The following is a 57,671-nucleotide window of genomic DNA, read 5'->3' on the forward strand; positions in this document are numbered from 1 at the left end:
GACCTGAATATTTGGGTATGAAGCGTGATAGTTACGAATGGCTTTTGGCAGCAACGACGCCGCAAAAGAGGGCATGGAAGCAATGGTGATTTTGCCAAGCTGTAAGGCAAAACGCTGCTTCATCTCGTCTTCGGCGTTTTCCCATTGGGCCAACAAGCGTCTGGCTATTGGCATCAAGGCTTCACCTTCTGGTGTTAAGGCAATATGGCGTGTCGTTCTAGTCAGCAATTTCCCCCCCAAATTATCTTCTAAGCTCTTAATAGATAAACTCAGTGCAGGTTGTGACAAATGTAATTGTGTCGCCGCGCTGGCAAAACTCATTGACTGAGCGACAGCGAGGAAGGCTTTTACTTGTTTAATATTCATAGATACCTTTGCACAATTGTTGTGTAAGCCAATGCTTAATCTAAAAGTCTTTTATTGAATTTTCGTGGTTCAAATATATTTGAAAAACTTATTAATAAATAGAAAAAACAAATTTAATTAATTTATAACCTTAGGTCAAACTGGTTGGAAGTGAAAAGTTATCTAAAAATAATAAAGATAGGAGAATTACTATGGCCGGTTTTGACAAAGTCGTTGCTTCTTATGAAGAAGCCATGATCGGGCTAGAAGATGATATGACGGTGCTTGCCGGTGGTTTTGGTCTGTGTGGTATACCAGAAAATCTGATCGCTGAAATCAAACGCAAGGGCACAAAAGGCTTAACCGTTGTATCGAATAACTGCGGTGTCGATGGCTTTGGCTTAGGCATTCTGTTAGAAGACAAGCAAATCCGCAAAATGGTGTCGTCTTATGTTGGCGAAAATGCCTTGTTTGAAAAGCAATTATTGGAGGGCGAACTTGAAGTCGAATTGACGCCTCAAGGTTCGCTGGCAGAAAAAATGCGCGCTGGTGGCGCGGGTATTCCTGCGTTTTATACCGCAACAGGCGTTGGTACGCCTGTTGCCGAAGGTAAAGAAACCAAAGTATTTAATGGCCGTGAATACCTGTTGGAAGAAGCCATCGTCGGCGACTTCGCTATCGTTAAAGGCTGGAAAGCCGACCGTTACGGCAACGTAATCTATCGCCACACTGCACAGAATTTCAATCCTTTGGCGGCGACCGCTGGCAAGATCACCGTAGTGGAAGTAGAAGAAATCGTCGAGATTGGCGAATTAGACCCAGCTCATATTCATACTCCCGGTATTTATGTGGATCGAGTGGTGCTCGGTACCTTTGAAAAACGTATCGAAAAAAGAACCGTTAAGACCGCCGAATAAGACAACAGAATAAGAAAAAGAGGTTTCCTATGTCACTGACCAGAGAACAAATGGCACAACGTGTTGCCCAAGAATTACAAGACGGTTTTTATGTCAACCTAGGTATTGGTATTCCTACTTTAGTTGCCAATTACGTTCCTAAAAATATGGATGTTATGCTGCAGTCTGAAAATGGTTTGCTTGGAATGGGCGAGTTTCCTACCGAAGAAACCATTGATGCGGACATGATCAACGCGGGCAAACAAACCGTTACCACAGTGAAGGGAGCGTCGATTTTTTCCTCAGCTGAATCCTTTGCCATGATCCGTGGCGGTCATGTGGATTTGACTGTTTTGGGCGCCTTTGAAGTGGATGTGAATGGTAATATTGCCTCGTGGATGATTCCTAATAAATTGATCAAAGGCATGGGTGGTGCGATGGATTTGGTCGCAGGTGCTGACAACATTATTGTTACCATGACTCATGCTTCTAAAAATGGTGAATCAAAGCTGCTGTCTAATTGTTCTTTGCCTCTTACTGGCAAGGGCTGTATCAAAAAAGTCCTGACAGATTTGGCTTGGCTTGAAATTGAAGATGGCGCTTTTGTGTTGAAAGAAAGAGCACCAGGTGTCTCCGTTGAAGAAATTATCGAAAAAACACAAGGCAAACTCATTGTACCGGATCATGTACCGGAAATGGTTTTTGCTTGAGTGATAAATAATCATTAACCGCGATGAACAACAAATAATAATTATAGGAGTTGTCTTATGAAGGCCGTTATCGTTGCTGCAGCAAGAACACCAATCGGTGCTTTTAATGGGGCTTTATCTTCATTGAGTGGAGTACAACTAGGTACCCAATTATTGTCTGGCATGTTAGCCAAACACCCTATCTTAAAAGAGAACATTGATGAAGTTATTTTAGGTCAAGTACTGACCGCAGGGTGTGGTCAAAACCCTGCTCGGCAAACTGCGGTTCATTCTGGTCTACCAAAACATGTATCGGCGATGACGATCAATAAAGTATGTGGCTCCGGTTTGAAAGCTGTACAACTTGCAGCACAAGCCGTATTAAATGGCGATGCCAACATGGTTGTCGCTGGCGGGCAAGAAAGCATGAGCCAGGCTGCGCACGTATTACCAAACAGTCGTTCTGGTAAAAAAATGGGTAACTGGGAATTGTTAGATTCCATGGTAACCGACGGTTTGTGGGATGCGTTTAATGATTATCACATGGGGCAAACAGCGGAAAACATTGCCAAACGTTGGGACATCAGTCGCCAAGAGCAAGACGCTTTCGCCGCAAACTCTCAGCAAAAAGCCGCGCAGGCTCAAGCAACTGAGCGTTTTGTTGAAGAGATTTTGCCGGTTTCCATTCCACAGCGTAAAGGCGAGCCAGTCATTGTGGATGCAGATGAACAAATTCGTCCTTCAACCACTGCTGAATCGCTAGCGAAATTACGCCCTGCATTTGCTAAAGAAGGCACAGTGACCGCAGGTAATGCGTCCACTTTAAACGATGGCGCAGCCATGGTCATTGTAACTTCAGATGTTGAAGCTAAGCGCTTAGGTTTACCAGTGTTAGCGGTCATTGAAGCGGCAAGTGCAGCGGGTGTAGACCCTGAAATTATGGGGACGGGTCCGATTGCAGCAACACAAAAAGTATTGAGTAAAGCGAACTGGCAAGTGGCCGATCTGGATTTGATTGAAGCCAACGAAGCGTTCGCGGTTCAAGCGCTTTGTGTCAATAAAGAGCTTGGTTTAGACAGTGAAAAAGTCAACGTGAATGGTGGTGCCGTGGCGCTCGGTCACCCTATTGGAGCATCTGGATGCCGAATTTTGGTGACCTTGCTTCATGAAATGCAGCGCCAAAACCTTAAAAAGGGGCTTGCTACCTTATGCATCGGCGGCGGAATGGGTGTCGCTATGTTGGTATCTCGTTAAAAGGTTTTGTACTAGATAGACCAAATAAATAAACGTAATAAAGTGGCATAGCAGAAAGGGGGCTCCTAGTGATTCCCCTTTCTGCTTTCGCTTTTGTCGTCTAATAAAAAATATAAAAAACAGGATAAATTGATGAACACTATCGAACAAAAAAAGACAGTCTTACAAAGCGTAAGCCAATTTTTCGTAACGCTTTTACAGCGATACTTACCCGATCCCTTCATTTTCGCCATCGTATTAACATTTGTTGTGTTCTTGTTTGTGATGCCAAGTACAGGGCAAGGGCCAATGCAAGTGGTAAACGCATGGGCGGGTGGTTTTTGGAATTTGCTCAGTTTCTCTATGCAAATGGCGATGGTGGTTGTGACGGGACATGCTATGGCCAGTGCGCCGGCGTTTAAACGCAAGTTGGCTATGCTGGCTGGTGTAGCGACAACGCCAGGACAAGCGATTATTCTCGTGACCGTTATTAGTGCTATGGCGTGTTGGGTAAACTGGGGCTTTGGTTTGGTTGTAGGTGCTATTTTTGCTCGTGAGATCGCCGCGCGAGTAAAAGGTGTGGATTACCGTTTGCTAATCGCTTCAGCGTACAGTGGCTTCTTATTTTGGCATGGCGGACTATCGGGTTCCGTTCCACTGTCTATTGCTGGTGGGAAAAATATTGAGGCGGTAACAAATGGCGCGGTAACGGCGGCAATACCAACATCAGAAACCATCTTTTCACCGATGAACTTGACGATTTTAGCGGTTATGTTTGTCACTATTCCGCTGTTAAATCGTTTGATGCACCCAGCTCCACAAGACACCATTACGATTGATGCTGAACTGTTGGAAGAGCAAGTCGTCGACGTTGTTGAAAAAGAGAACATGACGCCAGCGGAGCGTCTTGAAAATAGTCGTACCTTGTCTTTGGCATTGGGCGTAATGGGCTTTGCTTATATTATTTATTACTTCGTGACCAAAGGCTTCGCGCTTCACTTGAACATCGTCAATTTTACCTTCTTGTTCGCGGCTATCTTATTGCATGGTACGCCAAAAAGTTTGCTGAATTCGATTTCTCAAGGGGCACGAAACTGTTCTGGTATCTTACTGCAATTTCCATTTTATGCCGGAATCATGGGCATGATGACCGCAACGGGTGATTCAGGCGCTTCGTTAGCTGGTGTTATTTCACAGGCATTTGTGTCTATTTCTAATGAAACCACTTTCCCTCTGTTCACCTTTTTGAGTGCGGGTATTGTTAACTTCTTCGTACCTTCTGGTGGTGGTCAATGGGCTGTGCAAGCACCTATTATGATGCCTGCTGGTGCTGCGCTTGGGGTAGATGCCGCGAAAACGGCGATGGCAATTGCTTGGGGCGATGCGTGGACCAACATGATCCAACCATTCTGGGCCTTACCAGCATTGGCGATTGCCGGGCTTGGTGCAAAGGATGTGATGGGGTATTGCTTGATGGCATTGATCGGTTCTGGTGTGATTATTTCATTCGGTTTCTTAATTTTCTAAGGGCATAGTCGATTTAATCTCAAGTTAGTATTTGATTGAAAAACCACTGTTTGGATCATCCAAACAGTGGTTTTTTGTTTTAAGTTGGCTAATGTCTTGGTGGTTATAGATGTTATGCTTAGGAGTATTCCAATTAGGTTCGACTTATAATGGCGGCAGTTTTTAGATTTTAATGGTTTATATATGTTACCGAGGTTCAACATTGTGCGCAGATTAAACAAGGCATTTAGTCTTAAGTTGTGGCTGGCGAGCCTGTTTTTAATGTCTAGTGTGCAAGCCAATGCCATTGAAAATTTTGTCTCTGCAACACTAGATAATGATGTATTTGTAGGTAAAGATAACGGCTACACCAATGGTATTTATTTTTCTTTTTATAATGTTGCAAATCGTTTAAATCCCAGCTTTTTAGTTCGTCCATTGCTGTGGAGTATGCCAAATGGGCGTGTTTATAATACGATCAATGTTAATAGTATTGGTCAAACATTAACGACGGCGGAAGACATTACGCAAGAAATTCCACCGGATAACTCTTTACCTTACTCTGGCTTGCTTAAGTACACCAATGCTTATGTCACGGTGGGTCCCTATTATGCGGATTGGGTTAGTACATCTTTAGGCATCGTTGGGCCTGCTGCAAAGGGTGAGCAGACGCAAAACGGTGTTCACAGAGCCATTGGGGTGAAAGAAGCGCAAGGTTGGGATACTCAATTAAAGAATGAAGTCGTATTTGGCTTTTCTCGTGGCCGTGCTTGGCGAGTGCTTGCGACAGGTTCAGATACTATGGATTTGCTGGTTGGTGGGCAGGTAAGTCTTGGTACCATTACCAGTGGATTAAATGCTGGGGTGATGCTGCGTGTCGGTCAAAACCTTCAGGATTCTTATGCCACGGTTTTATTAGCAAACTCTAGAGCATCTAATCCTATTGGGGTGAACAATAGTTGGTTTATTTATGCTGGTTTGTCCAGCAACTATATTTACAATCAAATATTTACGGATGGAAATACCTTTCGAGATAGCCGCTCAATAGATTACGATCATAATTACAATACCTTTACCGCTGGGATTACCTACTCAGTGGGCGGGCATGGCGCACTAACGTTTGCTTATAACTCGTCTTTTTCCGAAGAGGAAACGGAAAGAAGTCGTCAAACTGAAAAGCTGAGCCGTTATGGAACCTTAACGCTTGCTTGGCAAATTTAGTTTTTAGGCCCAGTGCGTCGAACTATTGAAGGCCATAAAGATCATAAAAACCACTATTTGAAAACGGTCGGTAGTGGTTTTTTTGATAATGTGAATTGCGTTCAATACTGAGAACCCCCTTCGCTCATCCAGAAAAGTCACTTTCCTTACACAAAAATCGATTTATTTCAAAATTTTCCTAAAACTGTTGTTTAACTTCCACATTGTTATATCTCTTGTCCAGCTTAAGTTGAATTTGTTCAAATTATAATAATTGGTAATTTAGAATCCGTTGCCAATGTAGGTTAAAAATGAAAAAAATGAAAAATATCAGTCAGGATGATGCCAGTCGTTCGACCGTCGAAAGGGCCATTGAGTCAATGAAAAAATCGTTAACAATCCGACAATTGATATTGTGCTTGTCGGTTTTGAGTGCGATTCCTGCGCAAGCTGAGACTCACTGGGTATCTGCTACATTGGATAATGACTTCTTTGTTAATGAAGATAATGGCTATACCAATGGCATTTATGTCTCGCTTTATGATGTTTACGATGACGTTATAGCGCTACCAAAGCCCGATGCTTGGGTTATGCCATTGGCATGGAGTTTGTCACATGAAAATATAGGTCAAGCGGTCAACGTCTATAGCTTTGGTCAATCATTAACGACTCCTTCAGATCTCACTCTATCGAATCCACCAAAAGATTCTTTACCGTATTCGGGGTTGATTAGTTTCACTAATACTTACGTTGTAGTAAGTCCAAATTATGCAGATAAAGTAAGTACTACATTGGGAATTGTCGGGCCAATTGCCTTGGGTAAACAAACTCAGAAAACCATCCATAAAATTATTTCTGCTCAAGAGCCGATGGGGTGGGACACGCAATTGGAGAATGAATTGGTCTTTCAATTTTCGCGTGGGAGAACTTGGCGGTCTTGGGTATCAGAGAGCAATAATATGGATGTATTAACGGGGATTGAAGGTGGGCTAGGAACGCTTAAAAGTGAGGTCGGTGCAGGTTTTATGTTGCGCTATGGACGTAATCTGAATGAATCCTTTCCGACGGTTTTACTCACTGATACACGGGCATCGAATCCATTAGCCGTAAACCGCGGTTGGTTTGTGTATGCAGGGTTGAAGTTTGATTACACCTTTAATCAAATATTTACCGATGGTAATACCTTCCGTAATAGTCGATCCATAGACTATGATCACAACAACAATATGTTCACATCAGGCCTAACCTATGCTTGGGATGAGGCTTCTTTATCCTTTGCTATCAATTCACCATTTAGTTTAAACGGCCGTAAAAATGCGCGTGAAATGGATAAATTGACGCGCTATGGTACGTTAACCTTTGCTTGGCAGTTATAGTATTACTTCGTTTCATAAAAAAACCTCCAGTATTCATTATTTTAATACAGGAGGTTTTTGTGTCACTGATACTCGCCTTATACCAAAGACGCTAAATACGCTTTCCATTCAGTTGGCTTACCGTAGTAAGAACTGTGAGGTAAGCGAACGAACTGGCCATCTTTTTCCATGATCAAGGTCGGAAAACCGCTTACCTGTAACTGTCCCATCAGCTTTTGGCTTTCTTGGATCTCTTCCATCATGGTAGATGTCGCTTCAGCCATTTTTACTTTCCAAGTGGCTTCATCCAGACCTATCGTAACCGCTAAAGCTTGTAACGCTTCTGGTTTATCCAGTTCTTTACCATCTTGGTAATGCGCTTCTTGAATCGTTTTCAGCATCAAATGTGGTTCAATGCCCATCTCAATGCCAACCAAAAAGGCTTGGGTTGGTAAGTATGAGTCAAGAACAAATTCGCCACTGTTTGCTACTCTCGCTTTGTAAGCATCGCCAAAGTGGGCTTTGGTCATCGTGGCAATTTGACCATCGGCCTGCAGAATGTGCTGTCTAAAAGACGGATCAATCGCACGTTTCGGAATCATGCCACCTGGGTGGTAATGAATTTCGAACTCAGTCATCTCTGCTAGTATTCCAATTAACGATGTTGCTCCGTAACACCAACCACACATTGGGTCGAAAAAATAATGTACTTTTACCATTTCATTTCACCTTTATGGACTTTCGCTGCGATGTTTAGGTTCAAAGCACCTTGTGCATTTGGGTATTTCGCTGTCATTGTTTTAATAAATTCTGCGCTGTCTTTGCTGTCCATTTTGGCTTGTTGGAAGGCATTGATGTAGTCAAGAGAATACGTAATGTTCTCAGCCGTTAATGCTGTGCCTTTTGCCATATGACCAGGAACAACCGTTGTTGGTTTAAGTGCAAGCATTTCTTTCAATTGTGCTTTCCAAGCTTCTTGAGACTCATCTGATTGTGCATCAGCCATCCACAAGTGCATGTTTCCGAAGATCGCTACGTTACCCAAAATCGCTTTGTTTGATGGGATCCAAAGGTAAGGGCGGTGGGCTAACACACCTTCCGTACCACGAATCTCAATGGTTTGACCATCAATCGTCAAAGTAGATTGAGTGTAAGCGGAAGGGACGATAGGTGCGACTGGTGCGTTCGCGCCCATTTGAGGCCCCCAAAAAGCCAATTTACCTGCCATTTTTTCTTCAATAACTTTTTTTACAGCAGGCGTAGTAATGATGTCTGCTTTTGGAAAAATGTTGTGCAGAGTTTCCGCACCAAAATAATAGTCTGGATCTGCTTGGCTAATAAAAATGGTTTTGAGTTCTTTTTTAGAATCCAATACTTTAGCGGCAATGCGCAGAGCATCTGCTTTAGTGAAACCAGCATCAATCACCATGGCTTCTGTTTCACCGTATACCAGAGTTGAGTTAACACTAAAGCTGCTAGGAGCCGCGTTATAAACATCGAGTGTTAAAGGTTTATTGTCTGCAGCAAAAGCTGAGTGAGCGATAAGTGCAGAAGCAGCGAATGTAATCAGTTTTTTCATGTTGTCTCTCCAAAGAGCTAATGTTTAATTCATGTGGTCATAATAGAGAATTGACGTGCTCGGAAAAATACATAAAAATGAACATTATTGTTTCTTAAATCGTTCAAGTTGGAAGCTAATATGGATAGAGTGACGGCCGCAAAGGTGTTTATTGATGTTGCGCAATCGCGCAGTTTTTCTCGTACTGCTGATCGTCTAAATATGTCTCGTCCTATGGTGACACGATATATAGAAGCCATGGAAGACTGGTTGAAGATTCGTCTATTGCATCGTACTACGCGGAAGATATCACTGACGAGTGCTGGTGAAGCCAGTTTAAAAGACATCGAACTTTGGTTGGAGCAAGCTGATAATTTTATTTCTTTAGTAAATATTGATGACGAATTATCAGGGTTGGTCCGAATGACTTCCAGTATGTCGTTTGGTTTTTCCCAATTGATGCCAGCAATTCAGGATTTCATGGCACAGCATCCTAAAGTGCATATCGACATCGACTTAGAAGACAGCACCGCCGATCTAACCGAGAAAAGCATCGACCTAGCGATACGAATTGCCTCTAATCCAGACCCATCTTTAATTGGTAAGCCCATCGCACGGTGTGAGTCCGTTCTGGTCGCATCACCTGCCTACTTAGACAAAGCTCAACACGTATTGGGTGATATTCAGCAACCGCAAGATTTATCGAAACATGACTGCTTGGGCTATAAAAACTTTGAGCAACATATCTGGCATTTATCGAAACACGAGCAATTTGAATCGATCACTGTCGATTGTCGCTTAACCATCAATGAAGCCACATCGATACTTCACGGTACGCTCAATGGTGTGGGCATTAGTATGTTGCCAACGTATTTAGTGAATCGCTACATCAACGATGGACGTTTGTGCCATGTATTACCCGAGTGGAAACCAAAAGACATGGACATCTACGCCTTGTATTCGTCTAGAAAGCACCTATCGCCCAATGTTCGAGCCTTGATTGATCATTTAGAACAATACTTTGCTCAGCATCCTTGGTGAGTTAGTTAGATCTGCGCGTTAACTAGATAAATGTGCTGATTTGAATGGTTTAATTTGCTCTAAACCATTCTGCCAATTCCTGCCATTGCTCTTCCGATTGCGCCGCGAGCATTTCCCCATCTAGCATACTTGGGCTGTATTCTTCGCCGCTGAGTAGACGGCACACACCGCCCGTTTCCGTGAAGATCAGCACTCCAGCCGCGTGGTCCCAAGGCATCATTTTATAGGTTAGGCTAAATTGAAAATGCCCCAGTGCCATCTGTCGGTAAGCGGGGCAAGAAGGCAGGTTGTTGATGCGAGCAAAGCGTGTCGCCTTGATAGCAAAGTCTTTTTTTCGGTCACCGACATAGGAATGAATCGACATGATGCCAGCGTGTTGTTCTAGCGGTGTGTCTGCTTGAATGTGCAATGCGACAGGGGCGGTTTCAGGTGCTGTATAGCTACCTCGTTCCGCCTGAGTCGTGGCTTGATAATACGCGCCTTGTCCTTTATTCGCATAAATCCAATCATCGTTTACTGGGTCATAAAGCACACCAAAACGAGTAATTCCTTTGACGACGACAGCCAAAATGATGCCGAAATCAGAAAGTCCGTGAGCAAAGTTCCAAGTACCATCAATAGGGTCAATGATGACACAAGTATCGGCTGTTGCAATTTTATCTGTCGTTGTTGGGTCTTCGGCGACGGCTTCTTCACCGACAATGGCCCAGTCAGGAAAACAGCGCTGAATTTCATGGGTAATAAAATCTTCACTGGCTTGATCGGCAATGGTGACCAAATCACTACGGCTGGTTTTTTCTTTGATATCTTGGCTGTCGAGTTGGCGAAAATGAGGCATAACAATCTCTTGGCCGGTACGACGTAGAATATTGATTAACGTGTCTTGCGTTTTTTGGTCGAGATTCATACTGCCTTACTCCGCTGCATTTCCTTTGGGTGCATCTATTATACGGCATGAGTATGACAATTAGTTTATTGAGTTTGGATATCTTGCCATGACATTTTTTAGGTGAGGTGTTGACAAGGTTAAGATAAAACATAAGAATAAAGATTCGAATATGAATATATATTCAAAAATAGTGGTAAGTAAACAAATAGACTTTGTGTTGGGAGTCTTTTTTTAGTTCTTTTGAGAATATATATTCAGTAAAGAATTTTAATTTTATATAGGAGGGGTCATGAATCCTTTCCAACTTGATGTGAATGGGCTTGAGAAAAAAGCTCGAGCGATTAGGCGTAAAATAATTCGGCTTAATGCCGACAGCCCTGCAGGTGGGCACACTGGAGCAGATCTTTCTCAAGTTGAGATTGTGACGTCTTTGTATTTTCGTTTGTTGAACTGCGCTCCTGATCGAATTTCGGACGATGATCGGGATATTTATATCCAATCAAAAGGTCATGCCGCTGGTGGGTATTATTGTTGTCTTGCTGAAGCGGGGTATTTCCCTGAAGACTGGCTGCCAAGTTATCAACACAATGATTCCCATTTGCCAGGTCATCCAGTTCGTCAGAAAACCCCTGGGGTGGAATTAAATACGGGCGCTTTGGGTCATGGTTTGCCTGTGGCGGTGGGGTTGGCGCTAGCCGCTAAGCGTGATGGTCGTTCGAGGAAGGTGTATGTGTTAACGGGTGACGGTGAGTTAGCCGAAGGCAGTAATTGGGAAGCGGCTTTAGCGGCCTCTCATTATCAGCTCGACAATCTGATTGTTATTAATGACAAGAATAAATTGCAATTGGCAGGACCGACTGAGGCCATTATGAAAACCGATCCGTTGGATCAAAAATGGCAAGCGTTTGGTTTTTCTGTGACCCAGTGTGATGGCAATGATGTCGCTTCAATCGTGAGTACGTTAGAGGGCCTAAAAGCCGAAGGCAAGCCAAATGTGGTGATTGCGAATACCACCAAAGGGGCTGGTGTGTCTTTTATTGCGGGCCGACCAGAATGGCATCACAGAGTGCCAAAAGGCGAAGAAATTAACCTTGCATTGAAGGAGCTAGCCGATGTCTAACAGTGAACATTTAGCCAATGTTATGGTGCAGTGTTTCATCGACGCGGTGAATGATGGCGTTGATTTAGTACCCGTGGTGGCGGATTCGACTTCCACTTCCAAAATTAAGCCTTTTGTTGACCTGTTTCCAGGTCGCTTAGTGAATGTTGGCATTGCTGAGCAAGTGATGGTTGGAACAGCGGCAGGGTTGGCATTGGCTGGAAAAGTCGCTGTGACGTGTAATGCGGCGCCATTTTTAATTTCGCGAAGCAATGAGCAGATTAAGGTAGATGTTTGTTATAACAATACCAATGTTAAGTTGTTTGGTTTGAATTCAGGTGCCAGTTACGGCCCTCTTGCGAGTACCCATCATTCAATTGACGACATTAGTATTATGCGCGGTTTTGGCAATATTCAAATTTTTGCGCCAGCGTGCCCTGTTGAGTGTCGGCAAATAATTGAGTATGCCATACGGTATGAAGGGCCGATCTATATTCGTATGGATGGCAAAGCTTTACCTGTATTACACGATGCTGAATTTCAATTTACGGCGGGTGAACCTTCGTTGCTAAGAGAGGGTAGGCAAGTGGTGATTTGTGCGCTGGGGTCAGTGGTACATGAAGCCGTTGCGGCGGCCGATACGTTAAAAGAAGATGGCCTGGACGTTGCCGTGGTAAATGTGTCGTCTATTCGTCCTCTGAATCGACAAAGTTTGGCCAATCAGCTCAGTGACGCTGATTATGTTATCAGTGTAGAAGAGCATAATGTGAATGGTGGCTTAGGAAGTGTGGTAGCGGAACTCATGGCTGAACAAGGAATGACGGCGAAGTTGGTTCGTTTAGGTGTTGAAGATGGTGGCTATGCGGCTGCGGGGGATCGTTCTTATACTCGAAAAATGCTTTCTATCGACAGTGCGGGCATAGTGATGGTTTGTCAGCAACTTGTTCATGAAACATTGGTTTAAGTGAGGCTCGAATGCGTAATGTAATTCTGGCGATAGACGAAGGCACAACCAACGTTAAATCCCTGCTATTGAATAAACAGGGGGATGTGGTTGGTAAGGGAATGGCGTCGTTATCGATTCGCTTTCCTGCAGCGGGTTTGGTTGAACAAGATCCATTTGAAATCATTGAAAGGATGGAAGCCTCTATTGCCTTGGCAATCGATTCTGTTGCAGACGATGTGATGATTGAGGCGGTCGCCATCAGTAATCAGCGTGAATCCGTTGTACTTTGGGAACGCAATACAGGAAAGCCTTTGACGCCAGTGATGAGTTGGCAGTGTCGTCGTTCTGAGTCTTTGTGTGAGACCTTGCGCCAGGATCTGACATTTAGTCGCTATGTGCAAGAGTCAACGGGCTTAGTGCTTGATCCCATGTTTCCGGCCACCAAAGTGTCAATGGCGTTACAGCAAATTCCTGATGGTCATGCCAGAGCAGTGAAGGGAGAGATTTGCGTTGGTACGATTAACTCTTGGATGATCTGGAATATGACCCAAGGTGTGTTTGTCACGGATGCGTCTAATGCGGCTCGAACTCAGTTTTACCATATTGGCAAGCAAGTGTGGGATGACGCTATCTTAGCGCGCTTGGGCATTGCTTTAGAGACGTTGCCGGAAGTGGTTTCTTCTTCTCAGGTTGTCGGGGTGACAAAGGCATTTGGCTCACTTCAGTCTGGTATTCCCATCGCTTCTCAAATCGGAGATTCCCATGCGGCACTATTTGGCCATGGTGGCTATAAAGCCGGAGTGGTTAAAGCCACCTATGGAACCGGTAGTTCGGTGATGGCCGCTATGCCGACATTACCCAATATTCGTCATGAAATCAGTACCACTATTGCTTGGCAGGATTCCGATTTATTTTATGGGCTTGAGGGCAACATTACTCACACTGGTTCGGCGATCGATTGGGCTAGACGAATGCTTGGCGTGGAGACTATTGAGGCTATGTGTGAGCTTGCAGGGCAAGCGGACCCAAATCATTCCGTTTTCTTTGTACCGGCTTTGTCTGGGCTGGGTGCACCTTATTGGGATTTAGAGGCAACAGGGATTTTTTGTGGTCTAAAAAGCTCAACAGAACGAGCAGACATAGCGCGTTCGGCGTTTGAGTCTGTTCTTTTTCAAGTCGCGGATGTGTTTAATGTGATCTCAGATGAGTTACCGGAAAAGATTGAGTATTTGTGTGTGGATGGTGGGCCGACACAAAATGATTGGCTGATGCAAGCCCAAGCTGATTTATTAGGCGTTACGATCCGACGTGGTGAGGTGGCCGAAGTATCGGCAGTGGGTGCTGGGTTGCTGGCAGGATTGGCCATCGGCTGGTGGCAAACAAAAGATGAGCTTGATCGTTTGCAGAAAGCATTTACTGTGTTTTCACCGAGACAGGATAAGTACGAATATTGGCAAGACCGTTATCAGTCATGGTCTTTGGCAATAAAAAAAGCACGTTTGGCTTGTTAATTTAACCAATTGTATTTTAAGGACAGAGCGCTCAAGAACCGAGTGTTTAAGCGTCGTAATGGTGTCAGTAATGCGGGTTATTCTCTATTACTGTGACATAAGGAAAATGGACTTTTGTGGTATCTAAAATGAAAAATCAGACAGTTAGATTTTTTACTCTGGTGATGTAGACATCTCTTGAGGTGTTTATTACACTCTGGTTGCATAAATAACTAATATTGAATATATATTCAATGAGGAGAATAATATGAATAAGAAAATCCTTGCTACTACGTTGTTTGGTCTATCAATTGCTTTTTCAAATATCGCTTCGGCGAATGGCTTGATCGCGATTATTACACCATCCCATGATAATCCATTTTTCAAATCTGAAGCGATGGGGGCTAAGGAAAAAGCTGAAGCGCTTGGATACAGTACGCTTGTGGCCTCCCATGATGATGATGCGAATAAACAAGATCAGCTTATTTCTACCGCCATAGCTCGAAATGCCAAAGCCATAATTTTGGATAATGCGGGGGCAGATGTGACGATTGGGGCACTGGAAAAAGCCAAAGCGGCTGGCGTGCCTGCCTTCCTTATTGATCGTGAAATTAACAAAACCGGTGTGGCCGTTTCGCAAATTGTGTCGAATAACTATCAAGGCGCGCAATTGGGTGCGGAGAAGTTTGTTGAGTTAATGGATGGTGAAGGTTCCTATGTCGAGTTACTTGGTCGTGAATCCGATACTAATGCTCGTGTGCGCTCTCAGGGATATCATGATGTCATTGATGATTACAGTGATCTAAAAATGGTGGCTCAACAAACGGCTAATTGGAGTCAAATTGAAGCCTTTAATCGAATGGAATCGATTCTTCAAGCTTATCCAGATATTAAAGGCGTGATCGCGGGTAATGATACGATGGCATTAGGTGCGGAAGCGGCATTAAAAGCTGCGGGTCGCAATGAGGTCATCGTGGTGGGATTCGACGGCAGTAATTATGTTCGAGATTCTATTTTAGCGGGTTCAAACATCAAGGCGACGGTTTTACAGCCTGCTTGGGATCAGGCTCAAATGGCGGTCATTCAAGCTCATCGATATATTGAAACCGGTTCAACGGGTGTTCCTGAAAAACAATTAATGGATTGTGTTTTGATTGATGAGTCCAATGCTAACCAGCTTGATACGTTTGCTTTGAACTAAAGCTTATGCAGAAGCAAGGCTCATTTTGCTTCTGCTTTTTTGACGTTACATAAGTATCAAGGGTAGCAATGATGTCTAACTATTCTGTATTTAAAATGCTCTTTTGGAGCCTTGCCCTGATGGGATTGGTCGGTTGTCATGTGGTGGATTTGGATGAAAAGGGTGAACCCATTATCCCCATGTCTGCGGCTGATGCTGAGCTGTTGAAAAACATGACACCGAATGCCATTGCCGACAAGCTTTGGCCTTCTATAAACAAGGACGCGCAACAGAATGCAGTGGCCTTGTCATCGATTGAGAAAGACTCGAGTGTGGTGTCCTTTGTACGTTTTCAGGGTGTCGTAAGTCGCTTCGACGAAGCTAAACTCAAAACCTCTCTCGTCGTAAACGCGGCGGGTTATGATGTCGCATTACAATTTGGGAAAATCATCAAAGGAAATTCCATTCGAGATGCCGCGTCGATGATTTCGTTTAATCAATTCAAGAATCAAATTCAATTCGCACAATTGTCCAAAGCTCTAAACAAAAAAGCCATTACTCAAGTTGTGACACCCGATAGTAGTTGGGTGGATCAGCGGATCAGTGTGTTGGCTGCAGTGACAATAAAAGCGAATAAGGTGACACATGCTGTGCCTCTCGAAATCAGTAAAGAGGGGATGTGATGTCTAGTTCAGATGAAAACGTCATTTTACGTGCTGAAGACATCTGTATGGTGTTTCCTGGTACGAAGGCTCTCGATCACGTGACTTACAAGGTTTATCAAGGGGCGGTGAACGTCATTATTGGAGAGAATGGCGCCGGAAAGTCCACCTTAATGAAGATTATTTCAGGCGTGCAATCACCAACGGAAGGGCAGCTTTATTTGAAGGGCAAGAAGGTTTACATCACAGGACCTCGCTCCGCGGCCCAACACGGTATTGGCATGGTACATCAAGAGCTGAATTTGTCTGAAAATCTGACCGTGGCGGAAAATTTATTTTTAGGAAGAGAGCAGCAAAAAGGGGTTTTACCAATCGATGAGCGTCATCAAAATGCGATTGCTAAACAAACGATGGCTCGATTGAAACAAAATATTGAACCGACTGAGCTGGTGGCCAATTTAAAGGTTGGTCAGAAGCAGTTGGTGGAGATTGCTAAGTCCTTAATTGCTGATGTCGATATTTTAATCCTGGACGAGCCAACATCGGCATTGAGTAAAAAAGAAGTGCAAATTCTGTTTGAGGTAATTAATGATTTAACTCAGCAGGGCGTGTCTATTGTTTATATTTCTCATCGACTTGAAGAGCTGATGGCAATAGGTCAATACATTACGATTTTACGGGATGGTAAGTTCCAGTCAGAGGCTATGGTTAAAGACATTGACGTTGCTTGGATTGTCCGCGAAATGCTGGGTAGTGAACCGGTGACCAATTTTTTAACCGCCGATCGTTGCTTTGGTGAAGTAGTACTTCAGGCTAATCATATTAATCTGGTAAACGAAGCAGAAGTGACGCTGGTGGACGATGTTTCGTTTTCATTAAGAGCCGGTGAAATCGTAGGTATTTATGGTTTGATGGGCGCAGGACGAACCGAGTTATTTGAATGTTTGCTGGGTAAAGTAAGTTTTTCGGGTGAATTTACGCTGGACAAGCAAAAGGTTAATAGCCGCATGAGTACCTCTGAACGCATTAAAATGGGATTAGGTTTGGTGCCTGAAGACAGAAAACAGTCAGGTATTTTTCCGATTAGCTCGGTTTCCAATAACTTGTCTATGTCGAGTTTGTGGAAGCGGCTGAAAGGTTTAGCCATCAATGAGGTGGTGGAAAAAGAAGCGATCACGAAAACGATTGATGAACTCTCTATCAAAGTGTCTTCTCCTCAAGTTGAAATACAGGCGTTAAGTGGTGGTAATCAGCAGAAAGTGGTGATTGGTCGTGCTCTATTAACAGAGCCTAAAGTACTGTTACTGGATGAGCCAACCAGAGGCATCGACATTGGTGCAAAAGGCGATGTATTTGAAATGATGGTTAAGTTGTCAGAGCAAGGTATTGGTATTTTGTTTTCAACGTCGGACTTAAAAGAAATTATGGCGGTCTCTGATCGAATATTGGTGATGTCTAATGGCAAGTTAACGGCCGATTTAATGAGAGACGAAACCAATGAATCACAATTAGTTCATGCCAGTGCTCAAGGATTTTAATTATGAACCTCAAAAATAATAACAATGTATTTCGTTCGGGCAATCTTGGGTTAATTCTTCTTAAAATGAGAACCTTCATTGCGCTCTTTATTATTTTAGGCTTTTTCTCGTTGACGGTAGATGGTTTTTTAGCCCCCACCAGTTTGATCATTATGATTAAGCATATTTCCATTAATGCTTTTCTTGCGTTAGGCATTACCTTTGTCATTATCACCGCAGGCATTGATTTATCCATCGGCGCCACATTGGGGTTTTGTGGCATGGTGGCAGGCTATCTGATTTCTCATGGTTTGGTGATTGAACCGCTAGGCATTGCCATTTTTCCAAGCGTTTGGGTTGTTGTCCCTGTCGTGGTGATTATTGGGGGGATAATAGGGGCAATAAATGGTTTTATCATTACACGTTATAAAGTCGCGCCTTTCATTTGCACCCTAGGCACCATGTACATTATCCGAGGCGCTGCTATGTTGTTATCTGGTGGCGAAACCTTCCCAGGTTTACAGGGCAACCCTGAGCTTGGAAACACGGGGTTTGATGCCATTGGATCTGGTTATCTATTTGGGCTCCCTATCGCTATTTGGTTGATGTTTATTATGGCTGGTGTCATTGCTTACATCGCCAAAAAACTGCCTTTTGGCCGTCATGTGTATGCGATCGGTGATAATGAAAAAGCAGCGGAATTGTCTGGTATCAAGGTCAATCACGTCAAAGTGTGGGTGTATACGATTGCAGGGATATGTTCTGCCATTGCAGGCATTGTGGTGACCTCACAATTGGTGGCAAGTCATCCTGCAACTGGTACCGCTTTTGAGATGAACGCGATTGCCGCAGTGGTTTTGGGTGGAACCTCTTTGGCAGGAGGTCGAGGTACCGTCACCGGCACTTTAATTGGTGCGTTTGTGATTGGTATATTAGCGGATGGTTTGGTCATGATGGGCGTCAGTGAGTTTTGGCAGATGGTGATCAAAGGGGTGGTGATTATCATCGCGGTGATCATCGACCAGATGCAAAATAAGATGCAGTATAAAGCGGCCATTGGTTCTCAAAAAGCGGTTTGTTAACCGCCTGATGAAATATCTGCTCTTAGATGGTGGGGTGATTTGAGAAGGTGAAAAAGGAACGGTTAAGTAAATTTAGCCGTTTCTCTTATGTTTTAGTGTCTTTCTAAAATGGCTTCTGCGGTCACTCTGTCTGTAATTAACACATCAATGTAGTTGCCTGATAAAGCCCCTTTGATGGCATCTACTTTGTCCAACCCTCCTGCAAGGGCAACCACCAGTTCACAAGCTTCAAGTTGCTCAAGTGACATACCGATTACTGGATCGTCTTCAGGATTGACCACTGGGCAGCCATTTTCATCGTAATAATGTAAACAGATATCGCCCACAGCGCCTTTATCCGCGAGTTCTTTTAGGCGCTTTTTGTCGTAGTAATTCCCAGAGTTTCGCAACAGGTTTGATGGTTCCAACATGCCAATACCAACGATGGCAAGATTGACCTTATTGAACATGTCTACCACGTCAGACACTTCCGCCGTATCGAGCATTTTGAGTTTGTCTTGTAGGGAGTGTTCGATACTTTGAGCCGGTAACATAAAGGCATCACAGGAAAGAATATCCGCCATGGTTTGCGTCAGTATGGTCGCTTGGATATTACCGTTATGTCCCACACCACCTAGGACCTGAATGACCCCTTTGGCTTTTACTTTGGTGGTGTGCAAATGATCGACCATAGAGCGAATGGTATCGCTCCATGAGGATATGCCGATTAGATCGCCATCTCGCAATGAGGTATCCAAGTAATGTGCTGCAGAAGAACCAATCGCGCGTTTAATTTGTGCATCGGAAGGATCGTCTTGAATATCCACAACGATGACATTTGATACCCCAAAACGTTGTTGGATTTTAGTTTCTAATCCAATAAAAACGGAAGGCGGTTGAATAACGCTGATTTTGACAATGCCTTCTTTAAGGCATCGAGTAATTGATCGAGAGACTTGAGATTGTGAAAGTCGAAGTGTTTTCGCAATATCGGCTTGTTTTAATCCATCCTGATAATACAGAGTGGCGATTTTGAGTAACAATCGTTTTTCATCAATTTTTGACATTCTTTCGCAGTCTCTAAGCGGGCTTTTAGCGTTATAGTAATTTTAAAGGCCGTACTTGAAAATTACTATCCCTAATGCGATTTCATAACGCCAGTTCAATAACGCTTTCCATAAAGTTTATGCCAACCGTCTCTGCTGAGGGTTGAGGGTTTGGCTAAGTTGTAAATTCGCCACTGTGGTTTGCGCAATATGGTTCAAGGCTTCATCCGTAAAATAGCCTTGATGGCCGGTTACGACAACATTAGGAAAGGTCAGCATGAGTTGGAAAACGCTGTCTTGAATGATATGAGAGGACATGTCTTCAAAGAATATTTTGTTTTCTTGCTCGTATACGTCTAGTCCCAAATAACCAATTTTCCCACTGTAAAGGGCGTCGATGGCTTCTTGAGCATGAACCAACGCACCGCGACTGGTGTTAATGATCATCACACCGTCTTTCATTTTCTGTAAGCTCTGTTGGTTGATTAGGTGATGAGTGGCGGTCGTAAGTGGGCAGTGTAAGCTGATAATGTCACTTTTTTGGTAGATCTCATCCAGTGACAGATACTGACAACCTTGGTCAATGAGTTCTTGTGATGGGGATAGGTCATAGCACAACACCTCACAGCCGAAGCCTTTCATTATACGACAAAAAGCCGCACCGATACGGCCCGTGCCAATACAGCCGACAGTTTTTCCTTGTAGGTTAAAGCCCAACAAACCTTCCAGGGCAAAATTTCCTTCTTTGACTCTATGATAGGCTCGATGTGTCTTGCGGTTGAGAGTCATGATAAGAGCGACGGCATGTTCAGCAACAGACGTTGGACTGTAGTCTGGAACATGAAATACCTTGATGTTCTGTTGTATCGCAGCGTTTAAGTCTACGTTATTAAAGCCTGCACAGCGTAAGGCAATGGTGTTCACGCCCTGCTGTTTTAATTGGCTGATTACTTCGGCATTGACATCGTCGTTAACAAAACAGGAAACCGCATCGAACCCTTGTACTAAACTGATGGTTTCTTGACTCAAGCGACTTTCGAAAAAGGTCATTTCAAGATCTGTTTTTGAGATGTAATGGCTCAGCGTTCTTTTATCGTAAGGTTTGCAGGAGAAAACGGCGATTTTCATAACCAATATCCTATTAAATGTATGAAGAATATAAAGGTTATAGCGTATATCTTTCTAAGAAAGTAACTTGCTTAGACTTTTTTTGATATGAAGCAATATTTATAAGAAATATTTATGAAGTCCTGTCTATTCCGCAGATTTCTGTTTACATAAATTAATAGTTAATTTGTATCTGGTAAGAAATTGTAATTTTTTATTTATATATCACACAACAGGATGAAGAGAGTAATAGGTTTCGACTAGACTAACCATATTGATTCACATTAACAACGGATGCCCCTAGCGACTCAGCTTTCATCACGCATTAGGGGAGTTTTTGCCTGGAGGCAAAAGTGTATTGGACTTCTTCTAACAATATTTTCAATCGCTGGGTGATTTTGACCTTAGTGCTTGGTTGTTTCATATCCGTTTATGTCACATATCGTGTTCATATTTCCAATCAAGACATTATCGATCAATCAGCAGCACAGGTATCAGAGGAAGTCTTACAGCAAGTCGTGACTCGGATTCAGCTCTATCAATATGGTTTGAGAGGGGCTCGAGGAGTGGTACTGACCGCAGGCGAAAAAAACATTACGCGTGATGACTTTTATCAATACAGTGTGACCCGAGATATTGATAAAGAATTTCCCGGTGCTAATGGTTTCGGTTTTATCCGTCGGGTACCGCAAGAATCGATGGACGAGTACTTGTCTCATATTCAGGCTTCAAGCTGGCCTAATTTTAAGATTAAGGAATTGTCCTCGAATTTTAGTGAGCGTTACATCATAGAATTTGTTGAACCTATTGGCCCTAATCAGCAGGCCATCGGCCTAGACATCGCTTCTGAGATCAACCGAAGAGAAGCCGCATTGTCTGCTATTTATGATGGTGAGGTTCGTATAACAGGACCTATTACACTTGTGCAAGCTTCCGGTAAAACATCGCAATCGGTACTGATTCTGATGCCCATTTATCGGAATGGTAAAGTGCCTAGAGATATGCAGGAGCGCTACCGTGAAGGCTTTGGTTGGAGTTATGCGCCCTTAATTATGGAAGATGTATTGATGGCGTTGGAAATCGACCAGAGTAAGATTCACTTCGAACTCTACGACGTCACGGATTTGGACGACCAAGTCGGTTTTTATTCTAATGATGGAAAAGGCTCTATCGAACAGCTTCATATTACCGAAACTGAAATATATGGTCGTAAATGGCAAAATCGGTTGAGTGTTACGGATGCCTATATCCGTGAGTTACGTCTTTCTGACCCCTATGTTTTTTTGTTTTTCGGTGTCGCGCTGAGTGTTCTGGCAGCCATTTTAGTCGCCGTTGTACGTATCAATATGGCTCGTCGACAAGAGGTCGTTGCCCATCAGTCTCGGATTGCCGCTGTGGTCGAGGGCTCAGCAGATGGCATTATTAGCTTGAATCTTGAAGGCATCATCACAAGTTGGAACCGAGGCGCTGAGCAAATCTATGGCTATCAGCAAAGAGAGGTTATTGGTCTGTCTGCACTGCAGACTCTAGTGCCTAGTGAATTGCAAACTGATGATAAGAAAATGTTCCAGCAGGTTCGACAGCAAAAACAAGCTTTATCCATTGAAACCCGAATTCAAACTAAATCAGGCTCTCAGGTACCAGTTTCTCTGACTATTTCCCCTATTTTTGATGCTAGCCAATCTATTGTCGGGGTTTCGCAAAGTGTGCGTGATATTTCCGAGCGTAAAAAGGCAGAGGCAAAAATCCGAGAGCTGAATGTCAGTTTAGAAGATCAAGTGAAAGCTCGTACGGCCGAGTTGGAAGATTTAAACCGATTACTGAATGATGTTCTACAAGCGTCTTCTGAAATTGCCATTGTGGCGACCGATGAAAAAGGCTTGATCACCTTATTTAATAATGGTGCTGAACGTATGTTGGGATATCAAGCAGAGGAAGTCCTGGCTGAAAGAACGCCGGTGGTATTTCATACCACGGTGGAAATTGATCAGCACCGAGCGACTATTTTTGAAGAATACGGCTGCTATGTTTCAGACCCAATGGAGGTGCTGATATACAAAGCCAAACAGCAAGATTATGACCGCCAAGAATGGACGTATGTGCATAAAAATAGCGAGAGACTTCCGGTGTCATTGGTCATCACACCGATGAAAAATGCGCGTGGTGATATTGTCGGTTATCTTGGTATGGCAATGGATATTTCAGAGCAGAAGAAGAATCAACAAGCTTTAGTAGCCGCGAGAGATCAGCTGTTAATCGCCGCTGAAGTTGCTCAATTAGGGGTATGGAGCTGGGATCTTGAACAGGATGTCCTAGATTGGAGTGATATGATGTACGACATTTATCACTATCCTAAGAGTGTAAACGAAGACGGGGTCACCTTGTCTGATTGGCAAGCGAGATTGCACCCAGAGGATAAAGAAAAAACCCTGAATCACTTCCATCAATCTCTACGTAACGGAAAATTATACAATGATGTGTTCCGTATTATTTTACCGGATGACAGTGTGCGATACATCCAAGCTGGCGCATACATTGAAAAAGATTCGCAAGGTAACACCTTACGTTTAACTGGGGTGAATCAAGACATCACGTCAGAGCGAGAGCTTGAGACCTGGTTGCGACATGCGAAAGATGAGGCCGATGCCGCCAGTGCGGCTAAGTCCACTTTCCTTGCGAATATGAGTCATGAAATCCGTACTCCAATGAATGCCATTTTAGGTATGTTGCAGTTGGTAAAACGCACGCCGTTGTCTGATCAGCAAGATGATTACATTACCAAAGCGCAAATCTCGGCTCAGTCATTATTAGGCTTGATCAATGATGTTTTGGACTTCTCTAAGGTCGACGCGGGTAAGTTAGAGTTAGAGCAAGCGGTTTTTGATTTTGAAGCGTTATTGTCTGAATTGTCGACGGTGTTGTCTGGCAGTCCAATTCGTGACCAAGTGGAGTTGGTTTTTGATGTTGACCAACACCTCCCTAGTCATTTTGTCGGCGATAAATTACGCCTGCTACAGATCCTCATTAATTTATTAAGTAATGCCATTAAGTTTACTTTAGAAGGCTGCATCACCCTTGAAATAAAATGCTCACAACAAAACCAAGGCATGGCTAAGTTAGCGGTTGCAGTGAAGGATACGGGTATTGGTATTTCACAAGAAAACATAGATTCCATTTTCGAGGTATTTTCTCAAGCTGAATCTTCCACAACTAGACGTTTTGGTGGGACCGGGTTAGGTCTGGTGATTTGTCGACGCTTTGTTGAATTAATGGGAGGGGAGCTAACAGTCGATAGTCAATTTGGCAAAGGCAGTTGTTTCGCTTTCAGTATTGATTTGCCTGTTGCCGATGAATCCTCTAGCAAATTGGTCACACATCAAAAAGATATCAAGGTATTGATTGCGGAAAGCAATTTGGCCTCTCAGATTATCTTGACTCGAATGGCGCAGAACCTTGGGTGGCAAACAGAGGCCATCGATGATTTTACTGCGATCAGCCATGTACTAAAACAGGCGCATACTGACAGTAAACCTTTTGATGTTTTATTGATTGATGTAAAACTGCCCAACTTTAAAGGGCAGTCTAGTCTCGATGAACTTGGTCAGTTTATCCCTGATGGCGTCCCACTTCCCAAGAGTATTTTGTTGCTTAATGCGACAAATGAAAATGCTCATGAAACGACATTACCGAATGCAGTTAAGTTACTGAAACCTGTGACCATGAGTCGTTTATCTGAAACCGTTTACCAAACATTGGCAGTAGAACGAACTGTTCAAGCGGCGCCGGTAATGGCTCAGCAAGAGGATAAGGTGCTGCAAGGCATTAACTTATTGTTGGTAGAGGATAATGAATTTAATCGTCAGGTCGCCACAGAGTTATTGATGATTGAAGGGGCTAATGTGTCCGTAGCAACAGGCGGTGCAGAAGGGGTCTCGATGGTACTAAATCAAACGCTTCCGGTATTTGATTTAGTCTTAATGGACATGCAAATGCCGGACGTGGACGGTTTAGAGGCCACTCGAGAAATTCGAATGGATTCACGTTTTACGAATTTACCAATTGTTGCTATGACGGCGAATGTATCGATCTCCGACCGTCAAGCTTGCCTTGATGCCGGTATGAATGATCACTTAGGTAAGCCATTGGACATAGGACAAATCATTGCTTGTATTCTGCGACTCATTCCCGACAAACAACCTAAAATTCCCCCAGTGAGTGAGGATGGTGTGTGGCTTTCTAAGCACTCTGCCAGTGTTTCTGAAGACGATGTATCTGAAAAAAATGTATCGAAAAAGAATGTACTGGAAAAGAAGGTATCTGACGCAGACATACAGAATACTAAGGTAGGTACTGTCGAAGTAGACAATTCCCTTGATGCTGAAAAGGTAGAAGATATTTTAGATCGTTTCGGGGGCAGTATTGAGCTTTATCGCAGTGTTATGAGTGGCTTTGAAAGTGAAGCTGATACCCTCATTGAGCAGCTCAAAAAAGCGGTTGATGAACAAGATGTTGGTCAGCTGATAGAAGTCTTACATAGTTTAAAAGGATCTGGGTTGACCATGGGGTTAATGAGGTCTTCTGCTGCACTTGGTCAATATGAGGCGGAATTAAAAGCCACTTCCGACGCACATACTCATTCAATTTGTATGAACAGTTTGATGAAGTTGGATGTAAAAAAAATGATACAGGATGAGTTGACCGAAATTCATCGTAAAGTGGAGGAATTCGCAGATTATTAATTAATTGTCTAAGCTCAATAGCTTAGTAAATGACTTTTAGCTTGATTAGGTTGAACGATAGATAACGGTTGGAATTGGGAGAATAGGAATGTTTAACGCTGGTTTGAAAAATGACATAAAGGCGCTAGAGGAAAAGCTTTACTCACTTAATCAGGTTAAGGATAGCCTAGACGAAGAAATGTTAGTAATGAACTTAAGCCCAGACGGCGTCATTGTTAATGTGAATAAAAAGCTGATGGCTGAGTTAGCGAGCTCAGAAGCGTATTTTGTTGGTAAAACGCTGTCCGATTTAACCCCTCAACACGCTAAAGGCACTCCCCACTTTAAAGCCATACACGATGCCATAAAATCGGTCCGTCATTGGGCCGGGGCCATTGAAATGATGCGAGAAGATGGTCAGGAGGCTTGGTTACGAGGGATTTTTCAACCGGTTCTCAATTCTGAAGGGCGGGTGAAAGCCTTTTCAATCCATTGTAACGATTTGACTCGAACCATTACCAAATCGCGTGAGGATGAAAATATTATCACAGCATTACAGCGCTCTACTGCGGTCATAGAGTTTGATTTGTCAGGAAATATTTTGGATGCGAACAGTTTGTTTCTAAAGGGAATGGGCTATTCATTAGAGCAGATTAAAGGCCAGCATCACCGCATGTTTTGTGAACCGGAAGAAACCAATTCAAATGAATACATTCAATTCTGGGAGCGGTTAGGGCAAGGGCAGTTTTCTACTGGTCGATTCAAACGAGTCGATAGCCGTGGAAATGTTGTTTGGTTAGAAGCTTCTTATAATCCCATTTCAGACATACATGGTAAGTTTTATAAAGTAGTAAAGTTCGCTTCGATTATTACCGACGTTGTGAATCGTGAAATAGCCGTCTCAGATGCTGCGGACATTGCCTTTACGACGTCTCAACAAACAGATGAGAGTGCTCAAAAAGGCAGTCAAGTGGTGAAAGATACGGTTGATGTAATGCACGAATTGTCTAGCCAAATGGCACAAGCGGCGGATGGCATTTCAGAGTTGGATAAACAATCTCAATTAGTGGGGTCTATCATTCAAAGTATCCGAGGCATCGCTGATCAAACAAACTTATTGGCTTTAAACGCAGCCATTGAAGCGGCTCGTGCTGGCGAGCAGGGGCGAGGTTTTGCGGTTGTTGCGGATGAGGTAAGACAACTGGCATCGCGTACCAGCGAAGCCACCGAAGAAATTGTTGGGGTCGTGGAAAAAAATCAGTTGTTGGCAGAAAAAGCGGTTGCCTTAATTAATAAGGGCAAAGAACAAGCCGAACAGGGGTTATCCTTGTCGAACGAAGCCGGTGAGGTAATTATCGAAATTCAAGATGGTGCTCAGCGAGTAGTGGATGCTGTAGGGCAATTTGCAAATCAGTTTACCACCGATTAATACGACATCATTAATCGTACTGTATAAGCGTGCTGGTTTCTAACCAGCACGCTTATTTTATACGTTATGTTTAGAAAACTAGTCTTTCGCTAGTGTATCTAATATGTCTAATAACCAGTCCACTTCTTTATCGTTTTTCAAACGTTGAGCCATGGCCTTTTCATGCTCCATGACACGATCGCTCAACCTGCTAAAAAATTGTTGGCCTGATTCCGTCATAAACAGGGCATAAGAGCGACGATCATTCTTTGCGGGGCGTCGTTCAATTATGTCCATTTGCTCTAATTTGTCGACGGCCGCTACCATGGCTGAGCGGTCATTTCCTAGTGCTTGAGCGACCGCGGTCTGAGTTAAACCTGGATTACGCTCAACAATAGCGATAACAGCGAAGAGCCCAGGACTAATGCCTAAGTCTGAACATACCTCTGAAAATTTACTGAAAAAATTCATTTGAGCACGACGTAATCGGTAGCCAAGTAAACTATTGAGTATGCCAAAATCAATATTGCTATCAGTTTGTTTTGTTTCGTCAGACATTAAATTCTCTTTTATGTTCGTTAGATCCTAACAATTGTAATATAAAGAGCCATTGTTTCGACACTAAACTGTTTGTATTTTTTGATAGTTTGGGTTTTTCGGTTGTGTCATGGAATCATAAAAAGAAAGCCGACACAGAGGTCGGCTTTTAAAGACATTGTCTCGTAAAAACAGCTTAGCTAATTAAATGTACTAAGCCGAGCGTAATGCCTGGGAAAATAACTAAGAGTGCAACCCTGACAAAGTCAGAAATAAGAAAAGGAACAACGCCTTTAAAGCACTCTTTTAGTTTTAGACTGTCATCGAATGATTTAATAATAAATACATTCATTCCAACTGGAGGCGTTATCAGACCGACTTCTACTACGATAAGAGCCAAGATACCGAACCAAATACCAGCGTCTGCAACTGGAATACCAAAGTCCATAGAGACAATAATAGGGAAGTAAATTGGTATGGTTAGCAAGATCATGGCCAAGCTGTCCAAGAAACAACCCATGACTAAGTACGTCAGTAGCATCAGTGTCAAAATGGTATAAGGCGATAGTCCCGAGTTAGTGATTAATTCCACACCCACATCGGGTAATCGTGACAATGCAATGAAGACGCTGAATAAATCCGCTCCCAATACGATAAAGAATATCATCGCGGAAGAAACGGCGGTTTTCATTAAACACACTAACAGTCCGTCTAGACGCATTTTACCGTGGGTTAAGGCTAAGATAGCGGTTAAAATAACCCCGACTGAAGCAGCCTCGGTTGGCGTGAAAAAGCCAAGGTAGATGCCACCTAATACAATTAAGAAAATGAGGGTAATGTGCCAAACATCTTTCGTTGATTTGAGTTTTTGTGCAAACGTCGTCTTTTCGCCACGAGGTCCCGATTCAGGAAAGATACGCACATAGATGGCAATGGCTAAAATATAGCCGCCAGCGGCTAAGAAACCTGGAACAAAGGCCGCAATAAACATTTTTGAGATATTTTGTTCCGTTAAGACCGCAAAGATGATCAGCACCATGGAAGGGGGAATCAAAATTCCTAATGTCCCACCTGCCGCAAGAGCACCGGCCGCTAGGCTGCCAGAGTATTTCAGGCGCTTCATTTCAGGTAGTGCTACTTTACCCATGGTCGATGCGGTTGCTAAGGAAGAGCCACAAATGGCCCCAAACGCGGCACATCCTGCAATAGCCGCCATAGCGATACCACCACGTTGACGACCAATCCAAGTGTTACAGGTGCGAAACAGTTCCGCGGTAATGCCTGAGCGTGTGGCCAACTCTCCCATTAACAGAAATAATGGCACAACAGATAAATCATAGCTGGAAAATTTAGAAACAGGGGCTGTCCCCAAATAGTTTAGTAGGGCCGGCATGCCACCAATCATGACATAACCAATGCCACCGCATACCAGCATAGCTAAAGCAATGGGGATACGGATGCTCATTAGCACCATTAGGGCTGCCATCATTAAAAAGGCCAGCTCAATATTACTCATGGTTGCCTCCACGAAGTGTGGTGTACAGTCTATTCAGACCACAAATTCCGCAAAGCAGCATGCAAATAACGCCAACAGTGAAAGTCCACCATGTGGGAAGTGCTAAAAGCATGGATTGCTCAAGGTATTCTTTCGCTTCGAAGCCACTTAGGGTCATTTGATAAGCGAAAGTAAAAGATACAGCTGTGAAAACAAGATCGCTGATGACTCCTAATGTGCGTATAGTGCTGGGTTTGCAATGCGCGGTAAAGAGGTCAACAACCACATGGCCTTGTTGCTGATAACATTTAGGGAGGAAAAGAAAGATTGCCATTCCTAATCCCATTTCTGTAATCTCATAGTCACCGACGATAGATTGACCTATCGTGCTTCGACCGATAATGCTAGCAACCGTTACGATTGCTAGCATTAACATAATGAAACCACCCGTCAATGCGAAGATATTGGCAAGACGCTCTAATAAAAGATGTCTTGAGGTCGCCGTAAGTTGCATCATGTTTAAATCACCTAACTAACGAGAACTTAAAAGTTCTCGTACTTCTCGATCAGTGTTTTTGCTTTATCCAATAAATGGTCAGCATCGTAGCCGTCGTCATTCATGTCTTCAATCCATTGTTCAGTAACTGGTGCCAGTGTTTCTTTCCAACGGTCATACTCGGCGCCTTCAATGGTATTGAAAGTGTTGCCATTGTCTACCGCATCTTTACGAGCACCAATTTCATAAGCATCAAATACGTCCCCAACAAAACCAGCAAGAGGAATGCCAGAGTTATCATCGATCACTTTTTTCAAATCATCAGGTAATTTGTTATATGACTTTTTGTTCATAGAGAAAATGAAGAATTGAGTATAAAAACCACGATCACCTTTAAATTCTGTGTGATGTGTCGCTAGCTCATGAATTTTCATTGGTTTAACTACTTCAAACGGTAGGGCTGTTACATCGATAACCCCTTTTGACAGCGCGCTTGGCATGGATGGTACTGGCATGAAAACAGTATTAGCCTTAAGGATATTAAGTGCATCTGCCATCATTTTATTTGGTGAACGAACTTTCATCCCATCCAGATCTTCTAGTGTTTTGATGTCTTTGGTTCGAGAATGCAGAGAGCCTGGGAAGTGGGTATGTAGAGTCAACAAATGAACATCTTTTAATTCATCTTGCATTTCGGTTTCAGCATACTCTTGCATGGCCATACTAGTAATGCGAGCGTTCAAAGGCATGAATGGTAATTCAAACGCGGTTGCTTTTGGGAAACGACCAGGCGTATAACCGCCGACTGTCCAAGACATATCGACAATACCCTTACGTGTTTGATCAAACAATTGTGGTGGTTTGCCGCCTAGCTGCATTGCTGGGTAGATGTCAATGTGAATACGGCCATTCGATTCTGCTTCAACTTTGTCTGCCCAAGGTTGTAAGAAGTTTACTTGCGCATTTGAAACTGGCGGTAACATATGGTGAAGTTTGAATGTGTATTCAGCTTCTGCAAGTACGCTTGTCGATAGAGCGGCTCCAGCGACGAAAGCTAGCGCTTTGAGTTTTAAGTTTTTCATAGTTTACACCTTATTATTTTTGTCTTATCCAGTGTCAGTATAGTCAATTGCTTATATTGACGATCTCATGTGCCTAGTTGCTCTCGAGACTTATCTCATGTCCCTAGTTACTCCCGAGACTTAAAATCATTTTGGCCATAACCCTGCGTTAATTCAATCATAATGCATATGACTTTTTTGCTTAGTGTATTCAAAAAAAGCAAGAGGGTATAAAAAAACATGAAAATGTTTGCCAATTTAATTGTTGTGATGTACAACAAGTTTTGTCTTTTTTACATTGTTTATAGCATAACAATAATATGAGGTTACAAGATGAGTAAGTTGATTTCTCTAGATCAGGCTGCTGGGCTAATTCAAGATGGTGCGTCAGTGGCTTGGTCTACGGTTGGTATGTCGTATTTCGCGGAAGCGGTTGCCAAAGCCGTAGAGCAACGTTTTGTTAATACGGGCCACCCACTGCAACTTACCCTTATTCACGATTGTGGTTGCGGTGATGGTAAAGATGCTGGAATGTCTCATCTTGCTTACCCTAATTTGGTAAAGCGATTAATTTCAGGGCACACAGGTCAAGCGCCTAAAATGGCACAGATGATTACCGATGATGAAATAGAAGCCTACCTATTGCCGCAAGGGGTATTGACGACCATGTGGCGCCAGATTGCGGGTAATAAACCAGGTGTTATCACTAAAATCGGCATGGGCACTTACGTAGACCCTCTGGTTAGTGGTGGTAAGGTAACGGCTAAAACCAAAGACGATTTGGTAAAGCGCATCAGTATCGAGGACGAAGACTGGCTATTGTTTAAGAAGTTCCCGCTCGATGTGGTCGTGATTCGCGCCACCACCGCGGATGAAGACGGTAACTTGTCCGTTGAAGAAGAAGCCATGCTGGCGGAAATTTTACCGATGGCACAAGCCGCGAAAAATAATGGCGGTATTGTGATTGCACAGGTGAAATACATTGCCGAGCGTCATTCTATACACCCAAAAGAAGTTAAGGTGCCCGGTGTATTAGTGGATTATGTCACTGTCGCGCCAGCCGAGGATCACAAGCAAACCATTGGCAGTGTTTACAATCCAGGTTTGGCAGGCAATTCACGAGTACCATTAAATGCCTTGCCTGCTATGCCTTTTAGTGCTCGAAAAGTCATTGCCCGCCGTGCGGCTATGGAGCTCGAAGCCAATGTGATGGTGAATTTAGGCATTGGTATGCCTGACGGTGTGGCGGCCATCGCGGCAGAAGAAAAGGTATCGCACTTATTTACCTTAACGACAGAATTGGGTACTTACGGCGGTATTCCGGCTTCGGGTGCGGATTTTGGTGCGGCGTGGAATGCAGATGCCATTATTGAACACGAAGCGCAGTTTGATTTTTATGACGGTGGTGGTTTGGATATTGCCTTCTTAGGTCTAGCGCAAGCCGACCAACAGGGTAATTTGAACGTCAGTAAGTTTGGTCCAAAAGTGGTCGGTCCAGGTGGCTTTATTAACATTTCACAAAGTGCTAAGAAGGTCGTGTTCTGCGGCACTTTAGTCAACGGTGCCAAACTTGAGTTCAGTGAAGGTAAGGTGCAGGTTATTGAAGAAGGTAAGGTGCAAAAGTTCGTTGATGCAGTGGATCACATTACCTTTAGTGGTGATGTAGCACGTGCCAACAAACAGCCTGTGGTGTTCGTTACTGAGCGTTGTGTGTTGGAATTACGCCAAGAAGGTATGGTATTGACCGAAATTGCCCCTGGTTTGGATTTGGAAAAAGACGTATTGGCCGCCATGTCATTCCGTCCTTTGATTGCCGACGATCTGAAAACCATGCCAGAAGCCATTTTTGCAGAACAATGGGGCGGTTTAAGTGAGATTATGTCAGCGCAAGGTCAATAACAATAATAACCAAGTTTGAGGTACGAGTATGTCGATCAATAATGTTGAAATTCCTTATGGTGCTTATTGGAGTACGCCCTTTACTAAGTGGCAAGGCTCCTTGCAACACTTGCATTCCATGAAATTCGCAGCGCATGTGACAAAACAAGAATTGGCCAAACGTGATATCGATCCAACCGTGTTTGATTCTGGTGTGTTGGGGATGACCATTAACCAATACCAATCTTTTAATGGTGCGCCTTGGCCTTTGTATGATGTCGGTGCGGTGAATACGGCCGGACATGCTGTAAATCAGGTATGTGCAACCAGTGCACGAGGTTTATTTGCTGCCGCATCGGAAATTGTCTGTGGCATGGCAAATGTGTCTTTATTAATGACGGCCGATCGTTGTTCGAATGGACCACATATATATTACCCGAATGCCAAAGGGCCAGCGGGTGCATCGGAAGATCAGGTCACTTACAACATGATGAATGATTGTGTTGGTGGGCATTCTATGATGCAAACAGGGGAGAATGTGGCGAAGCGTTTCGACATTACCCGTGAAGAATTGGATGTCGTGACTTTTCGACGTTATGAGCAATATCAAGATGCCCTAAAAGAGGATCAGGCGTTCCAAAAACGCTATATGACACTGCCGTTATCAGTGCCGACAGCGAATTTCAAAAAAGAAGAGACGGTTGTCTACGGTGATGAAGGGGTCTTTCCAACCACCTTGGAAGGTTTGCAGAAGTTAAAACCCATTCAAGAAGGTGGGGTGATTACCTTTGGTAATCAAACACACCCAGCAGACGGTAATGCTTCGGCTATTTTGTGTCGTTCTGAAGAGGTAGCCAACTTAACCTCACGTCCCGAAATAAAAATTGAAGTATTAGGCTTTGGTCAAGCTAGAGACGACCTAGCTTACATGCCAGCTGCGCCAATAGAAGCCGCGAAACGTGCGCTTACCGTAGCGGGTATCGATATTAAACAAGTCAAAGCCATCAAAACACATAATCCATTTGCAGTTAACGACGTGGCCTTTGCAAAAGCGATGGATGTGGATGTGATGGCCATGAATAACTATGGTTGTTCTCTTATTTGGGGGCACCCACAAGGGCCAACTGGTATGCGCGCTGTTATTGAGTTGATTGAAGAGTTGGTTATTACAGGTGGCGGCTATGGCCTTTTCACTGGTTGTGCCGCGGGTGACACTGGCATGGCGGTGGTCATTAAAGTCTCAGACCGTTAAAGAATGGTGTTGTGGCCGTGGGTATTTGCCCACGGTTTTTTTTACACCTAAAAATATAGTTATAAACAATAATAGTTTATTTTGACATTTGTTTAGTTGCTAAACTATTATCTGGTAAATGACGTCAAGGGTGCGTTTTAGTGTTGAGCTTGGCGCTTGGCCCATAAACATAAAAATAGAGGCTTCTAATGGTAACGTATGAATTTATTAACTTCTCGGTAGAGAATGGTATTGGGCATTTAGAACTGAATCGTCCTGAAAAGAAGAATGCGATTAATGACAGCCTTTGTCTTGAAATCGAGCATGTTTTTTTGAATCTTACCGATGACGTTAATGTCATTGTCTTGTCTGGTAATGGCCCTGAGTTTTGTTCGGGTCTTGATCTACGTGAGCATAAAGCACGTGAACCCTTTGAAGTGGTTAAACACTCACAAATGTGGCATCGCGTATTTGGTCATATTCGTGATTCTGGCACACCGGTTGTCGCGGCGATGCATGGTGCGGTGATTGGTGGTGGTTTGGAATTAGCCATCTGCGCTCATGTGCGAGTGACCGAAGAAAATACCTTTTACCGTTTACCAGAAGGGAAGCACGGTATCTTTGTCGGTGGTGGTGCTTCTGTCAATGTAGCCAATGTGATTGGTGCGAGTCGTATGACAGAAATGATGTTAACAGGCCGTGATGTGGATGCTGAAGAAGGGCATCGTATTGGTTTAGGCCATTATGTGATGCCAGCAGGTGAAGCGTTAAATAAAGCCTTTGAAATTGCAGAAGGTATTAATAAGAACTCCAAATACTCCAACTGGGCGATGACAACAGGTCTGAGTCGTATTAATAACATGTCGGCTCAAGAAGGCCTGTACACAGAATCGTTAATTTGCGGTATTACGCAAACCAGCGAAGAAGTGAAAGCCCGTATTGATGCTTTCTTGAACCGTAAAAAATCTTAATCAGCGATTTTTTCTCAGAACAAAAACAAGATTCAGGAGTTATAGTATGCAAATTCAAGGTAAACACTTCATTGTAACGGGTTCGGCATCGGGTATTGGTGAAGCGGTTGCGCGTCGTTTACATGGCTTGGGTGCGAGTGTCACCTTGGCCGATGTGAATGAAACAGGTTTGTCTCGTGTGCAAGCGGATTTGGGTGAGCGAGTACAAGCTTGCGTGACCGATATTGTTGATGAAGCGTCGGTGCAGAAGACGGTTGATCAAGCCGTAGCCGAATTTGGTGCCATTGATGGTTTGATTAACTGTGCCGGTATTCCTGGCGCTGAGCGTGTCGTTGGGCGAGAAGGCCCGCACAAACTGGCCAGTTTCCAACGTGCCGTTTCGGTCAACCTTATTGGTACATTCAACATGATTCGCTTAGTCGCGGATAAAATGCAGCATAATGAGCAGGCGGATAATCTAGAGCGCGGCGTGATTATTAATACGGCATCGGTGGCGGCATTTGATGGGCAGATTGGTCAAGCAGGTTATGCGGCGTCAAAAGGCGGTGTTTGTGCGATGACGTTACCGATTGCTCGTGAATTAGCGCGCTTTGGTATTCGTGTTATGACGATTGCCCCAGGCTTATTTAAAACCCCAATGATGGACGTGTTACCAGAAGACGTGCAAAAGTCGTTAGGAGAAGCGGTGCCATTCCCACCTCGTTTAGGGGAGCCTGATGAATATGCTGGTTTAGCTCAGCACATTATTGAAAACAGCATGTTGAATGGCGAAGTGATTCGCTTGGACGGTGCCATTCGAATGGCTGCCAAATAATAGGCGGTTTGGCTCAATGCTTAGGACTGATAACACCAGCTTGAGCCACCACAGAGAGAATAACAATAATAGCGTTAATGACGATGTCATTAATGACTCAAAAAACACAACTTAAGCCACACAAAAACAAGCAAAGTGGTTTTAGGAGCAGAACATGAGTGTTGGATTTCATCCTATTAAGGTAGTGGCACATCCGATTGAGGTAATCAAGCAGGATGATGGTGTGCAGATTATTAACAGTCAAAAGCCATTAGATGCGTTTGCTCGATGCTGGACAGATCAGCTGGAATATTGGGCGAAAGAAGCCCCTGATCGTGTGTTTGTCGCCCAACGAGACGAGCATGGCGAGTGGGATGAAATTACCTACTCTGAAGCCGTGACGCGAGCACGCCGTATTGCTTCTTGGTTACTGACTCAGCCTGTGTCTACGGAACGTCCGATTGTCTTCTTATGTGGTAACAGTGCAGAGCATTTGATGTTGGCGTTGGCTGGCATGTATGTGGGCATAGCGCACTCACCTTTGTCACCTGCTTATTCCTTGATCGCTACGGATTACGCCAAGTTACAAGGCATTATGGACATTTTAACCCCTGGGTTAATCGTGGTGGATGAACTGGCACCTTATGAAAAAGCCATCAAAGCGGTGTGTCGAGATGATCAAACGCCGGTCATGGTGATTAAAGGGGATACACAGGCGCAGCAAATTGCAAACCCAACTATGTCTTATGAGGCGTGTTTAACTCTGCCGATCTCAGAACAAGTAGATGTGGAAAATGCCAAGGTTAATGGTGATACTGTGGCCAAGATTTTATTTACCTCTGGTACCACAGGTATGCCAAAAGGGGTCATCAATACGCAACGAATGATTTGTGCGAACCAAGTGATGATTCATCAAGTGATGCAATTTCTCAAAGATCAGCCGCCAATTATGGTGGATTGGCTACCTTGGAATCATACTTTTGGTGGCAACCATAATGTTGGTATTGCCTTGTATAACGGTGGCAGCTTGTATCTTGATGATGGTAAGCCAACGGAAAAACTATTCGATAAAACGTTGAAAAACTTAGCTGAAATCTCGCCAACTGTGTATTTCAATGTGCCAAAAGGCTTTGAATTGTTAGTGAAAAAGCTCAAAGAAGATGATGATTTTGCGAAGAAATTCTTTTCACGTTTGCAGTTTACCTTTTTCGCCGCAGCTGGTTTAGCTCAGCATATTTGGGATGATTTGGATACCTTGGCAATTCAGTACACAGGTAAAAAAATTCCCATGCTAACGGGGCTGGGCTGTACTGAAACCGCACCTTCTGCCACTTTTGCTTCCGTAGAAGAGTCCACCTCTGGGGTGATTGGTGTACCAGCGCCTGGCGTGTCGATTAAACTGGTGCCAAACGAAGGCAAGTTAGAAGCGCGAGTCAAAGCGGTTACGGTTATGCCTGGCTACTGGCGTCAGCCTGAATTGACTGCCAAGGCCTTTGACGACGATGGTTACTACTGCTTAGGCGATGCCTTTGCTTACCTTGATGAACAAGCGCCGCAGCGTGGCTTCCGTTTTGATGGGCGAGTCTCTGAAGACTTTAAGCTCGACAGCGGTACTTGGGTCAGTGCGGGTACGTTACGAGCTAAGTTCATCAGTGCGTTAGCGCCGTTTGCCCAAGACGTTGTGTTGTGTGGTACGAACCGTGGTTATATTACCGCAATGGTGTTTCCGGATTGGGCCCATTGCAAAGCCATCTTACCTCATGATTTGGTTGAAACGAATGAAGAAGTGATTGCGCATGATGCGGTTCGACAAGCCTTTAAAGACAAGCTAGTGGAGTGTGCAAAACACAATACCGGCAGCTCGACCTTAGTAAAACGAATCATTTTACAAGCGGCACCACCGAGCATCGACGCACACGAAGTCACAGATAAAGGTTCTTTGAATCAACGCGCGGTGCAAACCAATCGTCAAGATCAAGTGGAACTCTTGTATCAAGAGCCAATCGCCCCACAAGTTATTAGCCTTTAAAATGTTTACGCATCAGCGAGAACTGCGCATTGAATGGGGCGATTGTGACCCAGCGGATATCGTCTTTTATCCGCGCTACTTCGCCTTCTTTGATGCTTCTACGGGGGCATTATTTGAGGCCATGGGATGTTCTTTAAGAGACGTTCGGAGGCAGACGAATCAGGTTGGCTTTCCTATGGTTGATACTCGTTCGCAATTTTATAAACCTTCTAAATATGGCGACATTGTACTTATCGAAAGCCAAATTAGCGAAGTTGGGCACGCCAGTTTTGCTATCCGGCATCGTTTGTTTAATGACGACAAGTTGGCGGTGGAGTGTTCTGAAAAACGAGTTTGGGCTGGCCTGAATGAGCAAGGTGAATTAAAGGCGCAAGCGATTCCTGATAGTGTCCGCAAGCGTATGCTAGCTTAGAGCATCGAGTGATTAGTAAAAGGCCGAATTGTTATTCGGCCTTTTTTGTATTTATTTTTTGTATTTATTTTTTGTATTTATTCTGAGCGAGTTTGGACACACAACTCAATAATGCGTTTTCCGCTGATTAATACAAAGCTTCCAACCGTAATGGCAAGTGCCGTTAGATGGAAAACATCGTCTAGTAAAAGCATATCCATATTTTGCTCCTCAGTAAGTGTTACCCATCAATAAAGCACATTTACTCGGCATCGTCCATATTATTTGCACTTTTTTGGTTTTTTAATCCTGTAATTTGCGCAATTGCTTTACGCCTTTTGTAGAGTCCAGTGGGTGATTCCCTTATAGTTATTCAACTTCCTTTTGTCTTTGACCTCATTGCTTGGGGCTGCTGTATACATGATTCGTCCGCTGTTGATTATCCGCTTATTAACCATGCCCTGTTTATGGATGAGTCTGGTGCAGTTTGTGTTTGCAGAACTGTCGTTTATGTTGTTTAAGGATAGGGTGGGCGAGGCTTTTTTTGTACCGGCTTTGACGACCTTTGCGTTTGCGCTGCCACTCTTGTTTGCCTTTAAAAAATACCCCTTGCCTTCTGTCAATGTAAGAGAAGCCATGTTGTTTGCGTCATTAACTTGGCTCACAGTGGGGATATTAGGCGCGATTCCAATTATCAATGTGACTCATGTGTCTTTTACCGATGGGGTATTTGAATCCATTAGTGCTTTGACCACGACGGGGGCAACGATCTTATCGGGTCTGGATGATATGCCACCAAGCTTTTTGATGTATCGCCAATTCTTACAGTGGATGGGAGGCTTGGGAGTGGTGATCTTTGTGGTCGCTATTTTACCTATGTTGAATATTGGTGGTATGCGTTTATTAAAAGCCGAAACGCCTGGGCCAATTAAAGACGAAAAGCTGTCTCCTAGAGTCTCCAGTACCACTCGCTATCTGTGGATGGTGTATTTGGCTATTACAGTGTTGTGCGCCATTGCTTACTATTTAGCTGGTATGTCTTTATTTGATGCCATTGGACACAGTTTCACCACCGTCTCGACAGGCGGTTTTTCAACCCATGATGCCAGTATGGGCTATTTTGATAGCCGTTTGATTTTGTGGATTTGTAACCTCTTTATGGTGTTGGGCGCGATCAATTTCGCCTTGCATTACCGTGTCTATATTGCGCGCAGCATTAAGCTGTATTGGCAAGATGAGGAAACCCATGGTTTTGTGTGGATCATTACTCTAGTGGCTTTATTGTTGGGGCTATTTTTATTGCAAACTCGGTCAGAAGAAGGCGTTTGGAATGCGATCACGCAAGCTTTTTTTCATGTCATTTCCTTTATCACCAGCACTGGATTTGCCGCCACAGACTTTGGCGCTTGGCCTGCGGTCACATCCATTGTGTTGATTTTTGTGGGCTACATAGGTGGCTGCGCAGGTTCGACAGCGGGCGGTAATAAAGTCATTCGTAATATCATTTCGCTAAAGTCCATTAGTATGGAAGTGAAGCGCCTTGTACACCCTAATGGTGTGTTTACCATGAAGTTTCAAGGACGCAGGATCAGTGATGATGTGCGTCATTCTGTGATGGGGTTTATGTGTGTGGCGGCCATTGTCACGGTAATCTTTACGTTATTATTGATGGCAACGGGCATGAGTTTTATGGCGTCACTAAGTGCCACTGCCGCTTGCTTAAATGTGCTTGGGCCAGGCTTTGCTGAATTGGGTAATAACTTTGCGCCTTTAAGCGACACAGGAACCTGGCTAATGAGCTTTGCCATGATTCTTGGTCGCTTAGAGTATTTCACCGTGCTGGTGTTGTTTTTACCCGCGCTGTGGCGTCATTAACACATTTGCAGGTGCAAACATCAAAGGTTAGTCACAGACAGTTCATCGTTCAGATTAACGTCGCTTGGTTCCAGTTCCACAGCGATGCTTTTTGACGTTGGTGTGTTGCTAAACTCGCCATGACTATCCAATGGTACTAATGGATTGGTTTCAGGGTAATAAGCAGCTAAGTTGCCAGCAGAGATGCTGTAGGGCACGAGTTTAAAACCGTCTATTTTACGAACCACTCCATCATTCCAGAGAGAACGGATGCTGACTTTTTGACCTTCTCGATAGCCTAATCGTTTTATGTCTGCAGGGTTGATAAACACCACTTTACGTTCATTTTTAATACCACGATATCGATCGTTTAAACCATAGATGGTTGTGTTGTATTGATCATGAGAGCGTAGCGTTTGCAGAATAAAGCTCTTCTCGGTCAGCAAGCCTTTGGTTTGCTTTGGCAAAATGGAATCTGGCAGAGGGTGGCTATGCAAAATGGCTTTACCAGCTGGTGTGTTCCAGTTTCTTTCTCTGGCACTGTTGCCTAAATAGAAACCGCCATCTTGTAAAATACGTTGATTGAAGTTTGAAAAGCCAGGCACAACCGCCGCGATGTGCTCGCGAATGACGTCGTAATCTGCGATCAGAGATGCCCATTCAACCGGATGGTTGCCAAGTGTCGCTTCTGCTATGCCAGCTATGATAGCGGGTTCGGATTTTTGTAAATCACTCATGGGTTCCAATACGCCACCGGATGCGTGAATCATACTGAATGAGTCTTCTACTGTGACTTTTTGTGGCCCATTGGCTTGATGGTCGATGTCAGTTCGACCAAGACAAGGTAAGATCAGAGCTTCTTTGCCGGTAATAAGATGGGATCGATTTAATTTTGTACTTATTTGCACGGTTAGGTCGCATTTTTCTAGTGCCGCGGCAGTGGCTTGGGAATCGGGGGTAGCCGCTGCAAAGTTGCCTCCTAGGGCGATAAACACCTTCACTTTCCCATCGCGCATAGCTCGAATGGTATCGACCACAGCAAGCCCTTCTTGTTGTGGTGGCGTGAAGTGGAAGCGTTTCTCCATAGCGTCAAGAAAGGCCTGAGAAGGGCGTTCATTAATGCCCATCGTGCGATCTCCTTGAACATTGCTGTGGCCGCGAACCGGACACGCCCCGGCACCTGGTTTACCAAGGTTGCCACGTAAGGCCAATAGATTGACGATTTCATGAATGGTGGCCACAGAGTGATGATGCTGAGTGATGCCCATGGCCCAAGTAATGATCACACTGTTGGCGTTTGCATAGACCTCAGCGGCCTGCTGTATTTCATTTTGTGTTAAGCCTGCTTGATTAAGGATTTCATTCCACGAAGTTTGCTTTACTTGCTCAAGATAGGAGGTCATGCCCTGAGTATGTTGAGCAATAAAATCATGATCAAAGATGGCTCTGCCTTCACGTTGAGCGTTTTCTTCCATTTCGATCAAGACTTTCACCATGCCTCGAACGACCGCCATATCACCGCCAATTTTAGGCGTGTAGTAAGCGGTATTGGTTGGTTTTGAAGAATTGGTCAACATTTCGATAGGGCTTTGTGGGTTCTGAAAACGCTCTAAGCCCCGTTCTTTTAAGGTATTGAAAGTGAGTAATTGCGCGCCACGTTGTACCACTTCTTTCAAAGTTTCTAGCATGCGAGGGTGGTTGGTGCCGGGGTTCTGACCAAACACGAACACCGCATCGGCGCGTTCAAAATCGTCTATTTCTATGGTGCCTTTGCCAATGCCGATGCTGCTGGTTAGGCCATAGCCACTGGCTTCGTGACACATGTTTGAGCAATCAGGGAAGTTGTTTGTGCCGTAAGCACGAGCAAATAGCTGATAGAGAAAAGCCGCTTCGTTACTGGCTCGGCCAGACGTATAGAAGGCCGCATTATCTGGTGAATTTTGACTTTTTAGTGCCTCGGCAATTTGACTGAAAGCTTGCGTCCAAGAGATGGCTTCGTAGTGATCGGTAGCAGGGTTATAACGCATGGGTTCGGTTAAGCGCCCCTGATATTCTAAGAAGTAATCGCTTTGCGTCTTCAGCCAAGTCACACTGTGTTGGGCCATGAACCCAGCGTCCACCTTACGAGACGTGGCTTCCCAGTTCACTGCCTTAGCCCCATTTTCACAAAAGCGAATTTTGGCTGGATCGTGTTTTTCGCCCCAGGCACAGCCTGGGCAATCGAAGCCTTGTGGTTGGTTGGTTTTTAACAGAGTGAAAATATTGCGTGTGGCGTTTTCACTCTTCAGCCAATGTTGTGCTGTGCTTTTCAGCGCGCCCCAGCCGCCAGCGGGTCCTTTGTAAGGGCTATAAGTATGCGTTTTATCGGTCATCTTGATTATCCTTTCGAGCGGTTGGGGCAAAGAATCTTGGCTCATTTTGTTTGGTAAGGTGGATTAGGGTCAAGCCATATTGATTAGCAAGTTTGACGGCAAGGTGGCTTGGTGAAGCAAGATGGATTAGATGAGACAATCCTGCTCTGACAGCTTTTTGAATCAATTCTGTGCTGCATCGACTGGACATAACAACACTATGATTGTGCAAGCTTATGCCTTGGCGCGCGGCGTAGCCAATGATTTTATCTAGGCAGTTATGTCGACCTATGTCTTCCATGCAAACCAGTGTGTCGCCTTGTTCAGATAGCAGCAAAGCCGCGTGCAATGCGCCGGTTTTCTGACCCAGCTGTTGCGCCTTATTGAGTCGACTCCTTAGGTCGCCAAGCAATTCTGCTGATAAACACTTAGATGGCTCTAATGGTATTAATGATGGGAAAGCTTGATCAAGTGATTCAATACCACATAATCCGCAACCACTGGCCCCAAGGTGAATTTTGCGCTTGCTTTTAAATTCACTAAAGCGTCGACTACTGATGATCAAATTGATGTGTATGCCGTCAATATTCCGTGAGCTGTTATGCGGTTGAATGTCGATGTCACGAACATCTTGTTGGTGTTGGATGAGGCCTTCGCTCAAAGCATAACCGAGTGCGAATTCTTCTACATTTACTGGCGTGATCATGATCACCGCATAGGCAATGTCATTAATGCTGAGGCTTAGAGGTATTTCTTCTACAAGATCGACATAGGCTAGCTCAAGAGAATCCGCTTCCCCTGAAAATTTCGTACTGCAGTAGCCATGAAACTTGATTGAATCGAGTGACATAAGTGACCTTGTCGAAGGATGAAAATCAAACTTCATAGTACGTAGGCGAAAGTTTCTCGTCTATGGTTTTGTGGTGAAAAGAAGGTGCATTTTTACTGCTGGAATTGACCACTGTCTATTGGCCAAGGGATTGCTTGGAAGAGGTGTTTATTTAAACAATGAAATACCGTATTCTAGCGCCCTCAAATAAAATGACGTGTTTTTTGTATGTATTTTGTAAATAATGTCTCAGATCAGGCATCAAGGGAGATTTTTACGCAACAAGAGTGGCAGTCAAAACAGACATACGACACAGTATGTGCAGGTTTTGTCTTACGTCCTGTTTAACATAGAGAAAGTGTGTGACGTTGTGTTCAGTAAGTAGTTGGGCTTTTCAATAGTCCACATTTCCTTATGAGTTTTTATATGCCGTTTTTAAAACGCCTTTCGCGTTGGGTCCTAGATGACCAGCGAGCTTGGCTAGCCATTATCGTGGCTGTTTTTTTGCTATTTTTATGGGTTTATCGAGCACTGGTTTCTCCTTCAGAAACCAATCCTAAAGACTACGTTCTGCCGACTAGCTCAACCAGTACCAGTATTCAAAAGCATCTTATTGAACCTTCGGATAGTGATGATGTCGAGTTTGAATCCTTGTTGTCTACTGACCCGATAGAGGAAGTGGAGCAAGCCAGTGTCGCCCCGCCAAGTATCGACTATGTTATCAAGCCTGGAGACACCTTAGCGAAAATCTTCTCCCGCTTTGGTTTGTCTCGCGAATCCATGTACTCTGTTTTAGAAGCTGACCAAGAATACTTGGTGTTGGAACCTTTACTGCCGAATAATCGCTTTACCTTTAAGCTAGACAGTGACGGTCAGCTGCAAGCCCTGACTCGACGCATTGATATCAGTAAAAGTGTGTCTTATGTTCGTCATGGAAGTGGTGGCTTTACTTATCAAGAAGACATTAAGCCCATTCGTTATACGCAGACCAGTATTCACAGCAAGATAACAGGCAACTTCTATTTGTCGGCGAAGAAAGTCGGTTTATCGGATAACAACATTTTAATCATTCATGATGTGTTAAAAGGACGTGTGAATTTCCGCAAGGATTTACGTGCGAATGACGAATTTGATTTGATCGTCAAGAACGGCAGCATTGATGGTGTTTCTGTAGGCGATACTCAAATTGAGGCTTTGCAGTTTAAAGTTCAGGGTAAAATCTATCGCGCTTTTTTACACTCTGATGGACGTTTTTATGATCAAGATGGTAATAGCCTGACCCCCGCCTTATTACGCTGGCCAACGGCGAAACATTACCGTATTAGTTCACCTTTTAATGCTAATCGCCTTCACCCTATTACTGGACATCCCGCACCCCATAATGGGGTTGACCTAGCAACACCTGTCGGCACCAAAATCCTTGCGACTGGCGATGGTGTGGTAACACGAGTGGCCACACACAAATACGCGGGGAAATACATAGTGATTGATTACACTGGACCTTACGGCTCTCGTTTTTTGCATTTGAACAAAATATTGGTGAAAAAAGGTCAGAAGGTAAAACGAGGTCAAGTGATTGCTTTATCAGGCAACACTGGACGAACCACAGGAGCGCATTTGCATTACGAATTGCATGTTCGAGGTCGCCCAGTCAACCCAATGACCGCTAAAATTCCAACGGCCAAATCTGTCCCTGCAGACCAAAGAGACGAATATAATCGAAACGTTGCGCAGTGGATTGAAATGATGGCGAAAGATGAGCCGATTAAATCGGATCAATAAGCGAGTATTGAACGCTTTACTGTTTTATAAAAAAAGCCTAGTTACGCTGATGAAACTAGGCTTTTTAATAATCAGGTCAGATGTTACACGGTTTATGCCGCGGCGCGATAACTCCGATTTCCTAGAATAAAGAGTACCAAGAAGACACCTAAACCAATGGCTTGTAACCAAATATCTAAATTAGGCCACAGCATTAAAACGGCTGCGGCCAGTGCCAAGACACGAAATGGAATCGACAATTTGTCTTCTAAGTAGCCTTCCATTGCCGCCACTAAAGCGTATAACCCAAAGACGCCGAAGAAGCATAAGCGCATGAGTGTTTCCGCGTCACCGCCAATAAGCTGGGTATAGGCCATTAATAGCGGCACTATGTATAAACCTTTGGCCAATTTCCAGGCTGTCATACCCGTTAACATTGGCGGTGTTTTGGCAATCGCTGCTGCTGCAAACGCGGTTAAACAAACCGGCGGTGTGACGTTACTGTCTTGAGATAACCAGAAAATGATCATGTGTGCCGTGACCAAAATCATGGCCACATGTTCTGCCCCCAATGCTTGATCCATCAGCATGCCTTTGAAATCATTTGGCACTTGAGCGACCAGAGCTTGAGCTTGATCTATTGGCATACCTTGAGCAAGAGCGCTCATGACACCTGGGTCTACTAACATGAAAATAGCGTGAGCGGTTTCAGGAAGCGTGCCTGAGGCAATCATATCAACCAATTGGCTTTCTGAAATGAGGTTGAACAAAGCCGGGGCTGATAAGGTGCCTAATACAATATAAGACGCCGTCACCGGTAACCCCATCCCCAAGATCAAAGACGCGATGGCCACCAGAACAATAGTAAAGAACAAGCTGCCGCCCGCCCAATCCGTGATCAACAAAGAAAAGGTATTACCGACGCCGGTTGTGCTGATGACATTGACCACTAAACCGATACCAATCAAAAGCACTGCTGTGGTGGACATGTTTTTCGCACCTTGTGCCATGGCATCTAAAATGGCGACAGGTCCCATTTTGTGCTTTTTGGACAGGAACGAAGCCAAAATGACCGCAATGATACTCAAGCCCGCCGCATAGGTTGGGGTAAAACCTTGTACCAATAAGGTGACGAGCACACCCAGTGGTAAAATATGGTGCCAACCTTCTTTGAGTACTTGAGACACAACGATGTTGCTGTCATCTTCTGTCGCGATGACTTTACTGCGTTTGGCTTCAACACGAACAAAAAAGCCAACTGATAAGAAGTAAAGCAGAGCTGGAATGGCCGCAGCACCAATAATGGTAACGTAAGACACCTGAGTATAAGAGGCCATAATGAACGCGCCTGCGCCCATGACAGGAGGCATCAACTGCCCACCAGTAGAAGCCGCCGCTTCAATACCTGCTGCAAAACGAGCAGGGAAGCCAGCGCGTCTCATTAACGGAATGGTGATGACACCAGTCGACACAGTATTAGCAACCGAAGATCCAGATACAGAGCCCATTAGACCCGAGCCTAAAACCGCCACAAAGCCTGGTCCGCCAATCATTTTACTGGCCAGAGCGCGAGACAAATCAATAATGAAATCGCCGGCTCCTGATTTCACTAAAAAAGCACCGAACAGGATAAACATGAAGACAAAGCTCCACGAAATACGGGAGATGGAACCAAACATGCCATCGGTACTAAAAAAACTGCGATACAGAAGCGTTTCCATGCTTAAACCTGGGAAGGTAAACATACCGCCTAACCATTGCCCCCAAACAACCACATAGCTTAAGGCGATGAGGATTAAAACAGGAATGAACCAACCGCTGGTTCGGCGGATTAATTCTAATGAAAGTAGCACCGCGGCACTGGACACAATCCAGTCGGCAGTATCAAAGGTGACGCCTCTGGCATAGAGCGCATCTTCAAAGAAAATGATGTAAAGCACCATGCCTGCTAGTGCCAAGACAATGAGGCTGTCACAGAGCAAGGCGAGCTTACTCTGTTGCCACTTAGGGCTGGCAGGAATCAGTAGTGCGCACAAGGCACCAAAGCCAGCGAAATGAAAAGCAGACACCCATAACTCGGGCAAGGTTGCTATGGTGTTGATGTAAATATGAGCAACCGCTAATAATATCGACAAAGTAAAGACAAAACGATTGATCCAAGGGCTGGAGCGGTGCTTGGTTTCGAAGTCCTCAAGATTGATTTCTTGGTCGTCTGTAGAGGGTGTTGAAGCAGTCATTAAGCTACCTTAGGAATACATAAAGAACAAACAAAGCGCCATAGATACAACCAATTGAGCATCGGTAAACTATGGCGCTGCATTAAAAGGCGTGTTATTCCGCAATCAAGCGTGCTGGAATATCAATGCCACGTTCACGATAGTAACGCGCTGCACCTGGGTGAAGTGGTACCGGCAAACCTGCAATGGCTTTTTCAATGGCCATAACAGACGTCGCTTTATGGATTGCGCTCAAGTAACCGAGGTTTTCATAAAGGGATTTGGTTAGCTGGTAAACATCGTCTTCTGAAAGATCTGCACGGGCTGCCAAGAAGTTCGGCTGCGCGACCGTGTTGATGTTTTTCGTTTGGCCTGGGTAAGTGTTAGCTGGAATCACATAACGAGTCCACAATTCGTAATTACCATTGGCCGCTTTCATTTGTTCATCGGTGAAGTCCAGTACTTGTACTTTGTCGCCCATGGACGCGTATAAACGTGTCACTGCACTCACAGGAACACCGGCAGGGGTATTCATACCTTCGATGTTGCCGTTTTGCATGGCGTCCGCACTGGCACCATACCCCATGTAAGCTAAGCTGAATTTGTCTGGATCAATGCCAAGGCCATTCAACTGCTGGCGACCTGATCCTTCCGTTCCAGAGTTTTTCTTACCGATGGAAAACTTATTGTTTGTCCCTTCTAAGTCTTTTAGATCGGCGACCGTACCGGTTTTGGCTAAATCAGACTTTAATACAAAGTGTTCAACATTTTGCCAAAGCATGGAGACAGAGCGCAGCTCGGTTTGCTTACCGGATTGTTTGAAAGGACCTTCACCTTCCCATGCCCATGCACCATATAAGCCTTGTAGAATAGCAAATTGAGCTTGGTCTTCACGCAGAAGTTTGATGTTTTCACCTGAGCCTGCAGAGCTGATAGCAGAAACGGATAAACCAAATTTCGGTTCGAGTTTTACTTTACTCAACGTCGCAATCGCTACGCCAACAGGGTAGTAGGTACCTCCAGTTGACGCCGTCGCTAGGATGTAATTGCGCTTATCGTCTGCTGAAGCAGCACCAGATGATAGTGCGATGGCAGCCGCTGTAGCACTGCTTAGAATGGCTTTGGTTACAAATCCCAATTTCATATTATTTTTCTCCTCATTATGGGGTGAGTCCAATTTAACTATAGCGTGTTACTATAGCGAAATGCATACCAACTTTTTATCTTATTGAAATATAAGGTTTTTAATTTAATTGTCAGTGTTTCACCCTTTTTTTATCAAGATTTGAGCCGATTCTTGCTGATAGTCGAAAGGGACTGATCGGCAAAAAATGGCTCATGGTGAAAGAGCTAAAAAGCCCTTTTTGCCTGTTCTTTTTACAAATAGATACCTTAGTATAAGCAATATTTTGCCGATGGAGCTGAAAACATAAAATGAAACAAGATCATAATATTCGTGTTGTAATGTTTGATTTGGGCAATGTGCTGGTGGACTTGGGCGACGTTGGAGAAATGCATGCTATGTTGAATACTCAAGGTGAAGAGTCTGAGGTATGGCGGCAGTGGCTACAATCGCCTGCCGTTGCGGCATTTGATTCAGGTCGAATTTCATTCGATGCTTTTGCTGATGCTTTATTAGAGGAAGTGGCAAGTAATACGGACAAATACACCTTTATGCAGGCATTTGAAGCTTGGCCAAGAGGTTTGTATGCCGGAGCCTTGGCGTTAGTGGATCAGGTTAAACCTGAATACCATCGAGCCATTTTATCGAATACCAATGCAGCTCACTGGCCAAGACTCATGGGAGAAATGGGCTTAGCGGGGCACTTTCATCATTATTTTGCTTCTCATCAACTGGGGTTGGTGAAGCCGGATCGAGCGGTTTATGAGGACGTATTAAGGCGCTTAGGTGTCGCGCCACAAGAGGTTCTATTTGTTGATGATAATCAACTGAACATTGATGCCGCATCAGCACTGGGCATTCATGCTCATAGGGTGAAAGGCGTGATCGAAGCTCGTCAGGTTTTGACCCAATATCAGGTACTAGCGCAATAATGGCGTTTTAATCAAGATCAACCCCAACCCATTGCTTATGGTCAAAGCGGTAAGCGAAAAAACGTTGGGTAGACAATCGGAGAAGGTTAGATGAGAGGATTTGATGGGCTAAGCTCAAGTAACTATTCACGAACTCGGCCTTTGTATCCAGCTGAATTTTACTATTGGTTATTTCAGCAGGTGAACGCATCCAGTGTGGTATGGGATTGTGCCTGTGGAACCGGACAAGCGTCTGTTGATCTGGCCGCCTACTTTGATCAAATTGAAGCCTCTGATATTAGTGAGTCGCAAATAAATGCCGCCACACCACATCGGCGTGTCACTTACCAAGTATCACCTGCGGAAATGACTCACTATCCAGATCAGCATTTTGATTTAGTGTGTGTGGCTCATGCTCTTCACTGGTTCGATTTAGACGCCTTTTGGAAAGAATTAAAGCGTGTGTTGAAACCAGGTGGTTTATTTGTCTGTTGGGGGTATAACCGATTATTAATAGGAGAAGCAGAAGATCACGCCATTTCGCAACATGTTATGCCTCTCTTGGCGCCTTACTGGCCCCAACAAAGCCGACTGTTGTGGAATGAGTATCGAGACATCATATTCCCCCTAGATTTGATTGACGTGCCAGAATTTGAATTGGTTTGCCACTGGTCTGTTGCACAGGTGAAAGATTTTATTTTCAGCTGGTCTGGGGCGCAGGAGTTTATAGTTCAACATGGGGAAGACGCGTTACTGACTAGTCTTGAGCCGTTGGAAAAGGCTTGGCGTACATCAAATCAAAAACAAGATGTTAATTTGCCATTTTTTGTCAAAGCGGGTCGATTTAATTGATACAAGGCTTTGTTGCCCCTAATTTACCTTTCGCTAGGAAGGCAAAAGATAAAATTAAGACTAAAGTGGAATAGCTAGGCATTGGCAGACCGCTATAGTAGTTCTGCATCCGAATAAAAACATTAACAATGGAGCGGGTTATGAAATCATTATATAGCGCAATTTCAGTTGAAGCGGAAAATCAGGCCAATATCAGTCAGGCCGAGTTTGAAAAACGCTATCAAGAATCGATTGACAACCCAGACGAATTTTGGGGCAGAGAGGGTTTGCGCTTAGATTGGTCTAAGCCATATACCAAGGTCAAAAACACCTCGTTTGAACGAGGTAACATTAGCATAAAATGGTTTGAAGATGGTGAGTTAAACGTGGCTCACAATTGTATCGATCGTCACCTACCTCAACTTGCCAACAAAGTGGCTTATTACTGTGAAGGGGATTTGGAAAGTGATGAAAAAATCGCGGTCACCTATCAAACCCTGCATGATGAAGTAGGCCGATTGGCGAATGTATTAAAACGCCAAGGGATTAAAAAAGGCGATCGAGTCGCCATTTATATGCCAATGATTCCACAGGCCGTTTACAGTATGTTGGCTTGTGCACGTATCGGCGCCATTCATTCCGTTATATTTGGGGGCTTTTCTGCCCACGCGATAGCGGATCGTTTAAACGATTGTGGTGTGAAATTGGTCATTACGGCTGACGAAGGTAAGCGAGCGGGTAACACCATTCCATTGAAACATAACGTTGATATGGCCTTAGACAACAATGCTTGCCTTTCAGTGGAAAAAGTTTTGGTGTGCCGTTACACCCAGAAGGACATTCCCTGGGTGGCTGGTCGTGATTTGGATTGGGCGCAAGAGACGGCAAATGAATCGACGCAATGTCCTGCTGAACCGATGAACGCTGAAGATCCATTGTTTATTCTTTACACTTCAGGCTCGACTGGTAAGCCAAAAGGGGTGGTACATACCACAGGAGGCTATTTAGTTTATGCTTCGATTACTCATGAGCTTGTGTTTGATTTAAAAGCGGACGATGTTTACTGGTGTGCGGCCGATGTGGGCTGGATTACTGGCCATAGTTACATGGTGTATGGCCCCCTTGCCAATGGCACAACCAGTATTTTATTTGAAGGGGTGCCGACTTTCCCAGATTCTGGACGCATTGGTCGAGTGGTTGATAAGTTTGATGTCACGATTTTATACACAGCGCCAACGGCCATCCGAGCTTTGATGGCAAAAGGCGACGAAGCTACGAAAAGCAGTGAACGTAAATCCTTGCGTATTCTTGGTAGCGTTGGTGAACCTATTAACCCAGAGGCATGGTCTTGGTATTTCAGTGAGATCGGTAATTCGGCTTGTCCTATTGTGGATACCTGGTGGCAAACGGAAACAGGCGGCATGATGATGACGCCAAGAATTGGTCAAGGAGACATTAAACCTGGCTTCTGTACTGGTCCTCTATATGGTGTTCAGCCTGCTTTGGTGGATGCTCAAGGGGAAATTCAAAGTCAGCAAGGCGTGTTGGTTGAAGGCGGTTTAGTATTGACCGACTCTTGGCCAGGGCAAGCTCGCACCGTGTATGGTGACCATGAACGTTTTGAACAAACCTATTTCAGTACCTTTGATGGTATGTATTTCACGGGAGATGGGGCTTCACGCGACGAAGACGGACATTATCTAATTACCGGCCGTATGGACGATGTGTTAAATGTGTCTGGTCACCGTTTGGGTACGGCTGAAATTGAAAGTGCCTTGGTGGCGCATCCATCGGTGGCGGAAGCTGCAATTGTTGGCTACCCGCACGACATCAAAGGACAAGGTATTTATGTCTATGTGACCCCAGTGTCTGGTGTGACACCGGATGATGAATTGAGTAAGTCTCTTAAGCAGTTTGTGCGTCAGGAAATTGGCCCAATTGCGACACCGGATTTGATTCAATGGGCGAGTCGAGGTCTACCTAAAACTCGCTCAGGCAAGATTATGCGTCGTATCTTGCGTAAAATTGCAGCCAATGAACAAGACCAATTAGGGGATACCAGTACCCTAGCGGATCCTAGTGTGGTTGATGATTTGATTGAAAACCGTTTAAATGAGTAGACATAGTACTGACCTAATAAGGATAAAATGTGCTGTCACTTGTTATTGCGGATGACCACCCATTGTTCCGCAGCGCACTGAGCAGTGCGCTGCGGGCAGAAATTAAAGACGTAGACATAGTCGAAGCCAATGATTTGGATTCGACTATACGTTGTCTGGAACAGGTAAAAGATCTGGATCTTTTGCTACTGGACTTGAATATGCCCGGCAGCGGAGAGCTCTATGGCTTGATTCGCATTCGGCGAGATTTTCCAGATGTTCCTGTGGCCATTATTTCTGGCAGTGAAGACTGTGCGTTGGTTGCCAAAGTGATTGAAGCGGGGGCCTTGGGGTTCATTCCAAAGACCAGTGAGCCTACAGTGTATGTAGCCGCCATTAATGAAATCTTGCTGGGGGATATTTGGTTACCTGAGTCCCTTAAAAGAGACGTTGATAACCAACCCACGGCAGATTTAACCATGCAAAAGCGTGTCGCTGAATTGACGCCACAACAATACAAGGTGTTGTGTTATTTGCATGAAGGCTTGTTGAACAAACAGATTGCTTATGAACTATCGATCTCAGAAGCAACCGTAAAAGCACATATTACGGCTATTTTTAGAAAGCTGGACATTAATAATCGTACGCAAGCAGTACTGGTGGCCAGTGAGCTCAAATTGCAAATGTCTTCGAATGAGTAACAAGTAGTCGACGGTTATGATGATTCTTTTTCAGAATCCGTTTTAGCGTGACAGCATGACACCTTTTCAGGCACTGGATCTTCGCCACCTTCATGCCATGGATGACATTTAGACAATCTTTTGATGCTCAAATAACTGCCTTTTATTACACCAAAACGTTCTATGGCCTGCAGGCTATACTGAGAGCAACTTGGGTAAAATCGACAGTTATTGCCCAGTAATGGACTAATCCCATATTGGTAGGCTTTTATTAAAAGCAGAGCAAGGCGTTTAATCATAATGTTCTGTCCGCTTTTTGTCAGAAATAAGGATGTATATCCTAGTGTCTATTTGATAATGTAAAACAATTCTTATTAAGATCCTATTATATTATGCCTGATTCTTCTTTAACACTTGATGCCAGTCAAATCGTCGCATATCAAGGCGAACCTGGTGCTTATTCTCATTTGGCTTGCAAACACACCTTTCCTGATTGGACGAGCGTTAATTGTGCGACGTTTGCCGACGCTCTACATATGGTTGAACAAGGCGATGCCTTTTACGCCATGATTCCCGTTGAAAATTCGACCGCTGGTCGTGTTGAAGAGATTTATCGTGAATTACGCAAAACACAGTTGTTTGTTGTCAAAGAACACTTTGAGCCGGTTAACCACTGTTTGATTGCCCGTCATGATATGATTCTAGATCAAGTGACTAGAATCGGCAGCCACCCACAAGCGTTAGCCCAATGCGATGGTAATATTAAGGCGTTGGGAGCGAAAAATCTGGCTATGTACGATACGGCGGGTGCCGCCAAACACATTGCTGAGCAAGATGAGCCAGGATTAGCGGTGATTTCATCTGAATTGGCAGCGGAACTGTACGGTTTAAAGGTGCTGCAAACTCACTTTAATGATACCCAAGGTAATACCACACGTTTTTTGGTGTTCTCTCGTCAACAAAAAATGCCAGTGTACGAATCAGAGCATACTTATATTACGTCCTTTATGTTTCGTGTACGCAACATTCCTGCTGCTTTGTATAAAGCCATGGGGGGCTTTGCCACGCAAGGGATTAACATGCTCAAACTGGAAAGTTATATGGTCAATGGCAATTTTACCGCCACTCAGTTTTATGTGGATGTGGAAGCGCATTTTCAAGCTCCAGCTATGCAAGCCGCCTTAGAAGAGTTGCGTTTTTTCTCGGAAGAGGTGCGAATTTTAGGAACCTATTTAGCGGATGAGTATAGGCTGAAATAACAGTATGCGATTTCACTTGTTTTTGTTGTGTATCTGCAGTGCTGCAGTATGGGCTGAGGACGATCTATTATTTTCGGATGTGGATTTTTTAGCTACTTCGGGTAGTTCCAACACTGATTTGGGGGGATATGATGGTTTTCTAGAAGACATCCCTGTTGTCGTTACGCCCTCGAAAATCCCTCAACCTAGAGTCGATGTGTCTTCTACTTTGTCAGTGTTAGACGGGGAATTTATTCGTCGAATTAATATGCAATATGTTGAGGATCTGCTGCAATTTGTACCGGGTTTTTCCGTCGTGCCGTATCATGCTTCCAGTCAGATTGTCGCATCCTATCATGGTACTCAGCTTGATCAATATCGTCGTATTCAGGTATTGATTAATGGGCGTTCTGTTTACAGTGTTGGTTTGGCGCGAGTCGAGTGGGCGACTTTACCTTTGAGTATTGAAGATGTGGCGCGTGTCGAAATTAACCGTGGTCCCAATGCGGCCAGTTACGGTATTAATTCTTTTTTTGCCGTTGTAAACATCATTACACGTTCACCATTAGAGACGCTAGGAAATAGCATAACGGCTTATGCTGGATCCCAAGGTGATATGCGTTTGTATGGTCAACACAGTGGTTTAAATAAGGATTGGAGTTATCGTGCATCGGCTTCAACGACTAGGGTGGACGGTTTTGATGTCGACGTTTATGGGGACGACCGGCATGACGGTCATGGCGCAATGATGGGAAATGTGTTTCTTCAACAAGAAACCTCAGATAGCCGCTTTGATCTAGACATGGGGGCAAGCCATTTAAAAGCCAATATTGATCCCTCTGAGTATGAGACTACATCGGATCCCGGTTCATATGATACGAATAAGCCTTTGCGAATCGTTGATCGGGAATACATCAAAGTAGGCTTTAGTCAGCAAACCTCTACTCATCATGAATTAAAGCTGCAATATTATTATGACTATTCTGATGCGAATGAATTCCATGATGCTTTATTAAATAATGACTTCTATAACTTGATGTTTGGTGGTTCAGAAACGAATAATGTCAACGCTTCCTACGAAGTGGATTTAATTGAAACTCGTCATGATATTGAACTGCAAAGCACTTGGCAGGCGGCGAACCAACTTAGGGTGATTTCAGCGTTGGGTTATCGTTGGGAAAAAGCAGAATCGGAGCATTATTTGTCAGGTATCGCTCGGGATGAAGTGTTTCGTTTGTCTTCTAATTTAGAATATCGAGCAGATCAACATTGGGTACTGAATACGGGCGCCATGTTAGAGCACAGTGAATTGAGCGGGACGTTTTTGTCTCCTAAACTGGGTATGACTTATCGGCTATCAGAGCAAGACTCCCTGCGTTTTAATGTTTCAAAGGCGGTACGTACACCCGATTTGTCGGATCAACATTTCCGCTGGCACTATGTTTTATCAAACGGTGATCGTTCAACGGTGACCTACGCCGATGAAGGAGAAGATGAAGAAAAAATCACCTCCTATGAACTGGGTTATTATCATTACTGGCCAACCAGAGGTTTGTCATTGGACGTCAAGCTGTATCATGACGAAGTGGATGATATGGTGCTCAGTTCAAAAGTTTTTAGTGCTCTGTCTGGTACGGACGCACCGATTGAAGAAGGGGTGACAGAAGACGTCATGATTGATGGCGTAGAATTGGAGCTGGATTGGCGTTCTCGTTCCGGTGCGATCACGCGTTTTACCTATGCCTACCAAGATACGCAAACGGATAATTCTCGACTAGAGCGTGCCACCACGCCAATTATGATGTCCTTGTTCAGTAGTGTGCCATTATCAGACCATTGGTCTGTTCAAGGTTATTACTGGTATGGCAAAGAGCTCGGAGGGCGAGATTATCAGTTGATCAACAGTTGGCTGGCGTATCGTCATTCATTTGGCCTGTATAGCAAAGCGACTTTGGGGGCTGGAGTAGAGGCTCGTTTAGACAATAATGCCCTGGTGTCTAGACACAACATTTTAGAAAAAGATGCCTATACTTATGTATTTGCAAGTCTCACCTTTTAAGTTTGGTTGATCAAAGAGTGAAAAGGATTTTTTCTATTTTTTTTGGATGGCTGTTGACGTTTCATGCGTCCGCTGCCATCTATGTACTGCACGATACGGAAGAGAGTTCGGTACGATCCTTGACGTTTCAGCTTTCTAAGCGTCTTGCCAGTAGCGTCCCGCCAATCCCGATTCGTCAAGCTTACTTCCTGAATAGTATTCCCCGTATTGAAGATCAGGATGTGGTGATCTCGGTTGGTCGTGATAGCTTTCAGCAAGCTTGTTTGTCCATGTCACGAGGTGCTCTTTTTGCTCTCTTTATTGGTGAAGAAGAATATCAAACCATTCGTATGAATTGTTCTGTACCGACCAGTGCGGTTTTTTCGGCGGCGCCAATGGAAAAGCGTCTGGCTCTGCTCAAAGCCATTTGGCTAAATCCGAAACCTTTAGCGGTGTTATATTCTGATGCCATTCAACTGGATACTGTCTCAATGCAGAAGCTGGCTGCTGAATATGGTTTTGAATTGGTGTTTTGGCAAACATCGACAGACCGTCTCTCTGTGCTAAGGTCATTAAGTTTTCTGTTGGACGATTCGGATCTGATTTTTTCCATTGTTGATAGTCAGTTGTATCAACAAGGTAATGCCCAAGATATTTTAAAACTCTTGTTTCATCAGCAAAAAGTGATGGTGGGGCCGTCCTTTGCCTTTGTGCGAGCAGGAGCTTTGTTCGCTATTCATTCAGATGCTAAGCATAAGTTGGCACTATTGAGTGTGATGATTCAAGAGTGGACGGCGACAGGAACTATGGCTGAGGCGGCTTACCCTGAATGGCTACGAGTTAGCTTCAACCCATACTTGGTTAAAGCTTATGGCATTGTCTTACCTTCCAAACTTTATTTAAAAGACCAATTTGGACTCTGTTCAGACTCCAATTGCTAATCGTGCGTTGTTCAGAATCGGCCTAGTTTACCCTAAGAAACGCTTTACTAAACTGGTGAAAGGCACAGGCTTTTCAGCATGTAACCAATGACCTGTGCCTGCTATTATTTTAAAGCTGGCATTCGGGAAAGCGCGTAAAATACTGTCTTGATACTCCGCCACTATGTAATCTGATTTTTCCCCTTTGATGAAAAGAGTGGCAACTGGGTTGCCTTCTCTCAGCTCAGGTTTGGCCAAAATGGTTTGGTAAGCGTTTGCAATGTTCTCCACAGCTAACGTCAATTGTAAGCCTTGATCCGTTTTAGAAAGGTTCTTTAATAGGAATTGACGAATTGGCAAGCTCGGTTCATATGGCGCAAGTAGGCTATCCGCTTCTTTACGGTTTGAGAGGGGGTGGGCTTTAAGGGCTTGCAAACCTTCTAAGATCTTTGTGTGGCTTGGTTGGTAATCCACTGGTGCAATATCGACCACAATGAGCTTGTCGATATTGTCTGTTAAGCTGGCCATTTGCATGGCGACTTTACCACCCATTGAATGGCCTAAGAGATGGAAACGTTTTAAGCCTGCTTTTTGAGTCCAATCCAGCACCGCTTGTGCCATTTTAGGGTAGGTGGCCTCTACCATAGGCGAGGACTGGCCGTGATTTGGAAGGTCAATACAATACACGGTAAAGTGTTCCGCGAGGGATTGAGCGATGGAGTGCCAATTATCGGCATTGCCGAATAAACCGTGAATGACAATGAGACTCGGGCCGGTGGAACCATACTGTTTTACGTGTGTCATACTAACCTTGCTTTATCCTAATTTCAGGCTATTGTAGCAAGCGATATTGGTTGGCGTCTTCTATTAGAGTGGTATTAACGTGTTTGACCCGTTTTTTATAAAACAGCTTAAATCCCCCCTGCAAACATTGGCATGGCGTATCAATGCCATGGGAATTAGAGCAAATCAGATTACTTTTTTTGGTTTCT

48 protein-coding genes and 2 pseudogenes (2 of these 50 only partly in view) are annotated in these 57,671 nt (G+C 44.2%); 33 read left to right on the forward strand and 17 right to left on the reverse strand.

What is annotated here, in order from left to right; translation table 11 throughout:
* Positions 1-366 carry the 5' portion of a LysR family transcriptional regulator gene (locus ACHUFM_RS00625; protein ID WP_394178562.1) on the reverse strand. The gene continues 516 nt to the left of window position 1, outside the view, so 366 of the gene's 882 nt are visible here — the first part of the coding sequence; it begins with the start codon at positions 364-366; its stop codon lies off the left edge, out of view.
* Between the two features lie 191 nt (positions 367-557).
* Between ACHUFM_RS00625 and ACHUFM_RS00630 the strand changes: the two genes are divergently transcribed.
* The 6 genes from ACHUFM_RS00630 (at position 558) to ACHUFM_RS00655 (ending at position 7,245) form a co-directional block, all read left to right on the forward strand.
* The gene (locus ACHUFM_RS00630) at positions 558-1,262 is read left to right on the forward strand and encodes a CoA transferase subunit A (protein WP_394178564.1); all 705 of its coding nucleotides are present in this window, start codon (positions 558-560) and stop codon (positions 1,260-1,262) included.
* Positions 1,263-1,291: 29 nt separating this feature from the next.
* Positions 1,292-1,951 (forward strand): CoA transferase subunit B, encoded by a 660-nt coding sequence (locus ACHUFM_RS00635; RefSeq protein WP_394178566.1) that lies wholly within the window; start codon positions 1,292-1,294, stop codon positions 1,949-1,951.
* A 57-nt stretch (positions 1,952-2,008) separates the two neighbouring features.
* A complete protein-coding gene (locus ACHUFM_RS00640; protein ID WP_394178568.1) occupies positions 2,009-3,184 on the forward strand; it encodes an acetyl-CoA C-acetyltransferase in 1,176 nt (391 codons plus the stop codon).
* 132 nt (positions 3,185-3,316) lie between these two features.
* On the forward strand, positions 3,317-4,690 hold the full coding sequence (locus tag ACHUFM_RS00645; RefSeq protein ID WP_394178570.1) for a short-chain fatty acid transporter: 1,374 nt from the start codon (positions 3,317-3,319) through the stop codon (positions 4,688-4,690).
* Positions 4,691-4,894: 204 nt separating this feature from the next.
* Positions 4,895-5,890, forward strand: a complete 996-nt coding sequence (locus tag ACHUFM_RS00650; protein WP_394178572.1) for a lipid A deacylase LpxR family protein — start codon at positions 4,895-4,897, stop codon at positions 5,888-5,890.
* 290 nt (positions 5,891-6,180) lie between these two features.
* Positions 6,181-7,245 (forward strand): lipid A deacylase LpxR family protein, encoded by a 1,065-nt coding sequence (locus ACHUFM_RS00655; protein WP_394178574.1) that lies wholly within the window; start codon positions 6,181-6,183, stop codon positions 7,243-7,245.
* 77 nt (positions 7,246-7,322) lie between these two features.
* On the opposite strand, the gene ACHUFM_RS00660 is transcribed toward ACHUFM_RS00655, so the two are convergent.
* Positions 7,323-7,943 (reverse strand): DsbA family protein, encoded by a 621-nt coding sequence (locus ACHUFM_RS00660; protein WP_394178576.1) that lies wholly within the window; start codon positions 7,941-7,943, stop codon positions 7,323-7,325.
* Positions 7,937-8,803, reverse strand: coding sequence for an MBL fold metallo-hydrolase (locus ACHUFM_RS00665; protein WP_394178578.1), 867 nt, complete (start codon positions 8,801-8,803; stop codon positions 7,937-7,939). Before ACHUFM_RS00665 ends, ACHUFM_RS00660 begins: the two co-directional genes overlap by 7 nt.
* Positions 8,804-8,923: 120 nt before the next feature.
* Between ACHUFM_RS00665 and ACHUFM_RS00670 the strand changes: the two genes are divergently transcribed.
* Entirely contained in the window at positions 8,924-9,823 is a 900-nt protein-coding gene (locus ACHUFM_RS00670; protein WP_394178580.1) for a LysR family transcriptional regulator, read from the forward strand.
* 49 nt (positions 9,824-9,872) lie between these two features.
* Here the strand turns inward: ACHUFM_RS00670 and ACHUFM_RS00675 are convergent, their stop codons facing one another.
* Complete coding sequence (locus ACHUFM_RS00675; RefSeq protein WP_394178582.1) at positions 9,873-10,730, reverse strand: inositol monophosphatase family protein; 858 nt, start codon at positions 10,728-10,730, stop codon at positions 9,873-9,875.
* Between the two features lie 271 nt (positions 10,731-11,001).
* On the opposite strand from ACHUFM_RS00675, the gene ACHUFM_RS00680 reads away from it, so the two are divergent.
* The 7 genes from ACHUFM_RS00680 to ACHUFM_RS00710 all read left to right on the forward strand — a co-directional run bounded on the left by ACHUFM_RS00680 (position 11,002) and on the right by ACHUFM_RS00710 (position 18,688).
* Complete coding sequence (locus ACHUFM_RS00680; RefSeq protein ID WP_394178584.1) at positions 11,002-11,832, forward strand: transketolase; 831 nt, start codon at positions 11,002-11,004, stop codon at positions 11,830-11,832.
* Positions 11,825-12,775: a transketolase family protein gene (locus ACHUFM_RS00685; protein ID WP_394178586.1), complete on the forward strand. Its 951-nt coding sequence runs from the start codon at positions 11,825-11,827 to the stop codon at positions 12,773-12,775. The genes ACHUFM_RS00680 and ACHUFM_RS00685 overlap by 8 nt, the downstream gene beginning before the upstream one ends.
* A gap of 11 nt (positions 12,776-12,786) precedes the next feature.
* A complete protein-coding gene (locus ACHUFM_RS00690) occupies positions 12,787-14,268 on the forward strand; it encodes an FGGY family carbohydrate kinase (protein ID WP_394178588.1) in 1,482 nt (493 codons plus the stop codon).
* A gap of 247 nt (positions 14,269-14,515) precedes the next feature.
* On the forward strand, positions 14,516-15,448 hold the full coding sequence (locus ACHUFM_RS00695; protein ID WP_394178590.1) for a D-ribose ABC transporter substrate-binding protein: 933 nt from the start codon (positions 14,516-14,518) through the stop codon (positions 15,446-15,448).
* A 68-nt stretch (positions 15,449-15,516) separates the two neighbouring features.
* On the forward strand, positions 15,517-16,110 hold the full coding sequence (locus ACHUFM_RS00700) for a DUF2291 family protein (RefSeq protein WP_394178592.1): 594 nt from the start codon (positions 15,517-15,519) through the stop codon (positions 16,108-16,110).
* Positions 16,110-17,627 carry a sugar ABC transporter ATP-binding protein gene (locus ACHUFM_RS00705; RefSeq protein ID WP_394178594.1) on the forward strand — a complete coding sequence of 506 codons (1,518 nt, stop codon included), beginning with the start codon at positions 16,110-16,112 and terminating at the stop codon, positions 17,625-17,627. The genes ACHUFM_RS00700 and ACHUFM_RS00705 overlap by 1 nt, the downstream gene beginning before the upstream one ends.
* Positions 17,628-17,629: 2 nt before the next feature.
* Positions 17,630-18,688 (forward strand): ABC transporter permease, encoded by a 1,059-nt coding sequence (locus ACHUFM_RS00710; protein ID WP_394178596.1) that lies wholly within the window; start codon positions 17,630-17,632, stop codon positions 18,686-18,688.
* A gap of 92 nt (positions 18,689-18,780) precedes the next feature.
* On the opposite strand, the gene ACHUFM_RS00715 is transcribed toward ACHUFM_RS00710, so the two are convergent.
* The gene (locus ACHUFM_RS00715) at positions 18,781-19,734 is read right to left on the reverse strand and encodes a sugar-binding transcriptional regulator (protein WP_394178598.1); all 954 of its coding nucleotides are present in this window, start codon (positions 19,732-19,734) and stop codon (positions 18,781-18,783) included.
* Positions 19,735-19,851: 117 nt separating this feature from the next.
* Positions 19,852-20,841 (reverse strand): 2-hydroxyacid dehydrogenase, encoded by a 990-nt coding sequence (locus ACHUFM_RS00720; RefSeq protein ID WP_394178600.1) that lies wholly within the window; start codon positions 20,839-20,841, stop codon positions 19,852-19,854.
* A gap of 332 nt (positions 20,842-21,173) precedes the next feature.
* On the opposite strand from ACHUFM_RS00720, the gene ACHUFM_RS00725 reads away from it, so the two are divergent.
* From ACHUFM_RS00725 to ACHUFM_RS00735, 3 genes and pseudogenes are all read left to right on the forward strand, one after another.
* Positions 21,174-25,559 (forward strand): PAS domain S-box protein, encoded by a 4,386-nt coding sequence (locus ACHUFM_RS00725; protein ID WP_394178602.1) that lies wholly within the window; start codon positions 21,174-21,176, stop codon positions 25,557-25,559.
* Positions 25,560-25,746: 187 nt separating this feature from the next.
* Positions 25,747-26,412: pseudogene (locus tag ACHUFM_RS00730) on the forward strand (PAS domain-containing protein); the annotation flags it as partial.
* A gap of 117 nt (positions 26,413-26,529) precedes the next feature.
* Positions 26,530-26,967, forward strand: a pseudogene (locus ACHUFM_RS00735) (methyl-accepting chemotaxis protein); the annotation flags it as partial.
* A gap of 78 nt (positions 26,968-27,045) precedes the next feature.
* Here ACHUFM_RS00735 and ACHUFM_RS00740 read toward each other — a convergent pair.
* From ACHUFM_RS00740 to ACHUFM_RS00755, 4 genes are all read right to left on the reverse strand, one after another.
* Positions 27,046-27,504, reverse strand: coding sequence for a MarR family winged helix-turn-helix transcriptional regulator (locus ACHUFM_RS00740; protein WP_394178604.1), 459 nt, complete (start codon positions 27,502-27,504; stop codon positions 27,046-27,048).
* Between the two features lie 175 nt (positions 27,505-27,679).
* The gene (locus tag ACHUFM_RS00745) at positions 27,680-28,999 is read right to left on the reverse strand and encodes a TRAP transporter large permease (RefSeq protein ID WP_394178606.1); all 1,320 of its coding nucleotides are present in this window, start codon (positions 28,997-28,999) and stop codon (positions 27,680-27,682) included.
* Entirely contained in the window at positions 28,992-29,495 is a 504-nt protein-coding gene (locus tag ACHUFM_RS00750; protein ID WP_394178608.1) for a TRAP transporter small permease, read from the reverse strand. Before ACHUFM_RS00750 ends, ACHUFM_RS00745 begins: the two co-directional genes overlap by 8 nt.
* Positions 29,496-29,521: 26 nt before the next feature.
* A complete protein-coding gene (locus tag ACHUFM_RS00755; protein WP_394178610.1) occupies positions 29,522-30,556 on the reverse strand; it encodes a TRAP transporter substrate-binding protein in 1,035 nt (344 codons plus the stop codon).
* 312 nt (positions 30,557-30,868) lie between these two features.
* Between ACHUFM_RS00755 and ACHUFM_RS00760 the strand changes: the two genes are divergently transcribed.
* The 6 genes from ACHUFM_RS00760 (at position 30,869) to ACHUFM_RS00785 (ending at position 37,849) form a co-directional block, all read left to right on the forward strand.
* On the forward strand, positions 30,869-32,434 hold the full coding sequence (locus tag ACHUFM_RS00760; RefSeq protein WP_394178612.1) for an acyl CoA:acetate/3-ketoacid CoA transferase: 1,566 nt from the start codon (positions 30,869-30,871) through the stop codon (positions 32,432-32,434).
* A 28-nt stretch (positions 32,435-32,462) separates the two neighbouring features.
* The gene (locus ACHUFM_RS00765) at positions 32,463-33,665 is read left to right on the forward strand and encodes a thiolase family protein (RefSeq protein ID WP_394178614.1); all 1,203 of its coding nucleotides are present in this window, start codon (positions 32,463-32,465) and stop codon (positions 33,663-33,665) included.
* Between the two features lie 188 nt (positions 33,666-33,853).
* The gene (locus tag ACHUFM_RS00770; RefSeq protein ID WP_394178616.1) at positions 33,854-34,615 is read left to right on the forward strand and encodes a crotonase/enoyl-CoA hydratase family protein; all 762 of its coding nucleotides are present in this window, start codon (positions 33,854-33,856) and stop codon (positions 34,613-34,615) included.
* 46 nt (positions 34,616-34,661) lie between these two features.
* Positions 34,662-35,429 (forward strand): SDR family NAD(P)-dependent oxidoreductase, encoded by a 768-nt coding sequence (locus tag ACHUFM_RS00775; RefSeq protein WP_394178618.1) that lies wholly within the window; start codon positions 34,662-34,664, stop codon positions 35,427-35,429.
* Between the two features lie 154 nt (positions 35,430-35,583).
* On the forward strand, positions 35,584-37,437 hold the full coding sequence (locus ACHUFM_RS00780; protein WP_394178620.1) for a feruloyl-CoA synthase: 1,854 nt from the start codon (positions 35,584-35,586) through the stop codon (positions 37,435-37,437).
* A 1-nt stretch (position 37,438) separates the two neighbouring features.
* The gene (locus ACHUFM_RS00785) at positions 37,439-37,849 is read left to right on the forward strand and encodes an acyl-CoA thioesterase (protein ID WP_394178622.1); all 411 of its coding nucleotides are present in this window, start codon (positions 37,439-37,441) and stop codon (positions 37,847-37,849) included.
* A gap of 77 nt (positions 37,850-37,926) precedes the next feature.
* Here ACHUFM_RS00785 and ACHUFM_RS00790 read toward each other — a convergent pair whose 3' ends face one another.
* Entirely contained in the window at positions 37,927-38,049 is a 123-nt protein-coding gene (locus ACHUFM_RS00790) for a hypothetical protein (protein ID WP_281269733.1), read from the reverse strand.
* A 199-nt stretch (positions 38,050-38,248) separates the two neighbouring features.
* On the opposite strand from ACHUFM_RS00790, the gene ACHUFM_RS00795 reads away from it, so the two are divergent.
* Positions 38,249-39,703: a TrkH family potassium uptake protein gene (locus tag ACHUFM_RS00795; RefSeq protein WP_394178624.1), complete on the forward strand. Its 1,455-nt coding sequence runs from the start codon at positions 38,249-38,251 to the stop codon at positions 39,701-39,703.
* Between the two features lie 20 nt (positions 39,704-39,723).
* Here ACHUFM_RS00795 and ACHUFM_RS00800 read toward each other — a convergent pair whose 3' ends face one another.
* Both ACHUFM_RS00800 and fdhD read right to left on the reverse strand, forming a co-directional pair.
* Positions 39,724-42,054, reverse strand: coding sequence for an FdhF/YdeP family oxidoreductase (locus ACHUFM_RS00800; protein ID WP_394178626.1), 2,331 nt, complete (start codon positions 42,052-42,054; stop codon positions 39,724-39,726).
* Entirely contained in the window at positions 42,044-42,883 is an 840-nt protein-coding gene (gene fdhD, locus ACHUFM_RS00805) for a formate dehydrogenase accessory sulfurtransferase FdhD (protein WP_394178628.1), read from the reverse strand. Before fdhD ends, ACHUFM_RS00800 begins: the two co-directional genes overlap by 11 nt.
* 405 nt (positions 42,884-43,288) lie before the next feature.
* Between fdhD and ACHUFM_RS00810 the strand changes: the two genes are divergently transcribed.
* Positions 43,289-44,644, forward strand: a complete 1,356-nt coding sequence (locus ACHUFM_RS00810; protein WP_394178630.1) for a peptidoglycan DD-metalloendopeptidase family protein — start codon at positions 43,289-43,291, stop codon at positions 44,642-44,644.
* Positions 44,645-44,736: 92 nt separating this feature from the next.
* Here ACHUFM_RS00810 and ACHUFM_RS00815 read toward each other — a convergent pair whose 3' ends face one another.
* Positions 44,737-46,860 (reverse strand): TRAP transporter permease, encoded by a 2,124-nt coding sequence (locus tag ACHUFM_RS00815; RefSeq protein WP_394178632.1) that lies wholly within the window; start codon positions 46,858-46,860, stop codon positions 44,737-44,739.
* Positions 46,861-46,954: 94 nt separating this feature from the next.
* Positions 46,955-47,983, reverse strand: coding sequence for a TAXI family TRAP transporter solute-binding subunit (locus tag ACHUFM_RS00820; RefSeq protein ID WP_394178634.1), 1,029 nt, complete (start codon positions 47,981-47,983; stop codon positions 46,955-46,957).
* 290 nt (positions 47,984-48,273) lie between these two features.
* Here ACHUFM_RS00820 and ACHUFM_RS00825 point away from each other — a divergent pair, with 290 nt between their 5' ends.
* The 4 genes from ACHUFM_RS00825 to ACHUFM_RS00840 all read left to right on the forward strand — a co-directional run bounded on the left by ACHUFM_RS00825 (position 48,274) and on the right by ACHUFM_RS00840 (position 52,504).
* The gene (locus ACHUFM_RS00825; RefSeq protein ID WP_394178636.1) at positions 48,274-48,894 is read left to right on the forward strand and encodes an HAD family hydrolase; all 621 of its coding nucleotides are present in this window, start codon (positions 48,274-48,276) and stop codon (positions 48,892-48,894) included.
* A 90-nt stretch (positions 48,895-48,984) separates the two neighbouring features.
* Positions 48,985-49,725, forward strand: a complete 741-nt coding sequence (locus ACHUFM_RS00830; RefSeq protein WP_394178638.1) for a class I SAM-dependent methyltransferase — start codon at positions 48,985-48,987, stop codon at positions 49,723-49,725.
* Positions 49,726-49,865: 140 nt separating this feature from the next.
* The gene (gene acs, locus ACHUFM_RS00835; protein WP_394178640.1) at positions 49,866-51,824 is read left to right on the forward strand and encodes an acetate--CoA ligase; all 1,959 of its coding nucleotides are present in this window, start codon (positions 49,866-49,868) and stop codon (positions 51,822-51,824) included.
* A gap of 29 nt (positions 51,825-51,853) precedes the next feature.
* A complete protein-coding gene (locus ACHUFM_RS00840) occupies positions 51,854-52,504 on the forward strand; it encodes a response regulator transcription factor (protein WP_394178642.1) in 651 nt (216 codons plus the stop codon).
* A gap of 14 nt (positions 52,505-52,518) precedes the next feature.
* On the opposite strand, the gene yidD is transcribed toward ACHUFM_RS00840, so the two are convergent.
* On the reverse strand, positions 52,519-52,782 hold the full coding sequence (yidD, locus tag ACHUFM_RS00845; RefSeq protein ID WP_394178644.1) for a membrane protein insertion efficiency factor YidD: 264 nt from the start codon (positions 52,780-52,782) through the stop codon (positions 52,519-52,521).
* A 93-nt stretch (positions 52,783-52,875) separates the two neighbouring features.
* Here yidD and ACHUFM_RS00850 point away from each other — a divergent pair, with 93 nt between their 5' ends.
* From ACHUFM_RS00850 to ACHUFM_RS00860, 3 genes are read left to right on the forward strand one after another with little or no spacing between them, the layout of a single operon-like run.
* Complete coding sequence (locus ACHUFM_RS00850) at positions 52,876-53,742, forward strand: prephenate dehydratase (protein WP_394178646.1); 867 nt, start codon at positions 52,876-52,878, stop codon at positions 53,740-53,742.
* Positions 53,743-53,746: 4 nt separating this feature from the next.
* Positions 53,747-55,780, forward strand: a complete 2,034-nt coding sequence (locus tag ACHUFM_RS00855; protein ID WP_394178648.1) for a TonB-dependent receptor plug domain-containing protein — start codon at positions 53,747-53,749, stop codon at positions 55,778-55,780.
* A gap of 53 nt (positions 55,781-55,833) precedes the next feature.
* Complete coding sequence (locus ACHUFM_RS00860) at positions 55,834-56,700, forward strand: hypothetical protein (protein WP_394178650.1); 867 nt, start codon at positions 55,834-55,836, stop codon at positions 56,698-56,700.
* A gap of 27 nt (positions 56,701-56,727) precedes the next feature.
* On the opposite strand, the gene ACHUFM_RS00865 is transcribed toward ACHUFM_RS00860, so the two are convergent.
* On the reverse strand, positions 56,728-57,483 hold the full coding sequence (locus tag ACHUFM_RS00865) for an alpha/beta fold hydrolase (RefSeq protein WP_394178652.1): 756 nt from the start codon (positions 57,481-57,483) through the stop codon (positions 56,728-56,730).
* A gap of 79 nt (positions 57,484-57,562) precedes the next feature.
* Between ACHUFM_RS00865 and ACHUFM_RS00870 the strand changes: the two genes are divergently transcribed.
* Positions 57,563-57,671 carry the beginning of a CDP-alcohol phosphatidyltransferase family protein gene (locus ACHUFM_RS00870; protein ID WP_394178654.1) on the forward strand. It continues 497 nt past the right edge of the window, so the window shows 109 of its 606 coding nt (coding positions 1-109); its start codon is at positions 57,563-57,565; its stop codon lies off the right edge, out of view.

This window comes from Marinomonas posidonica (assembly GCF_043643765.1).
In the GTDB taxonomy this organism is placed as follows: domain Bacteria; phylum Pseudomonadota; class Gammaproteobacteria; order Pseudomonadales; family Marinomonadaceae; genus Marinomonas; species Marinomonas posidonica_A.

Coding starts and splice junctions, on each gene's coding strand:
- ACHUFM_RS00800 (WP_394178626.1), bottom strand. CDS start 42,054: ATGACCGATAAAACGCATACTTATAGCCCTTACAAAGGACCCGCTGGC.
- ACHUFM_RS00815 (WP_394178632.1), bottom strand. CDS start 46,860: ATGACTGCTTCAACACCCTCTACAGACGACCAAGAAATCAATCTTGAG.
- acs (WP_394178640.1), top strand. CDS start 49,866: ATGAAATCATTATATAGCGCAATTTCAGTTGAAGCGGAAAATCAGGCC.
- ACHUFM_RS00685 (WP_394178586.1), top strand. CDS start 11,825: ATGTCTAACAGTGAACATTTAGCCAATGTTATGGTGCAGTGTTTCATC.
- ACHUFM_RS00640 (WP_394178568.1), top strand. CDS start 2,009: ATGAAGGCCGTTATCGTTGCTGCAGCAAGAACACCAATCGGTGCTTTT.
- ACHUFM_RS00700 (WP_394178592.1), top strand. CDS start 15,517: ATGATGTCTAACTATTCTGTATTTAAAATGCTCTTTTGGAGCCTTGCC.
- ACHUFM_RS00635 (WP_394178566.1), top strand. CDS start 1,292: ATGTCACTGACCAGAGAACAAATGGCACAACGTGTTGCCCAAGAATTA.
- ACHUFM_RS00865 (WP_394178652.1), bottom strand. CDS start 57,483: ATGACACACGTAAAACAGTATGGTTCCACCGGCCCGAGTCTCATTGTC.
- ACHUFM_RS00795 (WP_394178624.1), top strand. CDS start 38,249: ATGATTCGTCCGCTGTTGATTATCCGCTTATTAACCATGCCCTGTTTA.
- ACHUFM_RS00660 (WP_394178576.1), bottom strand. CDS start 7,943: ATGGTAAAAGTACATTATTTTTTCGACCCAATGTGTGGTTGGTGTTAC.
- ACHUFM_RS00855 (WP_394178648.1), top strand. CDS start 53,747: ATGCGATTTCACTTGTTTTTGTTGTGTATCTGCAGTGCTGCAGTATGG.
- ACHUFM_RS00710 (WP_394178596.1), top strand. CDS start 17,630: ATGAACCTCAAAAATAATAACAATGTATTTCGTTCGGGCAATCTTGGG.
- ACHUFM_RS00705 (WP_394178594.1), top strand. CDS start 16,110: ATGTCTAGTTCAGATGAAAACGTCATTTTACGTGCTGAAGACATCTGT.
- ACHUFM_RS00655 (WP_394178574.1), top strand. CDS start 6,181: ATGAAAAAAATGAAAAATATCAGTCAGGATGATGCCAGTCGTTCGACC.
- ACHUFM_RS00785 (WP_394178622.1), top strand. CDS start 37,439: ATGTTTACGCATCAGCGAGAACTGCGCATTGAATGGGGCGATTGTGAC.
- ACHUFM_RS00850 (WP_394178646.1), top strand. CDS start 52,876: ATGCCTGATTCTTCTTTAACACTTGATGCCAGTCAAATCGTCGCATAT.
- ACHUFM_RS00740 (WP_394178604.1), bottom strand. CDS start 27,504: ATGTCTGACGAAACAAAACAAACTGATAGCAATATTGATTTTGGCATA.
- ACHUFM_RS00695 (WP_394178590.1), top strand. CDS start 14,516: ATGAATAAGAAAATCCTTGCTACTACGTTGTTTGGTCTATCAATTGCT.
- ACHUFM_RS00745 (WP_394178606.1), bottom strand. CDS start 28,999: ATGAGTAATATTGAGCTGGCCTTTTTAATGATGGCAGCCCTAATGGTG.
- ACHUFM_RS00690 (WP_394178588.1), top strand. CDS start 12,787: ATGCGTAATGTAATTCTGGCGATAGACGAAGGCACAACCAACGTTAAA.
- ACHUFM_RS00750 (WP_394178608.1), bottom strand. CDS start 29,495: ATGATGCAACTTACGGCGACCTCAAGACATCTTTTATTAGAGCGTCTT.
- ACHUFM_RS00720 (WP_394178600.1), bottom strand. CDS start 20,841: ATGAAAATCGCCGTTTTCTCCTGCAAACCTTACGATAAAAGAACGCTG.
- ACHUFM_RS00810 (WP_394178630.1), top strand. CDS start 43,289: ATGCCGTTTTTAAAACGCCTTTCGCGTTGGGTCCTAGATGACCAGCGA.
- ACHUFM_RS00780 (WP_394178620.1), top strand. CDS start 35,584: ATGAGTGTTGGATTTCATCCTATTAAGGTAGTGGCACATCCGATTGAG.
- ACHUFM_RS00820 (WP_394178634.1), bottom strand. CDS start 47,983: ATGAAATTGGGATTTGTAACCAAAGCCATTCTAAGCAGTGCTACAGCG.
- ACHUFM_RS00680 (WP_394178584.1), top strand. CDS start 11,002: ATGAATCCTTTCCAACTTGATGTGAATGGGCTTGAGAAAAAAGCTCGA.
- ACHUFM_RS00755 (WP_394178610.1), bottom strand. CDS start 30,556: ATGAAAAACTTAAAACTCAAAGCGCTAGCTTTCGTCGCTGGAGCCGCT.
- ACHUFM_RS00770 (WP_394178616.1), top strand. CDS start 33,854: ATGGTAACGTATGAATTTATTAACTTCTCGGTAGAGAATGGTATTGGG.
- ACHUFM_RS00760 (WP_394178612.1), top strand. CDS start 30,869: ATGAGTAAGTTGATTTCTCTAGATCAGGCTGCTGGGCTAATTCAAGAT.
- ACHUFM_RS00670 (WP_394178580.1), top strand. CDS start 8,924: ATGGATAGAGTGACGGCCGCAAAGGTGTTTATTGATGTTGCGCAATCG.
- ACHUFM_RS00790 (WP_281269733.1), bottom strand. CDS start 38,049: ATGGATATGCTTTTACTAGACGATGTTTTCCATCTAACGGCACTTGCC.
- ACHUFM_RS00675 (WP_394178582.1), bottom strand. CDS start 10,730: ATGAATCTCGACCAAAAAACGCAAGACACGTTAATCAATATTCTACGT.
- ACHUFM_RS00715 (WP_394178598.1), bottom strand. CDS start 19,734: ATGTCAAAAATTGATGAAAAACGATTGTTACTCAAAATCGCCACTCTG.
- ACHUFM_RS00630 (WP_394178564.1), top strand. CDS start 558: ATGGCCGGTTTTGACAAAGTCGTTGCTTCTTATGAAGAAGCCATGATC.
- fdhD (WP_394178628.1), bottom strand. CDS start 42,883: ATGTCACTCGATTCAATCAAGTTTCATGGCTACTGCAGTACGAAATTT.
- ACHUFM_RS00645 (WP_394178570.1), top strand. CDS start 3,317: ATGAACACTATCGAACAAAAAAAGACAGTCTTACAAAGCGTAAGCCAA.
- ACHUFM_RS00830 (WP_394178638.1), top strand. CDS start 48,985: ATGAGAGGATTTGATGGGCTAAGCTCAAGTAACTATTCACGAACTCGG.
- ACHUFM_RS00825 (WP_394178636.1), top strand. CDS start 48,274: ATGAAACAAGATCATAATATTCGTGTTGTAATGTTTGATTTGGGCAAT.
- ACHUFM_RS00765 (WP_394178614.1), top strand. CDS start 32,463: ATGTCGATCAATAATGTTGAAATTCCTTATGGTGCTTATTGGAGTACG.
- yidD (WP_394178644.1), bottom strand. CDS start 52,782: ATGATTAAACGCCTTGCTCTGCTTTTAATAAAAGCCTACCAATATGGG.
- ACHUFM_RS00665 (WP_394178578.1), bottom strand. CDS start 8,803: ATGAAAAAACTGATTACATTCGCTGCTTCTGCACTTATCGCTCACTCA.
- ACHUFM_RS00775 (WP_394178618.1), top strand. CDS start 34,662: ATGCAAATTCAAGGTAAACACTTCATTGTAACGGGTTCGGCATCGGGT.